This window comes from Flavobacterium hydrocarbonoxydans (assembly GCF_009789235.1).
Taxonomy (GTDB): Bacteria; Bacteroidota; Bacteroidia; order Flavobacteriales; family Flavobacteriaceae; genus Flavobacterium; species Flavobacterium hydrocarbonoxydans.
This window is the reverse complement of record NZ_WSTB01000009.1, coordinates 173,014-223,295: the sequence shown is the minus strand read 5'-3', so window position 1 is coordinate 223,295 and position 50,282 is coordinate 173,014. Positions and strand designations below refer to the sequence as shown.

At 34.0% G+C, this 50,282-nt stretch carries 46 protein-coding genes (1 of these 46 running past the window's edge); 41 read left to right on the top strand and 5 right to left on the bottom strand.

Going from position 1 to position 50,282, the window contains the following annotated elements; all coding sequences use genetic code 11:
- The first annotated feature begins 68 nt into the window (after nucleotides 1–68).
- The 9 genes from GON26_RS16310 (at nucleotide 69) to GON26_RS16270 (ending at nucleotide 8,758) form a co-directional block, all read left to right on the top strand.
- Nucleotides 69–224 (top strand): class I lanthipeptide, encoded by a 156-nt coding sequence (locus tag GON26_RS16310; RefSeq protein WP_160375836.1) that lies wholly within the window; start codon nucleotides 69–71, stop codon nucleotides 222–224.
- Nucleotides 225–252: 28 nt separating this feature from the next.
- Nucleotides 253–408, top strand: coding sequence for a class IIb bacteriocin, lactobin A/cerein 7B family (locus tag GON26_RS16305; RefSeq protein ID WP_160375835.1), 156 nt, complete (start codon nucleotides 253–255; stop codon nucleotides 406–408).
- Nucleotides 409–435: 27 nt separating this feature from the next.
- Complete coding sequence (locus GON26_RS16300) at nucleotides 436–591, top strand: class IIb bacteriocin, lactobin A/cerein 7B family (protein WP_160375835.1); 156 nt, start codon at nucleotides 436–438, stop codon at nucleotides 589–591.
- Nucleotides 592–618: 27 nt separating this feature from the next.
- Complete coding sequence (locus GON26_RS16295) at nucleotides 619–774, top strand: class IIb bacteriocin, lactobin A/cerein 7B family (protein ID WP_160375835.1); 156 nt, start codon at nucleotides 619–621, stop codon at nucleotides 772–774.
- Nucleotides 775–801: 27 nt separating this feature from the next.
- Complete coding sequence (locus tag GON26_RS16290) at nucleotides 802–954, top strand: class I lanthipeptide (protein WP_160375834.1); 153 nt, start codon at nucleotides 802–804, stop codon at nucleotides 952–954.
- Nucleotides 955–1,209: 255 nt separating this feature from the next.
- Nucleotides 1,210–2,364, top strand: a complete 1,155-nt coding sequence (locus tag GON26_RS16285; RefSeq protein ID WP_160375833.1) for an HlyD family secretion protein — start codon at nucleotides 1,210–1,212, stop codon at nucleotides 2,362–2,364.
- The gene (locus tag GON26_RS16280; protein WP_160375832.1) at nucleotides 2,357–4,516 is read left to right on the top strand and encodes a peptidase domain-containing ABC transporter; all 2,160 of its coding nucleotides are present in this window, start codon (nucleotides 2,357–2,359) and stop codon (nucleotides 4,514–4,516) included. The genes GON26_RS16285 and GON26_RS16280 overlap by 8 nt, the downstream gene beginning before the upstream one ends.
- A gap of 20 nt (nucleotides 4,517–4,536) precedes the next feature.
- Nucleotides 4,537–7,665, top strand: coding sequence for a lantibiotic dehydratase (locus tag GON26_RS16275; RefSeq protein ID WP_160375831.1), 3,129 nt, complete (start codon nucleotides 4,537–4,539; stop codon nucleotides 7,663–7,665).
- 4 nt (nucleotides 7,666–7,669) lie between these two features.
- Nucleotides 7,670–8,758 carry an alcohol dehydrogenase catalytic domain-containing protein gene (locus GON26_RS16270; RefSeq protein ID WP_160375830.1) on the top strand — a complete coding sequence of 363 codons (1,089 nt, stop codon included), beginning with the start codon at nucleotides 7,670–7,672 and terminating at the stop codon, nucleotides 8,756–8,758.
- 17 nt (nucleotides 8,759–8,775) lie between these two features.
- Here GON26_RS16270 and GON26_RS16265 read toward each other — a convergent pair whose 3' ends face one another.
- Nucleotides 8,776–9,129 carry a hypothetical protein gene (locus GON26_RS16265; RefSeq protein ID WP_160375829.1) on the bottom strand — a complete coding sequence of 118 codons (354 nt, stop codon included), beginning with the start codon at nucleotides 9,127–9,129 and terminating at the stop codon, nucleotides 8,776–8,778.
- 43 nt (nucleotides 9,130–9,172) lie between these two features.
- Nucleotides 9,173–10,198: a LacI family DNA-binding transcriptional regulator gene (locus GON26_RS16260; protein ID WP_160375828.1), complete on the bottom strand. Its 1,026-nt coding sequence runs from the start codon at nucleotides 10,196–10,198 to the stop codon at nucleotides 9,173–9,175.
- A 163-nt stretch (nucleotides 10,199–10,361) separates the two neighbouring features.
- Between GON26_RS16260 and GON26_RS16255 the strand changes: the two genes are divergently transcribed.
- From GON26_RS16255 to GON26_RS16245, 3 genes are all read left to right on the top strand, one after another.
- Nucleotides 10,362–13,001, top strand: coding sequence for a TonB-dependent receptor (locus GON26_RS16255; RefSeq protein WP_160375827.1), 2,640 nt, complete (start codon nucleotides 10,362–10,364; stop codon nucleotides 12,999–13,001).
- Between the two features lie 127 nt (nucleotides 13,002–13,128).
- Entirely contained in the window at nucleotides 13,129–14,349 is a 1,221-nt protein-coding gene (locus tag GON26_RS16250; protein WP_160375826.1) for an MFS transporter, read from the top strand.
- The gene (locus tag GON26_RS16245; protein WP_160375825.1) at nucleotides 14,339–16,213 is read left to right on the top strand and encodes a trehalase family glycosidase; all 1,875 of its coding nucleotides are present in this window, start codon (nucleotides 14,339–14,341) and stop codon (nucleotides 16,211–16,213) included. Before GON26_RS16250 ends, GON26_RS16245 begins: the two co-directional genes overlap by 11 nt.
- A 75-nt stretch (nucleotides 16,214–16,288) precedes the next feature.
- Here the strand turns inward: GON26_RS16245 and GON26_RS16240 are convergent, their stop codons facing one another.
- A complete protein-coding gene (locus GON26_RS16240; RefSeq protein WP_160375824.1) occupies nucleotides 16,289–17,263 on the bottom strand; it encodes a polyprenyl synthetase family protein in 975 nt (324 codons plus the stop codon).
- A gap of 279 nt (nucleotides 17,264–17,542) precedes the next feature.
- Between GON26_RS16240 and GON26_RS16235 the strand changes: the two genes are divergently transcribed.
- The 10 genes from GON26_RS16235 to GON26_RS16190 all read left to right on the top strand — a co-directional run bounded on the left by GON26_RS16235 (nucleotide 17,543) and on the right by GON26_RS16190 (nucleotide 30,667).
- Nucleotides 17,543–18,064 (top strand): YceI family protein, encoded by a 522-nt coding sequence (locus GON26_RS16235; RefSeq protein WP_160375823.1) that lies wholly within the window; start codon nucleotides 17,543–17,545, stop codon nucleotides 18,062–18,064.
- Between the two features lie 108 nt (nucleotides 18,065–18,172).
- The gene (locus tag GON26_RS16230) at nucleotides 18,173–18,778 is read left to right on the top strand and encodes a TetR/AcrR family transcriptional regulator (RefSeq protein WP_160375822.1); all 606 of its coding nucleotides are present in this window, start codon (nucleotides 18,173–18,175) and stop codon (nucleotides 18,776–18,778) included.
- 13 nt (nucleotides 18,779–18,791) lie between these two features.
- Complete coding sequence (locus GON26_RS16225) at nucleotides 18,792–20,126, top strand: TolC family protein (protein ID WP_160375821.1); 1,335 nt, start codon at nucleotides 18,792–18,794, stop codon at nucleotides 20,124–20,126.
- Between the two features lie 8 nt (nucleotides 20,127–20,134).
- Complete coding sequence (locus GON26_RS16220; protein ID WP_160375820.1) at nucleotides 20,135–21,202, top strand: efflux RND transporter periplasmic adaptor subunit; 1,068 nt, start codon at nucleotides 20,135–20,137, stop codon at nucleotides 21,200–21,202.
- Nucleotides 21,203–21,357: 155 nt separating this feature from the next.
- The gene (locus tag GON26_RS16215; protein ID WP_160375819.1) at nucleotides 21,358–24,534 is read left to right on the top strand and encodes an efflux RND transporter permease subunit; all 3,177 of its coding nucleotides are present in this window, start codon (nucleotides 21,358–21,360) and stop codon (nucleotides 24,532–24,534) included.
- A gap of 213 nt (nucleotides 24,535–24,747) precedes the next feature.
- Nucleotides 24,748–27,198, top strand: a complete 2,451-nt coding sequence (locus GON26_RS16210) for a TonB-dependent receptor (protein WP_160375818.1) — start codon at nucleotides 24,748–24,750, stop codon at nucleotides 27,196–27,198.
- Nucleotides 27,199–27,261: 63 nt separating this feature from the next.
- Nucleotides 27,262–27,594 (top strand): hypothetical protein, encoded by a 333-nt coding sequence (locus GON26_RS16205; RefSeq protein WP_160375817.1) that lies wholly within the window; start codon nucleotides 27,262–27,264, stop codon nucleotides 27,592–27,594.
- 3 nt (nucleotides 27,595–27,597) lie between these two features.
- The gene (locus GON26_RS16200) at nucleotides 27,598–27,897 is read left to right on the top strand and encodes a hypothetical protein (RefSeq protein WP_160375816.1); all 300 of its coding nucleotides are present in this window, start codon (nucleotides 27,598–27,600) and stop codon (nucleotides 27,895–27,897) included.
- Between the two features lie 5 nt (nucleotides 27,898–27,902).
- Nucleotides 27,903–29,456: a PepSY-associated TM helix domain-containing protein gene (locus tag GON26_RS16195; protein ID WP_160375815.1), complete on the top strand. Its 1,554-nt coding sequence runs from the start codon at nucleotides 27,903–27,905 to the stop codon at nucleotides 29,454–29,456.
- Nucleotides 29,457–29,551: 95 nt separating this feature from the next.
- Nucleotides 29,552–30,667, top strand: a complete 1,116-nt coding sequence (locus GON26_RS16190; protein WP_160375814.1) for a PepSY-associated TM helix domain-containing protein — start codon at nucleotides 29,552–29,554, stop codon at nucleotides 30,665–30,667.
- A 46-nt stretch (nucleotides 30,668–30,713) separates the two neighbouring features.
- Here GON26_RS16190 and GON26_RS16185 read toward each other — a convergent pair whose 3' ends face one another.
- Nucleotides 30,714–31,061 (bottom strand): toxin-antitoxin system YwqK family antitoxin, encoded by a 348-nt coding sequence (locus tag GON26_RS16185; RefSeq protein WP_160375813.1) that lies wholly within the window; start codon nucleotides 31,059–31,061, stop codon nucleotides 30,714–30,716.
- Nucleotides 31,062–31,270: 209 nt separating this feature from the next.
- On the bottom strand, nucleotides 31,271–32,266 hold the full coding sequence (locus GON26_RS16180; protein WP_160375812.1) for a TlpA family protein disulfide reductase: 996 nt from the start codon (nucleotides 32,264–32,266) through the stop codon (nucleotides 31,271–31,273).
- Between the two features lie 159 nt (nucleotides 32,267–32,425).
- Here GON26_RS16180 and aspS point away from each other — a divergent pair, with 159 nt between their 5' ends.
- From aspS to GON26_RS16085, 19 genes are all read left to right on the top strand, one after another.
- Nucleotides 32,426–34,177: an aspartate--tRNA ligase gene (gene aspS / locus GON26_RS16175; RefSeq protein WP_160375811.1), complete on the top strand. Its 1,752-nt coding sequence runs from the start codon at nucleotides 32,426–32,428 to the stop codon at nucleotides 34,175–34,177.
- A 284-nt stretch (nucleotides 34,178–34,461) separates the two neighbouring features.
- Nucleotides 34,462–34,656: a cold-shock protein gene (locus GON26_RS16170; RefSeq protein WP_007137066.1), complete on the top strand. Its 195-nt coding sequence runs from the start codon at nucleotides 34,462–34,464 to the stop codon at nucleotides 34,654–34,656.
- Between the two features lie 243 nt (nucleotides 34,657–34,899).
- Entirely contained in the window at nucleotides 34,900–35,265 is a 366-nt protein-coding gene (locus GON26_RS16165; RefSeq protein ID WP_160375810.1) for an NADH-quinone oxidoreductase subunit A, read from the top strand.
- 161 nt (nucleotides 35,266–35,426) lie between these two features.
- The gene (locus GON26_RS16160; RefSeq protein ID WP_160375809.1) at nucleotides 35,427–35,975 is read left to right on the top strand and encodes an NADH-quinone oxidoreductase subunit B; all 549 of its coding nucleotides are present in this window, start codon (nucleotides 35,427–35,429) and stop codon (nucleotides 35,973–35,975) included.
- A 1-nt stretch (nucleotide 35,976) separates the two neighbouring features.
- Entirely contained in the window at nucleotides 35,977–36,498 is a 522-nt protein-coding gene (locus GON26_RS16155; RefSeq protein WP_160375808.1) for an NADH-quinone oxidoreductase subunit C, read from the top strand.
- A 24-nt stretch (nucleotides 36,499–36,522) separates the two neighbouring features.
- The gene (locus GON26_RS16150) at nucleotides 36,523–37,761 is read left to right on the top strand and encodes an NADH-quinone oxidoreductase subunit D (RefSeq protein ID WP_160375807.1); all 1,239 of its coding nucleotides are present in this window, start codon (nucleotides 36,523–36,525) and stop codon (nucleotides 37,759–37,761) included.
- Between the two features lie 70 nt (nucleotides 37,762–37,831).
- The gene (locus GON26_RS16145; protein ID WP_160375806.1) at nucleotides 37,832–38,362 is read left to right on the top strand and encodes a complex I 24 kDa subunit family protein; all 531 of its coding nucleotides are present in this window, start codon (nucleotides 37,832–37,834) and stop codon (nucleotides 38,360–38,362) included.
- Nucleotides 38,363–38,365: 3 nt separating this feature from the next.
- The gene (locus GON26_RS16140) at nucleotides 38,366–39,517 is read left to right on the top strand and encodes an AAA family ATPase (RefSeq protein WP_160375805.1); all 1,152 of its coding nucleotides are present in this window, start codon (nucleotides 38,366–38,368) and stop codon (nucleotides 39,515–39,517) included.
- Nucleotides 39,517–40,146, top strand: a complete 630-nt coding sequence (locus tag GON26_RS16135) for a DUF3226 domain-containing protein (protein WP_160375804.1) — start codon at nucleotides 39,517–39,519, stop codon at nucleotides 40,144–40,146. Before GON26_RS16140 ends, GON26_RS16135 begins: the two co-directional genes overlap by 1 nt.
- Nucleotides 40,147–40,152: 6 nt before the next feature.
- On the top strand, nucleotides 40,153–41,523 hold the full coding sequence (nuoF, locus tag GON26_RS16130) for an NADH-quinone oxidoreductase subunit NuoF (RefSeq protein WP_160375803.1): 1,371 nt from the start codon (nucleotides 40,153–40,155) through the stop codon (nucleotides 41,521–41,523).
- A gap of 170 nt (nucleotides 41,524–41,693) precedes the next feature.
- Nucleotides 41,694–42,725 carry a 2Fe-2S iron-sulfur cluster-binding protein gene (locus GON26_RS16125; protein WP_160375802.1) on the top strand — a complete coding sequence of 344 codons (1,032 nt, stop codon included), beginning with the start codon at nucleotides 41,694–41,696 and terminating at the stop codon, nucleotides 42,723–42,725.
- Between the two features lie 2 nt (nucleotides 42,726–42,727).
- A complete protein-coding gene (nuoH, locus tag GON26_RS16120) occupies nucleotides 42,728–43,783 on the top strand; it encodes an NADH-quinone oxidoreductase subunit NuoH (protein WP_160375801.1) in 1,056 nt (351 codons plus the stop codon).
- Between the two features lie 137 nt (nucleotides 43,784–43,920).
- Nucleotides 43,921–44,466, top strand: coding sequence for a NuoI/complex I 23 kDa subunit family protein (locus GON26_RS16115; RefSeq protein ID WP_160375800.1), 546 nt, complete (start codon nucleotides 43,921–43,923; stop codon nucleotides 44,464–44,466).
- A complete protein-coding gene (locus GON26_RS16110; RefSeq protein ID WP_160375799.1) occupies nucleotides 44,467–45,006 on the top strand; it encodes an NADH-quinone oxidoreductase subunit J family protein in 540 nt (179 codons plus the stop codon).
- On the top strand, nucleotides 45,006–45,326 hold the full coding sequence (gene nuoK, locus GON26_RS16105) for an NADH-quinone oxidoreductase subunit NuoK (protein ID WP_110305969.1): 321 nt from the start codon (nucleotides 45,006–45,008) through the stop codon (nucleotides 45,324–45,326). Before GON26_RS16110 ends, nuoK begins: the two co-directional genes overlap by 1 nt.
- 6 nt (nucleotides 45,327–45,332) lie before the next feature.
- Entirely contained in the window at nucleotides 45,333–47,216 is a 1,884-nt protein-coding gene (gene nuoL / locus GON26_RS16100; protein ID WP_160375798.1) for an NADH-quinone oxidoreductase subunit L, read from the top strand.
- Between the two features lie 10 nt (nucleotides 47,217–47,226).
- Nucleotides 47,227–48,666: a complex I subunit 4 family protein gene (locus GON26_RS16095; protein ID WP_160375797.1), complete on the top strand. Its 1,440-nt coding sequence runs from the start codon at nucleotides 47,227–47,229 to the stop codon at nucleotides 48,664–48,666.
- A gap of 64 nt (nucleotides 48,667–48,730) precedes the next feature.
- Nucleotides 48,731–50,122 (top strand): NADH-quinone oxidoreductase subunit N, encoded by a 1,392-nt coding sequence (locus tag GON26_RS16090; protein ID WP_160375796.1) that lies wholly within the window; start codon nucleotides 48,731–48,733, stop codon nucleotides 50,120–50,122.
- A gap of 158 nt (nucleotides 50,123–50,280) precedes the next feature.
- Nucleotides 50,281–50,282, top strand: partial view of a Bax inhibitor-1/YccA family protein gene (locus tag GON26_RS16085; protein ID WP_160375795.1) — a 2-nt sliver only. Its footprint extends 772 nt past the window's final position; a 2-nt sliver of its 774-nt coding sequence is all that appears in the window; its start codon straddles the right edge of the window (only 2 of its three bases are visible, at nucleotides 50,281–50,282); its stop codon lies off the right edge, out of view.

Here is a 50,282-nt window from a genome sequence, read left to right as displayed (position 1 = left end):
CTTACGATCTACATCGTAATCGACAAAATGTTAGACTAATCCAATTAACCCATTAACTAAAAATAATTATGAAAAAACAAAACGTAAACAACAAGTTAGCTTTCAATAAAGTAGCTGTTGCAGAATTGAACGACAACCAATTACAAGCTGTAGAAGGTGGAATCACTCCAGGAATCGTAATCGGACTTACGATCTACATCGTAATCGACAAAATGTTAGACTAATCCAATTAACCCTTAACTAAAAATAATTATGAAAAAACAAAACGTAAACAACAAGTTAGCTTTCAATAAAGTAGCTGTTGCAGAATTGAATGACAACCAATTACAAGCTGTAGAAGGTGGAATAACTCCTGGAATCATCATCGGATTGACAATCAGTATTGTAATCGACAAAATGTTAGACTAATCCCTTAACTATTAACTAAAAATAATTATGAAAAAACAAAACGTAAACAATAAGTTGGCTTTCAATAAAGTAGCTGTTGCAGAATTAAACGACAACCAATTACAAGCTGTAGAAGGTGGAATCACTCCGGGAATCATCATCGGATTGACAATCAGTATTGTAATCGACAAAATGTTAGACTAATCCAATTAACCCTTAACTAAATAAATTATGAAAAAACAAAACGTAAACAACAAGTTGGCTTTTAACAAAGTAGCTGTTGCAGAATTAAATGACAACCAATTACAAGCTGTAGAAGGTGGAATCACTCCGGGAATCATCATCGGATTGACAATCAGTATTGTAATCGACAAAATGTTAGACTAATCCAATTAACCCTTAACTAAATAAATTATGAAAAAACAAAACGTAAACAACAAGTTGGCTTTTAACAAAGTAGCTGTTGCAGAATTAAATGAAACTCAATTACAAAACGTAGAAGGTGGAGCGAGTACCATAATATTCCCAAGCTTTACGATAACTGTAATAACATTACTTGAGGTGTAACATTGAGTCTAAATATAGACTATAATGAAAAATAGCGCTATTGGTTAGTTCCATAGCGCTATTTTCATTGCTAAAAATCATAAAAACACCACTTTCAAAAGCATTTGCCCAAAACACTTCAAAATAAAAATAAACATCTATTAATCAAGTGTTTATAATATTTTTTGAATGCGATTTTTTATAAAAATAGGGTTTTTTCATTTTTTTCTTCTTTAAATATTAGGTTCATTTGTCAAACAATTTAATACTAAAGAAATGAGCGACAGTGAAATTTTTCCAGAAGAGATTTTGAACAGTACAGTTGAAAGTCATATTATTAAGCACAATAAAAAAACATCGCTTTTATTTGTGATTACCTTCGTGGCACTTTTAATAGCAATTGTTTCTCTTCCTTTTATAGGTATAGATATTTATACGACCAGTAGAGGAAACATAATTCCGCAAGAAAAAAAACTTACACTTTATTCCCCAATAAGTGGTAAAATATCCTTTTTTAATATTGATGAGAATCAAAAAATCAAAAAAGGGGATACTTTACTAATAATAGATCATAATATATTAAAAGAAAGAGAAAATCTAAATACTGTTCAAAGTTCTGAAAACTCCCTTTACTTAAATGATTTAAAGAATCTGATTCACCGAAATTACAATCAGATACAATCCGATCAATACAAAAGAGAGCTTTTAAAACATCAACAGGAATTATATAATCTGGATGTTATTATTAAAAACACTCAATCCGACTTTAATCGAAAGGAACATTTGTATCAAAAGGAAGTTATTTCTAAATCAGAATTTGAAAAAGCACAACTGGATCTGGATAAAATTAAAAATGACCGGATTAACTTAATCAAACAAACCGAATTATCCTGGCAAAAAGAATACACTCAACTAAGTCAGGATAACAAAAGCATTCATTCGAATCAAAAGCAATTAAAAGAAGAGGAAAATAATTATATCATTATTTCACCTATAGATGGCGAACTAATTAATATGCAGGGTTTTCATAAAGGAAGCGGCATTGCAGCCGGAAACCCAATTGTAGAGATTTCTCCTGATAAAGATATTATAGTAGAAACCTTCGTTAATCCATCAGAAATAGGTTTTTTAAGAGAAGGAGGAGATGCAATATACCAGATAGACGCTTTTAACTCGAATCAATGGGGTTTTGCAAGAGGCAAAATAATTGAAATAAGCAAGGATATTTTGATTGTTAATAATGTTCCTTACTATAAAATAAAAAGTAGTCTGGACAAAAACAGTTTATCCTTAAAAAATGGTGCGAAGGGTAATTTAAAAAAAGGAATGAGTTTAACAAGTCGTTTTTTTCTAACTAAAAGAACCGCATTCCAGTTATTATTTGATAAAGTAGATGATTGGTTTAATCCTTATAACAACAAAAATGAGTAAAATTGCAATAAAACAACATGATGTATCAGATTGCGGCGCTACTTGTTTAGCTTCAATTTCAGAACATTACAATCTAAGCCTGCCTATTTCAAGAATCCGACAATATGCCAATACCAATCAAAAAGGAACAACATTACTAGGGTTAAGAGAAGCCTCAGTAAAATTAGGATTTCTTGCTAAAGGAGTAAAAGTTGAATTCGAAGGATTAAAAGATATTCCGTTACCAGCCATATTGCACGTACTTATTAAAAAAGACGGACATGAGTTCCCTCACTATATTGTGGCCTACAAAATAACCAGCAAATACATCCTTACCATGGATCCTGCTGTAGGTAAATTAGAGAAAAAGCCATTAGCTGAATTTGAACAAATATTTACTGGTTACGCCTTGATTTTAGTTCCGAACGATGATATTTTTAAAGAGAAAAACGAAAAAATATCAAATTTCAAAAGGATCTTATTTTTATTGAAACCTCATAAATACATTTTACTTCAGGCTATTATCGGAGCTGTATTATACACATTATTAGGTTTCTCAGTTTCGATTTACGTAGGTAAAATTACTGACTTTGTACTGGTAAGTGGCAATAAAAGCTTGCTTAATTTAATGAGTATCATTGTAATAGGCTGTTTGTTGCTTCAAATAGTATATAGTGTTCTTAAAGATGTATTTATTTTGAAAACGAGTCAGCAAATCGATTCCAGGCTAATTTTAGGGTATTACAAACACCTTTTTACCATGCCTCAAAAGTTTTTTGATACCATGCGAATTGGAGAAATTATGTCAAGAATTGGAGATGCTGTAAAAATTAGAGCCCTAATAAATGAAACCGCTTTAAGTATTTCGGTAAACTTTTTAATTGTGATTTTTTCTTTCATTTTTATGTTTACCTTTTACTGGAAACTGGCTTTGATCATTTCATTGATAATTCCGTTCTATGCGGCTATTTATTTAATAACAAATAAGTTAAATAAAAAAGTAGAACGCGAAATTATGGAGAAAAATGCGCTTATGGAATCGCAGTTGGTAGAGTCTATAAAAAACATCGGTACGGTTAAAAGATTATCGCTTGAAGAGTTCTCTAAAACAAAAACAGAAATAAAATTCATCGATTTGCTTCAGAGCATTTATAAATCCGGATTAAACGGAATTTTTGCCAGAACATCTACTGATTTTATTTCAAGACTGTTCACCATCATTCTTTTATGGGTTGGAACCTATTATACCATTGATGGCGAAATTACACCGGGAGAATTGTTTTCGTTCTATTCTATTATTGGATATTTTACAGGACCTGCAGCACAATTAATAGGAACCAATCAGGCCATTCAGAATGCGATGATTGCTTCGGATCGTTTATTCGGAATTATGGATTTGGACCGTGAAGAAATGGAATCTAAAGTAAATCTGACCAAACATAATTTTAATGATATCAAATTTAAAAATATTGATTTCTCTTATGAATTAGGCAGATACATTTTTAAAGATTTGAATCTGACCATCAAAAAAGGACAATTTACAGCATTGGTTGGAGAAAGCGGAAGCGGTAAAAGTACGATTGCGTCATTAATTCAAAATATATATGCTCCAAAAGAAGGGAAAATATTAATTGGTGAATACGACCTGAATTATATCTCTAAACAAAGTATCAATTCATTAATCACTACAGTGCCACAAAACGTAGAGTTATTTGATGGAACGATTGCTTTTAACATCGCAATTGGAGAATCAAATCCAGACATGGAAAAAATAATTGATGTGAGTAAAAAAGTAGGTGCTTATGATTTTATTGAAGCGTTACCAAACGGATTCAATACGTATTTAGGAGAGTTTGGAGCCAATTTATCAGGAGGAGAAAGACAACGAATTGCTTTTGCAAGAGCACTTTATAAAGATCCTGAAGTGCTTATCCTTGACGAAGCTACATCAGCTCTTGATTCGGAATCAGAATTGGTTATAAAGAACCTGGTTGAAGATTTAAGAGCACAGGGAAAAACAATCATTGTCATCGCACACAAGCTGCAATCGATCAAAAAAGCAGATGTTATCTACGCCTTCAAAAAAGGGGAAATCGTAGAGTCAGGCTCACACGAAGAGCTTATGAATCAAAAAGAATACTATTATAAAATGTGGAATAATATAATTGTTTAATAAGGAAAATTTAACAAAAAATGAAAAATTACTCTTTTACAAAAACGGCTATCGTAAGAACTCCAATTGAAGAAAAACAAGTGGATATTACGTGGGAGAAGATCCTGGAAATCTTTTCTAAAAAAGAAAACAGAGAAGCATTATTTATTGGTTCACCAAACATCTACAAAGCACTTTTATCCTGGGAAAAAGGAGAAGCTTTTCAGGTTGAAGAAGAACTGAAAAACCTAAAAGGATCTTTATACAAATATGTTTCCCGATTGGCTAACAGAAGCACGCCTTTCGGAATGTTTGCAGCAGTCTCAGCAGTCGATATAAAACCGGAAACCAGCTTAAATATTGCCGAAAGCACTTTTGGCAGGTTTACGAAATTCGACATGTATTTCTTAGGTAGTTTTTTGCCTGTTATCTTGCAAAATGATGCTATCCAAGGTGTTTTAAAATACCATAGCAACAACTCCATTTACACCGTTTTTGATAAATACCGTTATGTAGAATATTATTTTAAGGATAATGTTCGTTTTCACAAAATTTCTGAGGTAGAAATCAGTGACTACCTGGAGCAAATTTTCGAGAAAGCTAAAAACGGAATTTTATTAAGCGAATTGGTTAATCACCTGGTTTCGGATGAAATTACAGAAAAAGATGCCAAAGAGTTTATCAATACACTTATTCAAAGTCAATTTATCGTTAGCGAACTGGAGTTTACGATAACTGGCGAAGATTATCTGGATAAATTATTAAAAGTGTTTTCAGAAAAACGATTTGACTTTTACGAAGCACAAGTCATCAAAGAACTTATTACAAATCTAAAATCTAAAATCAATTACCTTGATACAAATAATAGTAACGATCCTGCTCTATATACTGAAATTCATGAATTAGTAAACGAGGAACTTAGCCATGTTGATGTTTCAAAATTATTTCAGGTTGATAGTTTCAGAAAATTAGAAAATGGTTCGGTTAGCTTTAAAACACTAAAAAATCTACGTCCTGCTTTAAGTGTTTTAAACAGACTACAATCAAAGTTTGACAATGCTAATTTAAATGAATTTAAGAAAAAATTCCAGGAGCGTTTCGAAGAGTATGAGCAGCCATTAGTAAGTGTGCTGGATCCGGATATCGGGATTGGCTACGGAAGACAATCCGGAGCAAAAGCCCCTTTGGTTGATGATCTGCAAATCAATGCCGGACAGTCTGATGTGAATCAGATTTCGATGGATGCCAAAAAAACATTTATTTTCAAAAAACTGATTCAGGCTACAAAAAATAACCTTCAGTCTATCGAAATTACAGATGAAGAAGTAAATAAATTTGAAGAAAACGAGGCGATATATCCAGACACTTTCTCAGCTTTTGTAAATGTTTTTCATGAAAATGGAGTTGAAAAAATCAATCTGAAAACAATTTACGGGCCATCAGCTAACGGATTAATTGGACGATTCAGCCATTTAGATACCAGAATTTTTGATTTGTGTAATGAAGTTGCTGCTGTCGAAAGTCAATTACATCCGGATAAAATTGTTGCTGAAATCGTGCATTTACCTCAGGCGAGAACCGGAAATATTTTATACCGAAACTTCCAGAGAGCGTATGAAATTCCGTATTTAGGGAATGCCTCTGTAGCCAAAGAGAATCAGATTATGATTGATGACCTTTATGTTTCTGTAAAAGCTGGAAAAATCGTTTTGCGTTCTAAAAGACTCAATAAAGAAATTATTCCAAGACTAAGTAACGCTCATAATTTTGGTTCGAATGCTTTGCCTATCTACCATTTTCTATGTGATCTGCAAAACCAAGATACTTTTGGCTTTGCCTTTAATTGGGGTGTGCTTCAAAATCAGTTTGACTTTTTACCCAGAGTAACCTATAAAGATACCGTTTTAAGCAGAGCTACCTGGAATATCAATAAAACTGAAATTGAAAGTATTTTGGCTGTTGGCGAATCAAAAAACATCGAATTTATCCGAAATTTCCGTGAGCAAAGAAACATACCTGATCTGGTATATTTCACTCAGGGCGATAATGAAGTCCTGATTAACTTCAATAATGATTTAAGCTGTAATGTTTTTTATTATATGCTTAAAGGAGAAAGATTTATCCAGTTAAAAGAATTTTTATTTGCTGAAGATACTATAACAGGAACGTATTGCAACGAAATGATCTTTACCGCACATCGAAATGTCGATCAGAAACCTGCCGTTGCAGATGCCATTCAGTTTGTATCAAAAGAGTCTAAAGCGAATGTTGTTCCTTCTTTCTCAATAGGTGAAAAATGGCTTTATTATAAATTTTATTGCGGAGAAAGAGCAGGCGAAGAGGTGCTGAACAGAGCCATAAACCCAATTGTTCAGGAATTAGAGTCTAATGATTTAATCGATAAATGGTTTTTTATCCGCTATCATGATGCTCAGGGACACCATATCAGATTCCGTGTTTTGTTAAAAAACAGCGACTCTTTTACAGAGTGTATCCAAATCGTGAAAACACATATTGAGCCTCTTGAAAAAATGAAAATCATCTGGAAAACACAAACAGATAATTATCTAAGAGAATTGCAAAGATATGGTTACGAAGCTATCGAAGAAACCGAAACATTGTTTCATAATGACAGCGAATGTACGTTGCAGTTTATTGATATGATCGAGGGAGATTCCGGAGAAAAAATCAGATGGCTGTTTGCTTTATTGTCTATGGATCACTTTTTAGACGATTTCAATATCAGTCTTGAAGGAAGAATCAAATTGTTTAATGTGGCAAAAACCAGTTTTGGAAAAGAATTTAATCGTTCTGGAAAACTGAACAAACAAATCAATGAGATGTTTGTTAGTCATGAAGCCGAAATTGAAGCTTTCCTGGACAGAAACAATATTGAGGAAATGTATGAGCCTTTAACCGATATTCTTAATCAACGTTCAGTAAAGAATGCTGGTGCTGTTGCCGAAATAAAAAGAATTAGTAGTGAAGACCGCCTTCCGACACCGCTTTACAATATCATGATAAGTTATGTACACATGATTTGTAACCGAATTTTTATTACCAAACAAAGAGCACACGAAATGGTTGTTTATGATTATTTGTATAAATATTACAGCAAACAACTGCATACAAACAAACCGCTTAAAGAAAAAGCAGCACTAACAAACTAACATTATGAGAGCATTAGCAGTAGTAACTTCTTCTTTATTTGATAAAATCGAAGACAACCAAAAACACTTAATCGAAATTGATAATCTAAAAATTCCTATTGCTTTCATCGAAGGAAACGCTCCTGATTTTGAAGCTGATTCGGATTTGTATGCTAATCTTGTTTTAGTAAAAAAGACAAGTTTCTCTTTAAATTACAGGGATTTAGGTGTTATTGAAGGTGCGTGGCAAAAATTAAATGCTGAAAAAAACGATACTTTTTACCCTATCGGATCTGATTTTGCAGGGCACGTAGCGGCTATTGGCAAAAATGTTACCACTTTGGCAGTGGGCGATTTAGTAATAGGAAATTGCTTTTATCCTGAAGCAGAAAACGGAGCCATACCAGGAATTCCGTCTAATCATTCCAGCAAAGAATACGAAATTTATCATTGGGGCAAATTAATAAAAGTTCCGTCTTATATTTCCAGTGTCGAAGCCGGAGCAGTTAGTATAGGAACACAAACCGCCAATGCAATGATCAGAAAAGCCAATATAAAAAAAGGAGATAATGTACTGGTAACATCCATTACATCCAATACGTCTTTCTTTTTATTAAATGCGCTTTGGAACCTGGATTGCAATGTTTATGGTTTATCTTATTCAGGAAAAAACACTCAAATAGTACGTACTCATTTTCCTTTTATTAAAAATGTTTTCTCAGTTAAAGAAAAAAATATTCCGGAAAAATTACTTTTCGATGTCGTTTTTGATGCCTTTTCAGACACGTATCTGAATATTTTATCAACCAAATTAAATTTGAATGCACGTTATCTGACCTGTGGTATTTTTAATCAGTCATCGGATAAAATAAAGAATATAAAACCAGTAAATCTACCTTTGTTAATCGCTAATTTAATGATGCGAAATGTAAGTTTTATAGGGAACTGCTTAGGAACAACTCAGGATTTGGTAACAGGAATGGAAACCTATAAAACAAATAAGCTGAAGATCGATTCTGTTTTTACGGCTAGCGACTCTCTATCTGATTTTATTACAAAGACCTATAATCTGGAAGCGGATAAATTTGGAAAAGTGGTTTACCAGTACAGTTAGATAAGCGGGGAAGTGTCTTATTTATAGTGATTTCTATACCAGACTTTTTGCCATTCTCTCTTTAAAATCAAAAATGAAACTTGTTCGGCCAGGATTACTAAATCTGAGCCGTCAAGTTTTTTTATTTCACTTTCAGAGACATCAATGATATAAAGTAAGTTGAGGTATTCAGCAAATTTGTACTGAATCATTCGGTAGATTTTTTCATGAAGCTGAATTTTCAATTCATCAGGAGAAATACTCATCGGAAAATCAATTCCTTCATTGGCCAGATTAAAATCTTTATTGATTTGCTCAACCAGTTTCAGATATAAGTTTTCACTTTCGGCATTAGCCAATAAAAAATCAGTATTTTCAGGAATCGGAAACATGAATGCTTTTTAAGAATGATGGCGTAAAGTTAGAATTAAAAATCTATCTAACCGTAGATTCTCGCTCAATGATTCGTGTAGGCAGTTCAATAATTTGATGTTTTACAGGTCGGAGTTCTTTAGTATCCACAATTTCGTCGATTAAAATCGAAACGGCTTTGTGTCCCATTTCATATCCAGGCTGGTCTATGGTGGTTAATTTAGGCGAAATTACGGTACTCATAAACCAATTACTAAAGCCAAAAACTGCCACTTGTTCTGGAGTTCTTATACCTGCTTCATTAAAATATTTAATAGCGCCTATGGCCACTAAATCAGTAATAGCAAAAATAGCATCTACATCAGGATGCTCTGTCATGAGTTTTTGAGCATTTTCGTACCCGTCTTCAAAATCAGTATTGTTGTCACAGACATATACCAATTTTGAATCGTATTCAATACCGTGTGCTTCAAGAGCTCTTTTGTATCCTAAAAAACGATCAATTGAATTTTGCGGAATATAAGACCCTCTAAAATGGGCTATTTTTTTAAATCCTTTATTAATAAGATAAGAAACCGCATCAAAAGCAGCTTTGGCATCATTAATAATAACTTTCGAGCAATCGACTCTTTTGGCAATTTTATCAAATAAAACGACAGGTGTTTTTTTTCGAATCGCCTCGTTGATATGCGAGAAATCATCTGTTTCGTTCGAGAGCGAGATCAGGATTCCATCGACTCTTTTTTGCAAAAGTAAAGCGAGCTGTTTTTTTTCGAGTTCGTACTTTTCATTTGATTGTAGTATGATAACCAGATACCCTCTTTTTTCGGCTTCTTCTAAAATACCATTTAAAACAATCGAAAAAAAATGATGAACAGTCGTTGGAATGATAACGCCTATTGTTTTGGTTTCATTAGTACGAAGATTTACGGCAACAGAATTGGGCATATAATTCATTTTATCTGCCATTTCAATCACTCGTGCACGCGTTGCTTTGCTAATATCTGTATAACCTTTTAAAGCTTTTGAAACGGTTGTAACAGAAATACCTAACGCCGATGCAATATCTATTAATTTTGTATCATTCATAAAATAAATGTACTAAAAATAAATAGTATCCCTAAAAAAATAATTTTCGAAAACGTTTTAGGTGTTTTCGAAAACGTTTTCGGTTCAAAATTCTTACTTTCCTGTTAATTTGTTGTTAAGTTTACCTCTCTAAAAAAAAACTAATATCAAAAAAAGAAAAATTATGAAACAGATTAATTGCTATCGAGGCTTATTCTTTTTAATGTTTTGCCTTATTTCTTTACCTGTAAGTGGTTGGGCTCAGGAAAAAAATACAGTTTCCGGAAAAGTATTCGACGAAAGCGGACAAACGATTCCGGGTGCTAATGTATCCTTAAAAGGAACGAACAAAAACGTCATTTCAGACGAAAACGGAGGCTACAAATTCTCTAATATTACTGCGGGAGCCTACACCATTGTTGCAAGCAATGTAGGTTATAAAACTTTCGAAAAAGCGATTACGGTTAATGAAGGAGAGTCATTAGAAGAAAATCTATTATTAGAATCAGAATCGCAAAGTTTACAAGAAGTAGTCGTTACAGGATCATCAACTCCCAGATCCAAACTAGAATCTAGTGTAGCTATAACAACTTTAGGCGCAAAAGCAATCGAAGACAGAGCGCCTTCAAGTACAGCAGCGTTACTTCAGACCATTCCTGGGTTTGTGGTAGAAGCTTCAGGAGGAGAAATTGGAAATAACCTTTTTGCAAGAGGAATTCCGTCAGCAGGAGCTTACGAATATGTTCAGATTCAGGAAGATGGATTACCTTTTTTTGAAGATGGCGCTTTACAATTTGCCAATGCGGATACTTTTTACAGATTAGATGAAACGGTAAGTAAGATGGAAGCGGTACGAGGAGGTTCGGCTTCAATTTTCGCCAACAATGCTCCTGGAGGAATTATCAATTTTATTTCTAAAACAGGTCAGAATGATTTTCAGGGAAGAGCGAAATTTACAACTTCTGATTACGGTATGTTCAGAACCGATTTGAATTTATCAGGTGCCTTGATTCAGGATAAATTGTTTTTTAACATTGGAGGTTTTTACAGAGCCGATAATGGAGTAAGAGATACTGGTTTCACAGCAAATAAAGGCGGTCAGGTGAAAGGAAACTTAACCTACAAGTTTGACGACAATAATTATTTGCGAATCAATTTTAAACATCTTGACGACAGAAATACGTTCTATTTACCAATTCCTTTAAAAAGTAATAACGGAAAAATTGAAGGAATAGACGGTTTCAATCCTAATTACGGTACATTGACATCAGTAAATTTCAGTCATTTGAATGTGCCTCAATATGGTGGAGGAACTTTTAGTGCTGATTTAGAAGATGGTTCACATCCTGTAATTAATTCTATTGGAGCGGAATTCAAAAAGAAAATTTCTGAGAAAGTAACTTTCAAAAACGCATTCAAAAAGACTACAATTGATTTGAATTATAATGCCATCTTCCCTAATGGAGGTCCTTGGACACAAGATGCTTATGCAACCGGTGTGCAAAATACTACAGCAGATAATTTAAGTTTTACCTATGTTGACAATGGAGAAACTGTAAATCCAAATGCACTAATTATGAGAGCAGATCACTGGTACATTCATAAAAAAATGGACAATTTTGCTAATAATTTCTCTTTTAGTTTTGATTTGGATCCTGTAAAATTAACGGCAGGGTATTATTATTCTAACTGGAAATCGAATCAATACTGGAACTGGAATTCGTATTTAGTAGGTGTTTCAGACAATCCAAGATTATTAAATGTTCAGGACAATACATCTGGAGTTAATCATACATGGAACGGTGTCGAAAGAATTACATGGTTAGAAAGAGATGCTCAGACAAAAGGAGTTTTGAATGATGTTTATGCAGATGCCGAAATAAAAGCTACAGATAATTTAACATTCAATGCAGGCTTAAGATATAATAAAGACAAATATTCAGGTTATAGAGACAATGCAAGATTTTTTGCTGAAGATTTAGGAATTTTAGATAATAATACTGCTGATGATGCTGTAACTACGGTAAAAGGAAATCCTTATACGTATTGGAGATATGATGTGAGTGAATGGTCTTATACAGCTGCAGGAAATTATAAATTCAATGATAATATGGCTTCCTATATTCGTTATAGTCATGGATTTAGATCACCTATTGAAGAATCATTTTATGACAATGCTGCCGATTTAAGCAAACTAGAAAATACAAAAGTGAATCAATTAGAATTGGGTTATAAATATTCTAATTCTTTCCTTTCTGTAAATGCGAACCTGTTTCACATGAACTTAAAAAATGTTGCCTTTACTGATATTTTATCTGATGGAACTTCTGAAAATAAATTTGCTGACGTAAACAATATTGGTCTTGAAGTGGAAACAAATGCAAGATACGAAATGGTAAAATTAGGGTTTACTTTTACGGTTCAAAAACCAGAATACGACAACTTTACAGGCTCAAATGCTGATGGTTCAACTTTTGATTTCAATGGAAATACAGCTCGAAGAATTCCTAAATTTTTCTGTAACCTAAGACCGGAAGTTGATATTACAAAAGATTTATCAGCTTATGTTCAGTTTTCTTATTATGATAAAAAATATACCAATCAGGACAACAAACAAGTTTTGCCGGCTTACAAAGAAGTGGGAGCAGGTTTAAATTACAAGTATAATAATCTTCGTTTTGCTGTTGATGCTTCGAATTTATTTAATGCGATCGGCTTAACGGAAGGGGATCCAAGACAAACTACATCTGCAGCAAGCGATGTGTTTATGGCCAGACCCATTTTAGGACGTGCTTTTAGATTTTCTGTTGCGGTTAATTTTTAATAATTGTTAGTTGATTAATACTCCACCAAATGCTGTTTTTATAAACGGCATTTGGTATTTTTAAGGTTATAATCAAATTCTTAGTAAAGAAACAGTATAAAATACTCATCACTGATATTCATAACAAATGAAAAACATAGGAATCAAAATAGCGCTATACCTCAATTACTTTGTTTTTGCTATTTTACTCAACAGCGTTGGAATTGTAATTCTAAAATCGCAAAAAAACTACGGAGTAGATGAAGTACAAGCCAGTATTCTGGAAGCTTTTAAGGATATGCCCATTGCTATTGTGTCTTTTTTTATCGCCTCTTTTTTGCCTAGAATTGGTTACAAAAAAGCCATGCTCATTGGTTTGGCTTTGGTAACATTTGCCTGTGTATCGATGTATTTTGGCAATTCATTCGACAGTGCTAAAATACTTTTTGCAACAGTTGGGGTTTCGTTTGCCTTAATTAAAGTTTCAGTCTATTCTCTTATTGGGGCTGTTACCGAAAATCAAAAAGAACACAATGCTTTAATGAGCAGCATCGAGGGTGTTTTCATGATCGGAATTGCATTGGCTTATTTTTTATTTCCTGCTTTTAATGACGAAAACAATCCAAACGCCTGGCTAAATGTATATTGGCTTCTGGCAACTTTGTCTTTTTTATCTTTTGTGTTTTTATTCTTTACCAAATTTGAAGAAAAAAAAATCACAGCAGGTTTCAATTTTACAGATGATTTTCTGCAAATGTTTAAACTAATTGCAAAAATGCTCACGGTTGTTTTTGTAATCAGTGTTTTTTTGTTTGTAATGATCGAACAGGGAATACTTTCCTGGCTTCCAACTTTCAATACAAAAGTGCTTCATTTGCCTGAAAATGTAAGTATTATGATGGCTAGTATTCTGGCTATTTCACTAGCGGTAGGAAGACTTATTGCCGGTGTTGTAACTAAAAACGTAAGCTGGATTTGGGTACTTACCTGTTGTATTATCGCTGCCATGCTCATCGTAATTTTTGTACTTCCAAAAGTAGTCGGTCTTGAAGTAAAAAGTATCAACACGCTTTCAGACATTCCTCTTATCGGATTTGCTTTTCCTTTAATAGGATTGTTTATTGCCCCGATTTATCCTTTGCTCAATTCAATTGTACTGAGCTCATTACCCAAAAATCTTCAGAGTTCCATGACAGGTCTGATAGTTATTTTCTCGGCTCTTGGAGGAACTTTAGGCTCTCGAATAACGGGATGGCTGTTTAAAAATGAAAGTCCGGAAAAGGCCTTTTATTTTACTTTAATCCCGATGTTTTTATTGCTGATTTCTTTTTTTATTCTAAAAAAAATAACCACAAAAGATGAAATTTAAATTACATATACGCCAGACTTTAGAAAAATTATTAGCTCAGGAAGACACTGATGGTGATAAAAAAATTACCGTTGATGACAAGGGGCCAAAATGTTTTTTATTAGAAAATGAAACAGGAAATTCTGTTGCTATTGAAGGAACTTATCATCTTTCGAATCTTTTGCAGGAATTAGCTTTATCAAAAAAAGAAAATACAGATTTTGCTGAAATAAATCTGGATCATATCATAGAAAACCCTGTAGATAGAATTTCCAGAAAAATAAAAGATTTGTATTGGAACGGTTTAACCCGAACAATAGATGCAGACGGAATCCGAAAAATCTTAGAAGACGATAAGATCGAGAATACTATTTCGTATTTGTATGTTCCTTTTGGCGATGAAATGGTTTTTGACTATTTCAAAAAGTTAGAAACTACAAATTCAAAGCTAAAAGTGGAGCAGCTGCCTAAAAACATTTCCCCGGAATATGTGCTGTCATTAAATGAAAAGCCTGGTATTTTAGCTTTGGCTCTTCAAATAAAAGACAATGAAATATCAGGTGTTCCGTTTGTGGTTCCGGGGGGAAGATTCAACGAAATGTACGGCTGGGACAGTTATTTTATTGCCAAAGGTCTTTTGATAGATAACAAAACAGAACTGGCTTTAGGCATAGCTGAGAATTTTAAATACCAGATAGATCATTACGGAAAAATCCTGAATGCCAACAGAAGCTATTATCTTACGCGAACGCAGCCTCCGCTCTATACCTCATTGATTAGGGATGTTTTAGAAAAATCTAATTCTGAAATTTTCTGGATAGAAAGACATCTAAAAACCGCTATCAAAGAATACCAAACCGTTTGGATGGAAGAAGGAAAAAGATTGACGGCAAATGGGCTGAACCGATACAAAGCCGAAGGAATAGGGCTTCCGTTTGAGGTAGAAGAAGGCCATTTTGATGATATTCTGGAACAGTTTGCCCCAAAACACAATCTTTCGACACGGGAATTCGAAAAAAAATATCTCAGGAGAGAGATTAACGAGCCTGAGTTGGATAAGTATTTTACGCACGACAGGAGTATGCGCGAAAGCGGCCATGATACCACCAACCGATTAGTCGCTATTTGCGCCAATCTGAACACGGTTGCCATTAATAGTTTATTGTATAAATACGAAACGGATATTGCTTATTTAATTGAAAACTATTTCAAAAAAGAATTTCAATATGATGAACATATTTCATATTCCAGTAATTATTGGAGTTCGAAAGCCAATTCTAGAAAAGAAAAAGTAAACCAATTGTGCTGGAATGCTGAAAACGGAATTTATCTGGATTATAATTTTGTTACGGAACAACAACATTTTTTTGATGCTGCCACCACTTTTTATCCGCTTTGGGCAAAAATAAGTACACCTGAACAAGCGGAAATTTTAGTAAAAAACACTTTACCAAAGTTTAAAATGAAAGGAGGAATAGCGGGCAGCACTAAAGAAGCGATTGCTAATTTAGGCAAAAATTCACCTGTAAGACAATGGGATTATCCGTTTGGATGGGCGCCACACCAAATGCTTTTGTGGGAAGGTTTATTAAATTATAATTTTAATGATGAGGTTCAGGAAATGGTCTATCGATGGCTTTGGCTGATTACCCGAAATGCGGTTGACTATAACGGAACCATTCCTGAGAAATTTGATTTAGAAATAAGTTCACACAAGATTTTTGCTGAATATGGCAATGTTGGAACCGAATTTAATTACATCACCGAAGAAGGTTTTGGCTGGATGAATGCTTCTTATCAGTACGGATTGACGATTTTGAGAGAAGATTTAAAACAAAAATTATCTGATTTGGTGGATCCCGATGAACTTTTTTTAAATAATTAAAAATAAAATAGCCACAGATTATTAGGGTTTCAAGGATTAACCTGTGAAAATCTTTTTAATCTGTGGCTTCATTTTTTATACTTTTCTTCCCATTAAATTTTCACCAAATTTCCTTAAAATATTCTTCTTTTCAGGATTGATATCCATTTTGTCTAAGGTTTCGAAAGCTTTATACGTGTACATTTCTATGGCTTCCTGAGTGGCTTTTGAAGCACCGGATTCGATAAAAATAGCTTTTGCTGTTTCAATCTTTTTAGTGTTATCTTCTAATTGTAAATTGAATAATTCCCTTAATTCTGAAGCTTTTTCAGGATTCGAAAATTCTAATGCCTTAATATATAAAAAGGTTTTTTTATTTTCGATAATATCACCGCCCACTTGTTTTCCAAAAGTTTCCGGATCACCAAAAGCATCTAAAAAGTCATCCTGCAATTGAAACGCTAGTCCTAAGTTTAGTCCAAAATCATAAATTAATTCGGCCTCTTTTTCTGAAGTTTTGGCTACAATGGCGCCCATTTTCATGGCTGCAGCAACCAAAACGGCCGTTTTATATTCGATCATTTTTAAATATTCCGGAATTGTGACGTTGTTTCTTTCTTCAAAATCAACATCCCATTGCTGTCCTTCGCAAACTTCGAGTGCTGTTTTGCTAAACAACTTTGCCAAATCTCTAAAAACTGTTGGTTCGTACTGCTCAAAATATTGATAGGCCAGAATCAGCATGGCATCACCAGAAAGAATTCCGGTATTGATATTCCATTTTTCATGTACCGTTTCTTGTCCTCTTCGCAAAGGTGCATCATCCATAATATCATCGTGAACTAAGGAGAAGTTATGAAAAACTTCTACCGCCATTGCAGCCGGAAGTGCCACTTTGTAATCGGTATCGAAAACTTCTGAAGCCATAAGAGTCAGCACAGGTCGCATTCTTTTTCCGCCTAAGCCTAAAATATATTCAATAGGTTCGTAAAGACTTTTTGGTTCTTTGTTTATGCTTTGGCTTTTTAAATAACTAATAAAAAAATCTTGGTACTGACTAATATTGTGCATAAAATGAAATTCTGATTTACGAAGTCCAAAGATACAATTCAAATATTAATTATCGGTTTCTATTTTTAAACCTAACTCAGATTTAGCGTTTCCTTTAAAATTAACTTTAACCTACTTATTTTCAGTACTTTAAAAATAATTTAAAAAAAACACGGAAACTTTTTTGGTTTTCCGAGTTTCCTACCTATATTTGCGCCATTAAAAAGGAAACTTTGAAAACTAAAAAAGTTTCCTGATGAATTTCAAAAATATTTATAAACTCATATAAAACAACTATTTATGAAAACAAAATGGACGATAAACTCTAGCCAATCAGATGTTTTAATTAAAATGAGACATTCTATAATTGCCTATTTAGGAGGAACTTCAAACAAATTTGATGGTTTTGTAAATATTGAGAACAATGAAATTAAGGATGCTTCTGTAGCATTTTCATTAGATATAAATAATAAAAAAGATAGCTTTCAGCAGATGGATACCTATTTGCAGCTACAGGATTTGTTTGATGTAAACGAATATCCGATTATTAGTTTTAAATCGACTTCTTTTCAAAAAATAAACAACAACATCAATTTTTTTAAAGGCGACCTGACTATAAAAGATGTGACCAGAGTAGTGGAGCTTGATGCTGAATTTATCGGCATTAACTCTTATAATGGTGATAAAAAAGTTGCTTTTAAAATTACAGGGGATATTAAGCGCCAGGATTTTGGTTTGGACTATCATTCTTATAATCAGAATGGTGGATTGGCTTTAGGAAAAGACATTAAACTGATTGCGAATTTAGAATTTAGTATATAATACTTACAAAATGAATAATTTAATGTAAAATTAGTACAAATATAATGGAAACTAATATTTGATTAAAAGTTTCCTTCTTATATTTGTTATGCAATTTGAAAGCTCAAAATGAAAGATAAAATCATACAAAAAGCGAGTGAGTTATTTTTAAAACTTGGTTTTAAAAGTGTCACTATGGATGATATTGCGGGGGAAATGTGTATTTCTAAAAAAACGATTTACAAATACTTTTGCAACAAAGAAGTTTTAATTGAAGAAAGTACTTCGATGGTTCACAAGCAGGTACACGAAGTAATTGATACTATTGTGGCTAAAAACCTCAATGCCATTGATGAAAATTTTCAAATTAGAGAGATGTTTCGGGATATGTTTAAAAACTCCACAGACACCTCGCCGCTTTATCAATTAAAAAAACATTATCCTGAAATCTATCAGAATGTAATGACTTACGAAATTGATCAGTGTACACAATATTTTAGAGATAACATTCATAAGGGAATGAATGAAAATTTATATCGCAAAGATTTAAATGTTGATGTCTATGTGAAATTTTATTACACTTTAGTTTTCCATATCAACGAAAACACGATGTCTGAAAGAGAAGCACAAAAAATCGAATTAGAGGCTTTAGAATATCATACCAGAGCAATGGCTACACCAGAAGGAATACTAGAACTAGAAAAACAGCTTAAAAAATTTATTACAAATTATTAATCATCAATCATTTATGAAAAAAATAATTCTTATATTTTTGTGTTCAATTGGCTTATCTGTCAGCGCACAAGTCAAAACTTTAACTTTAAAAGATGCTTTAAATTACGCATTGCAAAATAAGGCAGATGCTAAAAAAGCAAAATTGCAAGTTGAAAACAGTGAATATCAAATTCAGGAAGTGCGATCAAGAGCTTTGCCTCAGATTTCTGCAAACGGTAATTTGACCTACAATCCAATTTTGCAAACCAGCGTAATTGATGGAGCTGGATTTGGAGCACCAGGAACTACAATTCAGGCAGTTTTTGGACAAAAATGGACTTCCGGAGCCGGGATTTCATTAACGCAGGCTTTGTTTGATCAATCGGTTTTTACCGGTTTAAGAGCTGCAAAATCTACACGCGAGTTTTATCAGATAAACGATCAGTTGACAGAGGAACAAGTAATTGAAAGAGTGGCGAACAACTACTATTCGGTTTATGTGCAACGCGAAAGATTGGCTTTGTTAGACAGTAACTACATAAATACGACTAAAGTTCGTGATATTGTAAAAGGACAATTTGATAATGGTTTAGCTAAAAAAATTGATTTAGACCGAATTATTGTAAAAATGTCTAACATTAGTACAGAGCGTCAGCAAATCCTAAATCAGGTTCAATTGCAGGAAAACGCATTGAAGTTTTATATGGGAATGCCTATTGAAACAGAAATTGTAATTCCTCAGGAACAATTTGAAGTTACTCCGGAAGCCTTGACAGAAGCTCCTAATACAGCAAACAGAACGGAATATTTGCTTTTGAAAAAACAGGAAGAGCTTTTGGTTTATCAGAAAAAATCAATCGAAGCTCAATACTATCCTACACTTTCACTGACCGCTGGTTATAATTATTTAGGACAAGGGCCAGAAGTACCTCTTTTTGCTAAACCTTCGGATGGTGTTTACTGGTCTGATTATTCAGCAATAGGTTTGAATCTTCATGTTCCTATTTTTACAGGTTTTGGAACAAGAGCTAAAGTAAGACAGGCAGATGTTGAAATCAGATCGCTTCAGGAAGATATCAAAGACACACAGCTTTCGCTTGATTTAGATTATAGAAATGCAAAAACTCAAATTGAGAACAACCTTGTAACTATTGAGAATCAAAGAGAAAATATGCGTTTGGCTGGAGAAATTTTAAGCAACACAAAAAACAATTACCTTCAGGGATTGGCATCATTAACAGATTTATTGGATGCTGAAAACGCATCACTTGAAGCACAAAATAACTACACCAGAGCAGTCTTAAATTACAAAGTTGCTGAAGTAGCATTAATCAAATCAAAAGGAGAACTAAAATCACTTATTAAATAACTAACAAAATGAAGAAAATTATTATAACAATCGTAGTCATAGTTGGAGCATTAGCACTGATTGGATTCGTATTAACTAAAAATAAAGAAGAGAACAAAGCTAAAACAGATATCGTTGCTGAGAAAAATGCAGCTGTTTCTGTAAAAGTAGCGAAAGTAAAAACGGAAGAAGTTTCACTTGATTTCGTTGCAAACGGAAGTTTTCAGCCTATTCAGGAATTAACTTTCTCTGCTGAGAAATCTGGAAAAGTAATCAGTGTTTTAGTAAAAGAAGGTGATTATGTAAGAGTAGGTCAGCCAATGCTAACGGTAAGAGGTGATGTAATTAATGTAAGCGCGCAGCAAGCACAGGCAGTTTACCAAAATGCAAAATCGGATTACAGCAGATACGAAAATGCTTTTAAAACGGGTGGTGTTACCAAACAACAATTAGATCAGGCAAAATTAGCATTAACAAATGCTGAGTCTAACTTAAAACAAGCTAATATCAATGTTGGAGATACTAAAGTAAAAGCACCAATAAGTGGTTTTATTAATAAAAAATATATTGAACCAGGTTCTATTTTAGCAGGAATGCCTGCAACTGCCATGTTTGATATTGTAAATGTTTCAAGATTGAAATTAGTAGTTACAGTAAACGAAAACCAGGTGGCAGGATTGAAAGTTGGAAACACAATCAATGTTACTGCAAGTGTTTATCCTGACAAATCATTCTCTGGAAAAATTACTTTTATTGCTGCAAAAGCTGACGAAAGTTTGAATTTTCCTGTTGAAATTGAAATCGCAAACAATTCAAGCAATGACCTGAAAGCAGGTATGTACGGAACGGCGAATTTTGCTTCGAACCAACAAAAACAAAATCTGATGGTGGTTCCTAGAAATGCCTTTGTTGGAAGTGTTAGCAGCAACCAGATTTTTGTTGTTGAAAATAATATTGCCAAATTAAGAAAAGTAACTGCCGGAAGAATTTTAGGAGATACTGTAGAAATTATCAACGGATTATCTGATGGTGAAACGGTAATTGTTACAGGTCAAATCAATCTACAAGACGGTAATACAGTAGAAATTATTAAATAAAAGTAATTAGTACGGAGTATTTAGTACTTAGTTTATAAGTCCTTAGTCCTTAGAATTTGTGAAAGTAAATAACTAAGGACAACGAACTGACTAAAAAAAAGACTAAGGACTAAAAAACTAAGGACTAAAAACTTAATAAAATTTAAAAAACATATATGAAATTAGCCGAAATATCCATAAAACGTCCGTCGTTAGTAATTGTATTGTTTACAATTCTAACACTTGGTGGATTGTTCAGTTACAGCCAATTGGGCTATGAGCTGATCCCTAAATTTGAGCAAAACGTTATTACAATTTCTACTATTTATCCAGGAGCTTCTCCGAGTGAGGTTGAAAATACGGTTACCAAAAAAATTGAAGATGCGATTGCGTCTTTAGAGAATGTCAAGAAAATTGACTCGAAATCTTACGAAAGTTTATCTATTGTTTCGATTACACTGACGTCAAACGCAAAAGTTGATTTCTCTTTGAATGATGCGCAGCGTAAAATAAACGCCATCATTAGTGATTTACCGGAAGATGTAAAAACACCGGCACTAACGAAATTCTCCCTGAGTGATTTACCGATTATGACATTGGGTGCCAACGGAAAAATGGACGAAGCGGAGTTTTATGACTTAATTGATAAAAAAATTGCACCAATTTTATCCCGTGTGCAAGGTGTTGCTCAGGTAAATATTATTGGTGGTTCAGAGCGTGAAATTCAGGTAAACCTTGATGCAATAAAAATGCAGGGTTACGGATTATCTGTTCCTCAGGTACAACAAAATATTTTGACTTCGAACCTGGATTTCCCAACAGGAAACGTTCAGACTCGTGACCAGAAAATATTAATTCGTTTGGCAGGTAAGTACAAAAGTGTACAGGAATTAAGAAACTTAGTGGTTTCTTCTCAAAACGGAATTCAAATTCGTTTGGGAGATATTGCCGATGTTCAGGATACACAGAAAATTGCCGAAAAAATATCTCGTGTAGATCAAAAAAGTGCTATTGTTTTGCAAATCGTAAAACAATCTGATGCCAATGCGGTTGCGGTAAGTGAGCAATTATTGAAAACAATTGCAGAACTTGAAAAAGATTATGCAAAAAACAGTTTAAAATTAGAAGTTGCAAAAGACAGTACGATTTTTACGCTTGAAGCAGCAGATTCTGTTGTTCACGATTTATTGATCGCCGTAATTCTGGTAGCATTTGTAATGTTGTTCTTCCTGCACAGTATCAGAAACTCATTAATCGTAATGGTTTCGATTCCTGCTTCGTTGATCGCAACTTTCATCGGAATTTATTTGATGGGATACACGCTGAACTTAATGAGTTTATTAGGATTATCTCTGGTCGTCGGGATTCTGGTCGATGATGCGATTGTGGTATTAGAAAATATCTACAGGCACATGGAAATGGGTAAAAGCCGTATTCGTGCATCGTATGATGGTACTGCCGAAATTGGTGGAACTGTAACTTCGATTACGTTGGTAATTGTGGTGGTGTTCTTACCTATCGCAATGAGTTCTGGTTTGGTATCTAATATTATTACGCAATTTTGTGTTACGGTAATTATTTCAACATTATTATCATTATTAGCGTCATTTACTATTATTCCATGGTTATCATCCCGTTATGGAAAATTAGAACATATTGAAGGAAAGAATTTATTCGGAAGAGTTATTCTTGGTTTCGAAAGTTATTTAACTCGTTTTACCAACTGGGTTTCTGAATTGTTGACTTGGTGTTTAGATCATTATTTCAAAACGATTGCAGTAGTTGTTGTTTTGTTTTTCGCCTCTACAATCGGATTAATGGCAGGAGGATTTATCGGAGGAGAGTTTTTCGCTTCTTCTGATAGTGGCGAGTTTTTAGTTCAGATCGAAATGCCAAAAGATGCTTCGTTAGAACAAACGAACTTTATGACGCAAAAAGCAGAAGCTTATTTGAAAGGTCAGGAATATGTTCACAGTCAGATTACTACAGTAGGACAAACTTCTGAAGGTTTTGGTGCATCACAAGCTACAGCTTACAAAGCGGAGATTGACGTAAAAATGATTGAGCAAAAAGACCGTACAGATGATGCGAATGTTTACGCAGCAAAAATGAAGCGTAAATTAGAGAAAGTACTGGTTGGAGCAAAAGTAAAAACTGTTCCAGTGGGTATTTTAGGAACAGCTGAAGATGCTACTTTAGGATTGATCGTAACAGGTCCATCAACAGAAAGTGCAATGGCTTTTGCTAAATTGGCTGAAGCCGAATTACGCACCATTCCTGGAACAACAGAGATCAAATTAACGGTTGAAGACGGAAATCCTGAAATCAACGTAAAAGTAGATCGTGATAAAATGGCTGCTTTAGGTTTGACTTTACAAACAGTAGGTTTAACGATGCAAACTGCTTTTAGTGGAAATACTGATGGTAAATACAGAGCTGGTGAATACGAATACGATATCAACATCAGATACAATGCTTTTGACAGAAAAAGTATTACTGATGTTAGTAATTTGATTTTCATCAACAGTGCAGGACAACAAATTAAATTATCTCAGTTTGCTGATATTACAGAAGGTTCCGGACCTAGCCAGTTAGAGCGTAGAGACAAATCGGCGTCTGTAACCGTAAAAGGTCAAAACGTAGGGGTTCCGTCAGGAACAATTGTTGGAATCTGGCAGGAAAAACTGGATAAATTAGAAAAACCAGCTGGAGTAAATTATATCTGGGGTGGAGATCAGGAAAACCAAAGTGAAGGTTTTGGTACTTTAGGAATCGCTTTATTAGCGGCTATTATTTTGGTTTACCTTGTAATGGTTGGTCTTTACGACAGTTTCGTTCACCCGTTTGTGGTATTGTTTGCCATTCCGCTTTCGTTCATTGGTGCGATGTTGGCTTTGGCTCTGACGAATAATTCATTAAACATCTTTACCATTTTGGGTATCATCATGTTGATTGGTCTGGTGTGTAAGAATGCGATCATGCTGGTCGATTATACTAATCAGCGAAGAGCTGCTGGTGAGTCTATCAGAACCGCATTGATTCAGGCAAATCACGCACGTTTACGTCCAATCTTGATGACGACCATTGCGATGGTATTTGGTATGTTCCCAATTGCATTAGCATCTGGAGCAGGAGCTGAATGGAAAAACGGTTTGGCTTGGGTAATTATAGGAGGATTAATTTCTTCTTTATTCCTAACCTTGATTGTTGTTCCGGTAATCTATCAGATAATGGAAGCTATAATCCGTAGATTGTCTAAAGGAGAAAAAATCGATTACGAAGCTGAAATGGTTGCGGACTATGAGCATACCGAATTAAGCGAAGACGGTTTCAACCCGAAACACACGCATTAATCTGTAATTTAATTTTAGAATTTAAAGCCTGTTCATTTGTTTGAACAGGCTTTTTTGTTTTTATTTAGAAAGAATCTCAATAATTTCTTAAATTTTTACCAAAAGCAAAAAAATAACATCTTTTAAGTTTTTTATTTAGAATAAATTAAAATAGACTTGTTTTGTGTGTAATCAACAATTAAATTTGCGTTATTAAAATCAATTCTAAATAACATGAAAACCAAATTTACAATATCCTTTTTGAGTTTTTGCTTCGTTTTATTGCTAAATACCACTGTTTGGGCACAAGAAAAAGCAACTATCAAAGGGCAGGTTAGTATTTCAGCAGAAGAAAGTCCAGAAAATATTTCGGTAGTTCTAAAAGGAACTCGCTTAGGTACTATAACTGACAGCGAAGGAAATTATAAAATAAAAAATGTCAAATCAGGAACTTATACTTTAAAAGTTTCTGCAGTAGGATTTAATTCTACAGAGAAAAAAATAACGGTTACTGAAGGAGCCGAAATAGTAGAAAATTTCAGCCTCACAACCAACTCAGAAGAACTAACTGAGGTAGTTGTAAACAGTGGAAAGAAAAACCATTTTGCCAGAAAAGAAAGTCAACAAGTATCCAGATTACCTCTTAAAAATCTTGAAAACCCACAATCTTACACTACTATAACTGGTGAATTATTAAAAGAGCAAGTAGTAACCAATTTTGATGATGCCTTAAAAAATGCTTCAGGTATCACGCCTCTTTGGGCTGCTACAGGACGTGGTGGCGACGGAGCAGCTTATTACTCTTTAAGAGGTTTTCCTGTTCAGCCAACTATGGTTAACGGATTACCAGGTCTTACAAACGGAAGTTTAGATCCTGCTAATATTGACAAAATTGACATCATCAAAGGACCTTCTGGAACTTTGTTTGGAAGTAGCTTAATTTCTTACGGAGGTTTAATCAACACTACAACCAAAAAACCATATAAAACTTTTGGTGGAGAAGTAAATTATACTGGTGGAAGCTATGGTTTACACCGTGTAACAGCTGATATAAACACACCTTTAAACGACCAAAAAACTTTAAATTTTAGATTAAACACAGCATTTAACAAACAAGAAAGTTTTCAAGATGCAGGTTTTAGAGAAACTTACTTTGTTGCACCTTCATTATCTTACGAAGTAAACGACAGATTATCATTCTTAATTAATACAGAATTCATGAGCAATGAATCTACTAATCCAACGATGTTGTTTTTGGATAGAGGTGCTCCTTTAAGAGTTACTAATATTAAAGAATTAAAGTATGATAACGAGCGTTCATACACAAGTAACGAATTGACAATCAAAACGCCTTCTTATAATGTACAAGCTCAGATGTTTTACAAGCTTTCTGATCAATGGACTTCACAAACGGTGTTTTCTGCAAGCTCTGCTAAGTCTTCAGGAAACTACGCTTATTTGTACGAAGGAACACAATTTACACCAATTACAGACGGAATTGTACTGGCCCGTTACTTTAACTACCAAGACAACCAAAACAAAACGACTGATATTCAACAAAACTTCAACGGTGATTTCAAAATTGGAAACATGAGAAACAGAATCGTTGTAGGTTTTGATTATTTTAAAAGAACAACTGCTGATCGTAGCTCAGGATATTTCCAAAATGGATATGTTTATGTTGGAGATAATTTACAATCATTCAATGCTGTTTTCGGACCTTCAAATGGTGATACTGGTGATTTAACAAAAGCAGGAAATGATGCTATTGTTGGGGATAGTCCAAGAAACGATGCACATACAAAACAAGAAGTTTATAGTGCTTATATTTCTGATGTAATCAACTTTACACCAGCATTATCAGCTATGTTAAGTTTACGTGCTGACCGTTTTATGAATGCTAAAAATGACGGATACAACCAAACGGCATTCTCACCAAAATTTGGTTTAGTTTACCAACCAATTTTAGACAAAGTTTCGGTTTTTGCTAATTATATGAATGGTTTTGTGAATATTGCTCCAGGTCAAAATCGTTCTGGTGGTATTGCTACTCCTGTAACATTTAATCCAGAACATGCAAATCAGTTTGAATTTGGTACAAAATTGAATCTTTTCAAAGACAAATTATATGCAACAGTTAGTTACTACGATATTAAAGTAACTGACCAGGTTTATGTTGTAGAAACGCCAAGCGGAGATCCAGCTATTCCAAACAACCAAACTTCTTTTCAAGACGGTGGCCAACACAACAAAGGTTTTGAAGCAGAATTTATTGCAAATCCGGTAAACGGTTTAAACATTGTTTTTGGGTATAGTTATAACGACGCCGTTTTAACTAAAGGAGATGCTGATTTTGTAGGATACCGACCAGAAAGTGCTGGAGCTCAAAATTTAGCAAACCTTTGGGCTAGCTACAAATTTACAAGTGGTGTACTTAGAGGTTTCGGATTAGGTTTTGGTGGAAATTATGTAGGTGATAACAAAATCATGAACAGAAAAACGGCTGGAACATTTACAATTCCTGAATACACAGTTTTAAACTCATCTTTGTTTTACAGTGCTGAAAAATTTACTATTACAGTAAAATTAAATAACATCACAAATGAAGAACTTTATGATGGTTGGTCAACAATTCACCCTAAAGATCCAAGAGCTGTAGCAGCAAGTTTCTCATACAGATTCTAAAATTAATAAAACAAAAACACCTTTCTTTTTATCCGGAAAGGTGTTTTTTAAATGTTTATAATTATGATAACAATAGCCAGTTTAATCGTTTTTTTAGCTTTTTACACGTTGTATTATACTTCAAAAAGAGCTACTTTATCGTATGATTTAGGTTTTGAAAAATGGATGCAGAAAAATCCAAGACAAACCAAACTTACAGGTTTAGGATTGCTTTTATTAGCTTACACAACCTGGCTTTTTGCACACGCATTATGTTGCGGAACCTTATTGTTTTTTATTCAGTTAATGACTATTGGAAGTTTGATTATCATTTTGGCACCATTAAAAAAAGTAAATATCAAAATTGTGTTCCTGCTTTTTGTAATAGTCGCTTTATTAGAATTTTATTATAACTAAAATATGCCCGCAAATCCAAAATACTTAACCCAATCAAAATGGCAACGGTTTGCCAAAATTACAGCTGCTATTCTTGGCGGCTATTTTGTTTCTGTAAGCTTTCATTTGGCATTGGCTTCCTGGTTTAACCGAGCAAACGTAGTGATGACAATGGCGTATAGTGGTTTTATTCTATGGGTTGCACTCATGGTTCTTGCCTTTTTGGCCAAAAGCGGATTGAAAATCTGGGGTATTTATATACTGCTTACGTTAATTTTCTCCATTTTAATTTATTTGGGACAAACCTATAATCCAACTGCATAACGCTTATGAACAATCGTCATTATAATATTTATTTTCATACTCATACCGTTAGTGGAATTGTCATTAGTGTAGTGCTTTTTGTAATTTTCTTTGCCGGGTCTTTTTCTTTTTTTAGAGATGAAATCATCAATTGGGAAAGAAGCGAATCTACGGCATTAACAAAAGAAATTCAGTTAAACTACGATTCGGCTTTAAAAAAACTGGATAAAGAACATGTCCTGCACGGACGAAACCTTACGATTTCCAAACCAAGTACTGAAAAAAGGGTCGCTATTTATTTAGAAGGAACGAAAGACACTTTGGCTCCAGCCAAACAAAAAGAAGGGAATTTCTTTTATTTTGATACGGAGAATTTTAAAAGTTTTACATACGAAGAATCGTATTCGCTTGGAGAATTTTTATACCGATTACATTTCCTGGCACAAATTCCTTATCCTGTTGGCTATTATCTTTCTGGTTTTGTAGCCTTGTTTTTTCTATTTGCCATCATCACAGGAGTTTTATTGCACTGGAAAAAAATCGTTTCTAATTTTTATGTTTTCCGTCCTAAGGAAAAACTAAAAACATTATGGACAGATGCACATACGGCATTAGGAATGTTAGGACTACCTTTTCAGTTTGTATATGCGGTAACAGGTGCTTTTTTTATGATTAAATTGTTAATCGTAGCACCAAGTGTCATGGCTTTGTACCAAGGCGATCAAAACAAATTATACAAAGAACTGGAATATACAGAACCCGATTATGATTTTAAAAACAAGCCTTTAACAGCTGATTTTAGCATTAATAAATTGGTCGAAAAAACAAAAAGTAATTGGAAGGATTTTGAAATTACACGAGTTCTAATTCAGAATTATGGAGATGCAAACATGCACGTTTTAGTCGAAGGGGAATTGTTGCACAAAAAGAAATTCACAGGAATCGGAAAAGTGGTTTATCGTGTTTCTGACGGAAAAGAGGTTGCAAAAAAAGATCCAATCACTCAAAACAAATATCTCGATGCTGTAAAAAATGTTTTGTACCGAGTGCATTTTGGTGATTATGGTGGATATGCGCTAAAAATCGTAAGTTTCGTTTTGGGAATTATCACCTGTTTTGTTATTATTTCAGGAGTGATGATTTGGCTCGTTGCCAGACAAAAAGCAAATATGCCCGAAAAGAAAAGACGTTTCAACCGTAGAGTGGTTCGCATATATTTGGCGATTTGTCTGAGTATGTACCCAGTTACAGCTTTGGCTTTTATTGGTGCCAAATTGTTTTATCCATTAAGTCAATCCAATCTTTATACGCTTTATTTTGTGAGTTGGTTATTGCTGACTATCTTTTTTATCGTCAAGCGAAAGGATGCTTTTACCAATAAATACAGCTTGATTTCAGGAAGTATTTTAGGGTTTTTGGTTCCAGTCATTAATGGAATTGTAACAGGAAAATGGTTCTGGAGTTCCTTTATAAACAATCAGTTTCAAATATTTTTTATTGATGTTTTTTGGATTGTTTTGGCTTCGATTACCCTTTATGTTGCTTTTTCATTACAGCCAAAAACAGTAAAAGCGAGTTAAAAACCAAAAATAATTTGTCCCATATTGATTTAGCATCTACTTTTGCCTTATCCTAAGTTATTCTAAATAAAAAGAATTTCAAGGATTATAAAAGAATGGGATTTAAATCAAAAATACGTTTTATACACAAATGGCTCGGATTAATTTCCGGGCTTATTGTTTTTATTGTCAGTGTTACAGGCTGTTTGTTTTGTTTTCACGACGAAATAAAAGATATTACCCGTAAGGAATGGCGTTTGGTAGAACCGCAAAATAGACCTTTTTTGATGCCTTCGGTTTTGCAGGAAAAAGCAAAAAAAGTGGCACCAGAAAACAAACAATCTATGGTTTCGTATTACGGAAAAGAGCGATCAGCCGTTGTTTACACCTATTCGGATACTGAAAATTTATATCTTTATTTTAACCCTTATACCGGCGAATACTTAAAATCTGAAAATCCTAAATATGATTTTTTTATTATTGTTGAGTACATTCATTTGTATTTACTGCTGCCGGATTATATCGGGAAACATATTATTGGCGGCGCAACGATTATTTTTATTTTACTGTTGATTTCCGGAATTATTCAGTGGTGGCCCAAACGAAAAAACGATCTAAAAAGAGTTTTTACGATAAAATGGTCTGCAAAATGGCGTCGTGTCAACTATGACTGGCACAATACTTCGGGATTTTACATTTCGATTATTGCAGTCATTATAGCCATTTCTGGTTTGACTTTTACTTATGAATGGGTGGGTGACGGCATTTATAAAGCGTTCAATTTTGGAGGAGATAAAGCTGTAGAAATCAAAGCTCCTGTAATTGACACTACAAAATTTGACAAAAATACTTCGATAGCAATCGACCGAGCTTTCATCGCCACAATGAAACAGCAACCAAAATCGGAAATGTTTTACGTAATGCTTCCACAGCAAAAAGGCGATATTATAAACACAGGCGCTTACCCCCATGCGTTACGTTTTGACCATCAAAGCAATTATTTCTTTCATCCAAATGATGGAAAATTAATCGAAAGTCAGCCTTATGACAAAAAAAGTTTAGGTTTGCAGGTTGTAGAAATGAACTACGGAATTCACACAGGACAAATCCTTAATTTACCTGGAAAAATTATTGCCTTTATTGTGAGTTTGATTGCGGCCGCTTTGCCCGTAACCGGTTTTATAATTTGGTACGGACGAAGAAAAAAGTCTTGTAAAAAATTGAAGGCATAAAAAAACCGCCTATTAAAGCGGTTCTCCATATTAAAATATAAACATCTTAATTTCTATCTGCTAAAGCATCTTTTTGTAGATTTTTTACAGACTCAACTTTGTTATCTGCGTAAGCAACCTGATTGATGGTTTTGTCATTAAAATACATCCATTTTCCGGTTTTTACTCCGTTTGTATATTCAGCAACAGCGGTTTTATTTCCCTTTTCGTCATACGCTACCCAAACGCCATCTAGCTTTCCATCCACAAAATAACCTTCTTGTTGTACTCGGCCATTATCATAATAATAAGTAGCTTTTACTTTGTTTCCAACTGCTTCTAATTCGGGATTTACTTCTTGTGCAACTAAAATTCCAGAGAACAATATTGCAACTAAAATTACACACTTTTTCATATCTAGTAGGTATTAATGTTATCAAATCTTTATCAAATATATAAAATAGTTTACATTAAAAAAACTTTTGCTTAACAATTTGGTAACATTGAGTAAAAGCTTAACATTGGAAATGAGTCATGTACAAAAAAACCAATGCTGAGGCATTGGTTTTACTAGGTTTTTAGTAAAATACTAAAAAGAGCTATATCGTTGTAATTTTTATCAATTTACTTTAAAAGTGTGTCTAATTTAGCTTCAAGTTCTGGTGAAGAGGGTCTTGGGGCATCTGCACTCACAACATTTCCGTTTGGATCAATTAAGATAAATCTCGGAATTCCGGTTACACCATATTTCACCACAAATTCAGATTCCCAATCTTTATCCGCAAACAATTGTACACCGCCTAAATTTTTATCGGCAACAAATTTTTTCCATTTTTCATGGTCTTTAAGTTTATCAATAGAAATACTTACGAATTCAATGTTTTTTCCATGATATTTTTGTTCGGCCTTTTGTAAAAAGGGAATTTCAGCCCTGCATGGTCCACACCAGGTTGCCCAAAGGTCAATATAAACATATTTTCCTTTTAAATCAGCCAGTTTGGTTTTTCCTCCTTTGTAATTTTCATAATCAAATTCTGGCGAAGGTTTTCCGTTAATCTTATTCATCTCTGCAGCACGATCATATTCCTGAACTACATATTGACTAAATTGTTCAAAAGAACCTAAAAGCACTTTTTTAAATTCTGGGTCATAATCGCCTTTTTCAATTGTTGCAATGTCAGACTTTATCTTTTGTTCCAAAAATGCTGTAAACTCTGGTTTTTCTTTTGTAAATGCTTGCTCTAAAAATTTTTCATTATCTAATGAATGCTTGGCCAAAAAGTTACTTTCGTTAACTCCTTTTCCTTTATATACAATAGTTTCATCAAATTCTTTCGCATCCATTGTTAAGTTTACTTCGGAGTCGGGGTATAAATATAAACTTGATGATTCGAGTCCGTCAGAAAATTGATAAAACCCTTTAGGAGCTTCAAAGTTCCTTGAAAAGACTTCGTTTTTATCAATTTTTATAACTTGTCTAAATTGATTTGCTCCTCTAATTACTAGTGAGTCGCTATTTCTGTGTGCTATTTTAGCCGTAAATTTTACTTGATTTTTCGTCTGACTTATACCATTCAAAGCACTAAAAATCAACAAACCTGCAACAAAAAGGTTTTTCATATTATTTGTAGTTAAGTTTAATCTGACTCAAATCTAAAGAAATTAAGGGTATCAAATTTAAGAATTAACAAAATATTTCAAATTAATAAGCATCAAGTTATCACTTTACTATATTATTTTGAATTTTGTGTTTACTTTTGCAGTCTAAAATTTTGATCAATGTATAGAAGTCATAATTGTGGCGAGTTAAACGCCTCAAATATTAATACCGAAGTTACACTTGCTGGTTGGGTGCAAAAATCACGCGATAAAGGATTTATGAATTGGGTGGATTTGCGTGACCGTTACGGAATTACACAGCTTATTTTCGATGAAAGTCGTACCGATAAAGCCGTTTTTGAGTTGGCAAAAACCCTTGGAAGAGAATTTGTAATTCAGGTAAAAGGTACCGTGATTGAGCGTGAAGCCAAAAACAAAAACATTCCGACAGGTGAAATCGAAATTTTAGTTTCTGAATTGACTATTCTAAATGCAGCATTGACTCCTCCTTTTACAATTGAAGATGAAACAGATGGTGGAGAAGACATTAGAATGAAATACCGTTATTTAGACATTCGTCGTAATCCTGTAAAAAACAGTTTATTGTTTCGTCATAAAGTAGCAATGGAAGTTCGTAAGTATCTTTCTGATTTGGATTTTTGCGAAGTTGAAACGCCTTACTTAATCAAATCGACTCCGGAAGGAGCGAGAGATTTCGTAGTACCTAGCCGTATGAACGAAGGACAATTTTACGCGTTACCACAATCGCCACAAACTTTCAAACAATTATTGATGGTGGGGGGAATGGATAAATATTTCCAAATCGTAAAATGTTTCCGTGACGAAGATTTACGTGCAGACCGTCAGCCAGAGTTTACACAAATCGATTGCGAAATGGCATTTGTGGAACAAGAAGACATTTTGAATGTTTTTGAAGGATTGACCAGACATTTACTAAAAGAAATTAAAGGTATCGAAGTAGATAAATTCCCGAGAATTACCTACGATTATGCCATGAAAACATATGGAAATGACAAACCGGACATTCGTTTTGGGATGAAATTTGGTGAGTTAAACGAATTTGCACAACATAAAGAATTCCCAGTATTTAATGCTGCCGAATTGGTTGTGGGAATTGCAGTTCCGGGAGCAGGAAACTACACCCGTAAAGAAATCGATGCTTTGATTGACTGGGTAAAACGTCCGCAAGTAGGCGCATCAGGAATGGTGTACGCAAAATGCAATGACGACGGAACTTACAAATCATCTGTAGATAAATTTTACGATCAGGACGATTTAGGACAATGGGCAAAAATTACAGGCGCACAACCTGGCGATATGATTTTTGTACTTTCTGGTCCAGCGGATAAAACTCGCGGCCAACTTTCTGCTTTACGTATGGAATTGGCAACTCGTTTAGGATTGCGTAAACCAGAAGAATTTGCTCCGTTATGGGTAATTGATTTCCCTTTATTAGAGTTAGATGAAGAAAGCGGTCGTTATCACGCCATGCACCATCCATTTACTTCTCCAAAACCAGAAGATATGGCTTTGCTGGAAACAGCACCAGGAAAAGTGCGTGCAAACGCTTACGATATGGTTTTGAACGGAAATGAAATTGGTGGAGGTTCTATTCGTATTCACGACAAAGCGACACAACAATTGATGTTTAAATATTTAGGTTTCACCGAAGAAGAAGCAAAAGCACAATTCGGATTCCTGATGGACGCTTTCCAGTTTGGAGCGCCGCCTCACGGAGGATTAGCTTTTGGATTGGATAGATTAGTGGCTATTTTAGGAGGTCAGGAAACCATTAGAGATTTTATCGCATTTCCAAAAAATAATTCCGGGCGTGACGTGATGATCGATGCTCCAGCTGCAATTGATGATGCTCAATTAAAAGAATTATCCATTATGCTAGATTTAAAATAATACTTCAACATTTTAAAATATTAAAACTGTAACCAGAAAATTCTAGTTGCAGTTTTTTTATGTTTTTATTAAGTAGTTAATTTATTACAACAACGAGATCTAAATAGAAGTTTGAAGTATCTTTATTGATTCGATATTTTAACGAGTTCCTATCAAATTTGATGCAATATAAATAGCGAAAACACTGTAAATCAATAATTTTTAGAAAAAATTAACACTCTAATGTCTTTTGTATGAATTTATATGTTACATTTGCTTCATTATAAATTATTATTACAATTACAATGCGTACAGGTACAGTAAAATTTTTCAATGAGTCTAAAGGTTATGGATTCATTACAGACGAAGAAACAGGAAAAGATATCTTCGTTCACGCTTCAGGAATTAACGCGGAAGAATTACGCGAAGGTGACCGTGTAAGCTACGAAGAAGAAGAAGGAAGAAAAGGGAAAGTTGCTGCTAAAGTAGCAGTAATCTAAGAAAAATATAGCAATTTATTTTTTTTGCCTCTGAATGGTTTTAAAAACGTTTCGATTTATTTCGAAGCGTTTTTTTTTGGCCTTGTCTTAAAAAACTGTTAAAAAACCAAATCTTATTTATAATCAATAAAAATTAGAAGTAAACACTCTTTAGTAGTGTACTTAAATCATTTTTTAGCTTGTGATTTACAGAGTTGACAGTTATCTTTGTGGCTTATTTTTTAAGTAAAAAACCCTAAGTTTATGCAATCTGACCAATACAGTTATCTTCCTATTTTAATGCAGCTTATTCTGGCTGTTGGTTTTGTGGTAGGAACTATCATTATTTCCGGAAAATTAGGCCCAAAAAGAACTTCTGAAATCAAAGATAAAAACTTTGAGTGTGGTATCGAATCTGTTGGTAACGCCCGTATTCCGTTTTCTGTAAAATATTTCCTTGTAGCCATTTTGTTTGTTTTGTTCGATGTAGAGGTGATTTTCCTTTATCCTTGGGCGGTAAACTTTAAAGAATTAGGAATAGAAGGAATGCTGAAAATGATTGTTTTCATGTCGTTGCTTTTAGTTGGCTTTTTCTACATCATCAAAAAGAAAGCTTTAGACTGGGAATAAATACGATTTTAGATTTTAGATTTCTGATTTTAGATTTAAATGTCTGGAATTAGGATTTGAAATTTAATCTCAATAAACAAAACGTGATTTAAAAAACTTGATTTTCTTTTTACGATTTCCAAAAAAAATCTAAAATCTAAAATCAGAAATCTAAAATAAAAATGAGCGATTCAAATGTAAATATGGTTGCCCCTCCGGAAGGCGTAGTTGGTGAAGGCTTTTTTGCTACCAAACTAAATGACGTTGTAGGTATGGCACGCGCGAATTCTCTTTGGCCTTTACCGTTTGCAACTTCTTGTTGCGGAATCGAGTTTATGGCTACAATGGCATCACATTACGATTTAGCACGATTTGGTTCTGAGCGTGTGAGTTTTTCTCCCCGTCAGGCGGATATGTTAATGGTAATGGGAACTATTTCTAAAAAAATGGCGCCAATTTTACGTCAGGTTTACGAGCAAATGGCAGAGCCTCGTTGGGTAATTGCTGTTGGAGCTTGTGCTTCTTCAGGTGGAATTTTTGATACATACTCTGTTTTACAAGGTATTGACAAAGTAATTCCAGTTGATGTTTACGTTCCTGGATGCCCACCCAGACCAGAACAAATTGTTGATGGTGTAATGAAACTGCAAGAATTAGTACGAAGCGAATCTGTGAGACGCAGAAGCTCTCCAGAATACCAAGAATTATTGGCTTCATATAATATTTCATAAGATGGCATTAGAAAACACCCTGATTCAGGATAAACTTATAGAAACATTTGGCGAAAATGTTTTCAACTTTCAACAGGAAAGAGATATTTTTTCATTAGAAACATCTGCTGACAAAATCACAGCATTGATTCTTTTCTTGAAAAATGACGCTGATTTACGTTTTCACTTTTTAACTGATTTATGCGGAATTCATTATCCGGATAATGAGTCTGAGCGTCAGTTTGCGATTGTATATCATTTGCACAATTGGTACGAAAACAAACGTATTAAAATCAAAGTATATCTTAACGGAGAAAAACCAGAGATTAAAACTATTTCGAATATTTTCTTAAGTTCTAACTGGATGGAAAGAGAAACGTACGATTTTTATGGTGTGAACTTTATTGGTCACCCTCAATTGAAACGTATTTTGAATATGGATGAAATGGTATCGTTCCCAATGCGCAAAGAATTCCCGATGGAAGACAGCGGAAGAACAGATAAAGACGACAGATTCTTTGGAAGAACAACAACAAATTGCTAAAAATAAATAATTCAACATTATAAAATGTCAGAACTATTATTATCACCAGAGCATCGCTATGCTAAAATAATTAAGGAGAAACTAAACGAAGACGGAAGCGAGCTTTCGGTTCTGAATTTAGGTCCAACTCACCCAGCTACGCACGGTATTTTCCAAAATATCCTGTTGATGGATGGAGAAAGAATTCTGGAGGCTGAACCTACTATTGGTTACATTCACAGAGCTTTCGAAAAAATCGCCGAAAACCGTCCTTTTTACCAAATTACACCACTTACGGATCGTATGAATTATTGTTCGTCTCCTATCAACAACATGGGATGGTGGATGACTTTGGAGAAATTGTTAGGTGTTGAAGTTCCTAAAAGAGCGCAATATTTAAGAGTTATCGTAATGGAGTTGGCTCGTATTACCGATCACTTGATTTGTAACTCGATTCTAGGTGTAGATACTGGTGCTTATACTGGTTTCTTGTACGTTTTTCAATTTAGAGAAAAAATCTACGAAATCTACGAAGAAATTTGTGGTGCTCGTTTGACTACTAATATGGGAAGAATTGGTGGATTTGAAAGAGACTGGTCTCCAGAAGCTTTCAGAAAACTTGATAAATTCCTTGAAGAATTTCCAGTTGCCTGGAAAGAATTCGAAAACCTATTCGAAAGAAACAGAATTTTTATTGATAGAACTGTAAACGTAGGGGCAATCTCAGCAGAGAAAGCAATGGCTTATGGATTTACAGGTCCAAATTTACGTGCTGCGGGAGTTGATTACGACGTTCGTGTAGCGCAACCTTACTCATCGTACGAAGATTTCGATTTTATTGTTCCTATTGGAAAATCAGGTGACACTTACGATCGTTTCTGTGTTCGTAACGCCGAAGTTTGGGAAAGTTTGAGCATTATTCGTCAGGCGTTGGAAAAAATGCCAGCCGGAAACGAATACCATGCTGAAGTTCCTGATTACTACCTTCCTCCAAAAGAAGATGTTTACACTTCGATGGAATCTTTAATTTATCACTTTAAGATTGTAATGGGAGAAGTTCCTGTACCAGTTGCAGAAATTTATCATCCAGTTGAAGGTGGAAACGGAGAAATCGGATTTTATTTGGTTACAGACGGAAGTAGAACTCCCTATAGATTGCATTTCAGAAGACCGTGCTTTATTTACTATCAGGCCTATCCAGAAATGATTAAAGGTGCTTTGTTATCTGATGCAATTGTTATTTTGTCAAGTTTAAATGTAATAGCAGGAGAACTTGATGCCTAAAAAATTTAGATTTTAGAATTTAAATTAAAAAATTTGTGACTTTGCGCCTTAGTGGCAAAAAAAGAATAAAATGGAAAGAAAACATTACAAACAAGAAATAAATATGACTGAAGCATTGATGACCCGCATCAATGAATTAATCAGTCATTATCCGGAAGACAAAAGAAAATCAGCTTTGTTGCCTGTTTTGCACGAAGTGCAGGATGCTCATGGCAACTGGCTGAGTATTGAACTGCAGGATAAAGTTGCCGAAATTTTGCACATCAAACCAATTGAGGTTTACGAAGTGGTTACGTTTTATACCATGTACAACCAAAAACCAATTGGAAAATACATGTTCGAATTCTGCCAGACTTCTTGTTGTTGTTTAAATGGTGCTGAGAATTTAATGGATTATACTTCTGAAAAATTAGGCATCAAAATGGGCGAAACCACTCCAGACGGAATGTTTACCATTGCTGGTGTAGAATGTCTTGGTGCTTGCGGCTACGCTCCGATGATGCAGTTGGGAGATTTTTACAAAGAAAAATTGACAGAAGAAAAAATCGATCAGTTAATCGCTGATTGTAGAGATGATAAAATAATATTACACGATAAATAAAAAGTGGAAAACAATCATTTAACATATTTCAAAATCGAAAATTTCAAGAAGTTTGACTCTCTTGAAGTAAACGATATTGGGCAATTTAATTTGATTGTTGGGGATAATAATGTTGGGAAAACTTGTTTATTGGAGGCTTTATTGATAGATGAAGATATTGATAAGTGCATTGAAAATCTACATAATACTTTATGTAAAAGAAATTTACATCTTCACCCAAAGAGAATTAATTCTAAAAATCCAATTTTTCCAGATAAAAATTATTTCGATTATCTTAAAAATAATGTCTCAAATAAATTTATTACAATTAACTGGAAAAATGACAATTCTTCTTTTAATTTTAAATTTGAGGATAAAAAAATTGAAGAGCTGACTGAACTAGATTTTGAAAAAGAAGTTAAAAACAACTATGATATTGGTAGGCCGAATTTATGGATTAAAACATATATAAATGATGAATTTAATAATCTTCAATTTATGTATTTGGATGATTTTAGAACTAAATTCAGTCATGGTTATCAGCCTTTTATAAGTAAAGATGCTGGTTTTAATGTTGATGTCAATCGTTATTATGCTGAAGAAATTGGTTTAGGAGAAAATGAAAGTATTAGTTCTGATTTAGATGATGATTTTATTAATTTTAAAATAAAATCTTTAAGTTACAACGACCAACAAGATTTTATAAAGACATTGTCAATTTTTTTTGAAGATATAGAAAATGTAATGTTGAAAAGTTATTTCAATAGGGATATTCTCTCTTTAAAATTAAAAAGAAATGAAGATTATCTTCCTATAACATATTTTGGAGATGGAGTAAATCAATATATTCGTTATATTTTAGAAATATATAAATGTAAAAATAATCCAATTATGATTGATGAAATTGCAACGGGAGTTCATTACTCTAAAATGGAGAATTTTTGGATAAATATTTTTAAGATATGTAGAGAGTTAGAAGTTCAATTATTCGCTACAACTCATAGTCAAGAATGTACAGAAGCTTATGTAAATGCTTCAGCTACTTTAAATATAACAAGTGACATTAGATTAATAAAACTTGAAGAAAGTAGTAATAAAGAAAAAATCTATGCTTCAACTTTTACACATAACCAAATTAGTGCAGGATTAGATTCTAATGTTGAATTAAGAGGTTAATGAAAGAGTACGGTTTAAATAAAATATTTGTAGAAGGGAATAGTGATAAGTTATTTCTTGATTTTCTTTTAAAATCATTTTTTGGAATTGATGACAAAGGTTTAGTTGTAGATGTAAAAGGGAAAGATAAATTAATTGATCAACCTTTATTAACGGATGCGAGAAGAAAAGATGAAGGAGCTAAAAATTTAATTGTTTTTGATACAGATTCTGCAAAAATTAATGGAGGAAGAATAAATAGATTGAAAGAGTTAGATAATATTCAAAAAGGTTTAGAGACAAAATTCGAAATATATTTACTTCCTTTTAATGATGAAAATGAGGGGATTTTAGAAAATTTACTTGATAGTTGTATAAATAGTAATTTTAATTTTTTTGATCTTTGTTGGGATGGGATGATTGATTGTATTAAAAAATCAAACAAAGAAAATTTAAACATCCCTGCTCAAAAAGCATTTATATATTCTAAAATTGATTTATTTAAAAATCAGAGAAGCATTAAATGGGATTACAAAGGTGCAACTACTTATAATTATGCAGATAGTGCAATATGGGAAATTGACCCTAATAAAAATAATGAAATAAAAAAATTACTAGATTTCATAAATGATAATCTATTTAATGATTAAATAAATATGTCACAGAAAATATTATTAGATAAAATCAATGTTCCAGGAATCAAAACCTACGAAGTATATCGCCAAAATGGGGGTTATGCTTCTGTAGAAAAAGCTTTGAAAACACTTACGCCAGACGAAGTGGTTGAAGAAGTTAAAAAATCAGGTCTTCGTGGTCGTGGTGGAGCAGGTTTCCCAGCAGGAATGAAATGGAGTTTTATTGATAAAAAATCAGGAAAACCAAGACATTTAGTTTGCAACGCTGATGAGTCTGAGCCAGGAACTTTCAAAGACAGATATTTGATGGAATTTATTCCTCACTTATTGATCGAAGGAATGATTACCTCAAGTTTTGCCTTGGGAGCTAACCTTTCATACATCTACATTCGTGGAGAATATATGTGGGTTTTCAAAATATTAGAAAGAGCTATCGCCGAAGCAAAAGCTGCCGGTTGGTTAGGAAAAAATATATTAGGTACAGGTTACGACTTAGAACTTCACGTTCATTGTGGTGCTGGTGCTTATATCTGTGGAGAAGAAACTGCACTTATTGAATCATTAGAAGGAAAAAGGGGAAATCCTCGTATCAAGCCACCTTTCCCGGCAGTTTCAGGACTTTGGGCAAATCCAACAGTGGTAAACAATGTTGAAACTATTGCAGCAGTGCCATGGATTATCAATAATTCTGGTGATGATTATGCGAAAATTGGTGTTGGTCGTTCTACTGGGACAAAATTAATTTCGGCTTCCGGACACATCAAAAATCCTGGAGTTTATGAAATTGAATTAGGTTTAAGTGTTGATGAATTCATGAATTCTGATGAATATTTAGGCGGAATGTCTTCTAGCAGACCTTTGAAAGCATTTGTTCCTGGAGGTTCTTCAGTGCCAATTTTACCAGCTGAATTGATTTTCAAAACAGCAAACGGCGAAGATCGATTAATGACTTACGAATCTCTAAGTGACGGTGGTTTTGCTACCGGATCTATGTTAGGTTCTGGAGGATTTATAGTGTACAACGACACGGCATGTATCGTTAGAAACACTTGGAATTTTGCTCGTTTCTATCACCACGAATCTTGCGGGCAATGTACACCTTGTCGCGAAGGAACAGGTTGGTTAGAAAAAATATTATGGAGAATTGAAAACGGTCAGGGCCGTGAAGAGGATATCGAATTATTATGGAGTATTCAATCAAAAATTGAGGGTAATACAATTTGTCCTCTTGGTGATGCCGCTTCATGGCCAGTAGCAGCAGCGATTCGCCACTTTAGAGATGAGTTTGAATATCACGTTCGTTTCCCGGAAAAAATAAAAAACAGAGAGCATTTTGTCGCTGAACCTTTCTCGCAAGTGAAACATTTAGTAGGCGGTAAAGTAATCGTATAAAACATAAAAGCAGAAAGTTAAAAAGTTAATCATTTAAAAGGACAGCAACTCTTTTGAATATTTCAACTTTCAACAAAGAAGTTTAAAATAGTTTCAAGTTTCAAGCTTTTTTAGTTTCAAGTACAACAACCTGAAACTTTAAACGGGAAACTTAAAAAACAAAAACAAAGATGAAAGTAACCATAGACGGTCAAAGTATAGACGTAGAGCCAGGAACAACAATCCTGCAGGCTGCACGTATGATTGGGGGAGACCTAGTTCCGCCAGCCATGTGCTATTACTCAAAATTAAAAGGGAGCGGCGGAAAATGTCGTTGTTGTTTAGTTGAAGTTTCTAAAGGAAGTGAAGCTGACCCAAGACCAATGCCAAAATTGATGGCATCTTGCGTAACAGGATGTATGGACGGAATGGAAGTAAACAGTAAATCGTCGGATAGAGTTACGGAAGCCCGTAAATCTGTAACCGAATTTTTATTGATCAATCATCCACTAGATTGTCCGGTTTGTGATCAGGCTGGTGAGTGTGATTTGCAAAATTTAAGTTTCGAACACGGAAATCCAAAATCCCGTTTTATTGAAGAAAAAAGAACATTTGAACCAGAAAATATTGGTCCAAATATTCAACTACACATGAACCGTTGTATCTTATGTCAGAGATGTGTACAAGTCGCAGATCAATTGACAGACAATAGAGTTCACGGAGTATTAGACCGTGGTGACCACGCTAATATTTCTACAGGAATCTCAAAAGCTATCGACAACGAGTTTTCAGGAAATATGATTGACGTTTGCCCAGTTGGTGCGTTGACGGATAAAACTTTCCGTTTCAAATCGAGAGTTTGGTTCAACAAACCTTACAATGCACACAGAGAATGTACAACTCCAGGATGTTGCGGAAAAACTACGGTTTGGATGTTTGGAGGAGAAATTCAACGTGTTACGGGTCGTAAAGATGAGTACCATGAAGTAGAAGAATTCATCTGTAATTCTTGTCGTTTTGATCACAAAAATGTTGAAGACTGGACTATTGAAGGACCAAGAGAATTTGAAAAAGATTCTGTTATCAACCAAAATAACTACACTCAAAAATTAGAGAAAGTACAAATCGATACTGAAAAGAACATTCTTTTGGGTAGAGATGCTGACCGTAAAAAAATTAGTATGGCTGAAATTCCATTAAACACTAACAACAAAAATTCTTAACGATGGTAGATGGTGCATTTATTATAGAGAAAAGCGTTGTAATTGTAGTGGTTTTTGCTGTAACGATGATTATGGCGATGTACTCTACCTGGGCAGAACGTAAAGTAGCTGCTTTTCTACAAGACCGTGTGGGTCCAAACCGTGCAGGTTGGGGTGGTTTATTACAACCGCTTGCTGATGGTTTGAAATTATTTTCGAAAGAAGAATTTTTTCCGAATACGCCTAACAAATTTTTATTTGTTGTAGGTCCCGCAATTGCCATGAGTACCGCTTTGATGACGAGTGCTGTAATTCCGTGGGGAGACAGATTGCATTTATTTGGAAGAGACATTTTATTACAAGCCACCGATATCAATATTGGTTTACTATATTTCTTCGGAGTGGTTTCTGTTGGAGTTTACGGAATCATGATTGGTGGATGGGCTTCGAATAATAAGTTCTCTTTGATGGGAGCGGTTCGTGCGGCTTCGCAAATGGTTTCTTATGAAGTTGCCATGGGATTATCGATGATTGCATTGTTGATGATGACAGGTACTTTGAGTTTAAAAGAAATCTCTGAGCAACAAGCTGAATGGCATTGGAATATTTTATACCAACCTTTATCATTCTTGATTTTCCTGATTTGCGCTTTCGCGGAAACTAACCGAACGCCTTTTGACTTAGCAGAATGTGAGTCGGAGTTGATTGGTGGTTACCACACAGAATATTCGTCAATGAAAATGGGATTCTATTTATTTGCTGAATATGCAAATATGTTTATTTCGGCAACTATAATATCGGTATTGTTTTTTGGAGGATATAATTATCCTGGAATGCAATGGATGGTAGAAAATGTGGGTGTAAATACGGCTAACTTATTAGGAATTGGAGTTTTATTTGTAAAAATATGTTTCTTCATATTCTTTTATATGTGGGTTCGTTGGACAATTCCGAGATTTAGATATGACCAATTGATGCACTTAGGATGGAGAATTTTGATTCCGCTTTCTATTGCTAATATTATCGTTACCGGAATTGTTATTTTGAGACACGATATCGCAGTTTATTTCGGATTTTAACAACGAGTGCCCTAGCCCTGATAGTAGTGGATCCCGATTTTTCATCGGGAGAAACGGATAGCAGGATTAGCTACAAATAAAAAATAAAATAGATTTGAAATTGATTTTGACTTCAAATCATAAATTATACATTAAAAATGTCAATAGAAACTATATCATTATCGGGTAGAAAAAAGTTGGTCTCTAACAAGGAGATGACTTTTTTGGAGCGATTGTATCTTGTGGCGATTGTAAAAGGTTTGTTTATTACGATCAAACACTTTTTTAAGAAGAAAGCTACTATTCATTATCCAGAACAAGTGCGTGAAATGAGTCCGGTTTATCGTGGTCAGCACATGTTGAAACGTGATGAGCAAGGTCGCGAAAACTGTACTGCTTGTGGATTGTGTGCTTTGTCTTGTCCTGCAGAAGCGATCACAATGAAAGCTGCGGAACGTACTGCTGATGAAAAACATTTGTACAGAGAAGAAAAATATGCTTCGATTTACGAAATCAATATGTTGCGTTGTATTTTTTGTGGACTTTGTGAAGAAGCTTGCCCGAAAGACGCAATTTACCTGACGACTTCGAAAGTTTTGGTTCCTTCTAGTTATGAAAGAGAAGATTTCATTTTTGGAAAAGACAGATTGGTGATGCCTTTGGAGATGGCTTTGAAAAATACTCAACTAAATAACGCTAACTAAATGATACATATTCCTGATTTTGCACACGCAACTACGGTACAAATTATATTTTGTTTCTTGGCGTTTATCACGGTTGCTACCGCTTTTTTGACTATTTTTAGCAGAAACCCAATTCATAGTGCTATTTATTTAGTGATTTGTTTTTTCTCTATTGCGGGTCATTATTTACTTTTAAATGCTCAGTTTTTGGCTGTCGTACATATTATTGTTTACTCGGGAGCAATTATGATCCTGTTTCTGTTTACGATCATGTTGATGAATCTGAATGAACAGCGAGATGTTCATCGCCCTAGAATTACACGCTTGGGAGCTATAGTTTCTTTTTGTTTGATTTGTATTGTATTGATTGCCATTTTCATCAATTCGAAACCAATTGTTGGTGAATATGACTCAACGGGTGAAGATTTCCAATCTATCAAAGTTTTAGGTAAAATATTACTGAACGAATATATGGTTCCGTTTGAATTTGCATCGATCTTACTTTTGGTAGCGATGATTGGAACTGTATTATTGTCTAAAAAAGAAAAATTAAATAAATAATGGGTAATATATTAAATCAAATAGGTATCGAAAACTACATCTTTTTGTGTGTTGTACTTTTCTGTATTGGTATTTTTGGTGTATTGTACAGACGAAATGCGATTATCGTTTTTATGTCTATCGAAATCATGTTGAATGCGGTTAACCTTTTATTTGTTGCTTTTTCGACTTATCATCAGGATGCACAAGGACAGGTTTTTGTGTTCTTTTCGATGGCAGTTGCTGCGGCAGAAGTTGCGGTAGGATTGGCGATTTTGGTTTCTATTTTTAGAAATTTAGGGTCAATTAGTATCGATAATTTAAAAAACTTAAAAGGATAAATGGAAATGGATACCAATTTAGCTTTAGTATTAGTATTAGCTCCTTTTTTAGGATTTTTAATCAATGTTTTTTTTGGAAAAAGCCTTGGCAGAACAGTTTCCGGAATTATCGGAACTGCTGCAGTAGTGGTTTCTTTCCTGGTTACAATTTTCTTTTTTAATCAAATTACATTAACTGGAAAAGCCATTCAGATTACTTTATTTGACTGGATTCAGATAAGTAATCTTAAAATCAATTTAGGATTTTTATTAGATCAATTGTCATTACTTTGGTTGCTTTTTGTAACCGGTATTGGTTCATTGATTCACTTATATTCTATCAGTTACATGCACGATGACGAGAATATGCACAAGTTCTTTTCTTATTTGAATTTGTTCGTGTTCTTTATGATTACACTTGTAATAGGAAGTAACTTATTAGTTTTATTTATCGGTTGGGAAGGCGTTGGACTTTGTTCGTATTTATTAATTGGATTCTGGTACAAAAACCAGGATTACAATGATGCTGCGAAAAAAGCTTTCATCATGAACAGAATAGGAGATTTAGGTCTTTTAATCGGAATGTTTATTCTGGGTTCGATGTTCTCGACTTTAGATTATGCGACTTTAAAAACTGCAATTGCCGGAGCTGCAAATTTGAATATTCCGTTGCTTTCATTAGCAGCTTTGTGTTTATTTATTGGAGCTTGTGGTAAATCGGCACAGATTCCGTTATACACCTGGTTGCCTGATGCGATGGCTGGACCAACTCCGGTTTCGGCATTGATTCACGCGGCAACGATGGTTACGGCGGGTATTTTTATGGTAACAAGATTAAACTTTGTTTTTGACCTGGCACCAGATGTTCAGACTATAATAGCAATTGTTGGTGGTATAACTTCGTTAGTTGCGGCAACAATTGGTTTGGTTCAAACCGATATCAAAAAAGTATTGGCTTACTCTACGGTTTCACAATTAGGATTAATGTTTTTAGCATTAGGATTCGGTGCTTACGAAGTAGCTGTTTTTCACGTAATCACACATGCTTTCTTCAAGGCTTGTCTGTTCTTAGGTTCAGGTTCTGTAATACACGGATTGCACGGAGAACAGGATATGCGTAAAATGGGTGGTTTGCGAAGCGCCATGCCTATTACTTTCTGGACTATGTTAGTATCTTCATTAGCGATTTCCGGAGTTCCATTCTTTTCAGGGTTTTTCTCTAAAGACGAAATTTTATTGACTGCTTTTCATCACAATAAAGCATTGTATGTTATTGGTTCAATCGCTTCAATCATGACGGCTTTTTATATGTTTAGATTGATGTTCCTGACTTTCTTTAAAGATTTCAGAGGAACTGAAGAACAAAAACATCATTTACATGAAAGTGACGGTTTAATTACTTTTCCTTTAATGATTTTAGCGCTTTTGGCTACTTTTGGCGGAGTAATTAGCTTGCCTGGAAACAGCTGGCTTAATGAATATTTGGCTCCTCTTTTCACGAAAGTGGCAGGAGAAGAACACCACTTAGGGACCACTGAATATATCCTGATGGGAGTTGCGGTTCTGGGTGGGTTATTAGGAATTTTAATTGCTTACATCAAATATTTCAAACAAGACAATGTTCCTGAATCTGATGAAAACATCACAGGTTTAGCGAAAGTTTTATATAACAAATATTATGTAGATGAAGCTTACGATGTTATTTTCGTAGCTCCTGTAAATGCTTTGTCTAAATTCTTTAGAGATTATATCGAAACAGGTTTGTCAGCACTTGTTTTTGGATTAGGAAAAGTAACCAACGAATTAGGTTTTCAGGGTAAAAAATTACAAAGCGGAAGCATCGGATTATATCTTTTTGCATTTGTTTTGGGTCTTTGCGCCATTGTTTCCTATATATTTTTAGCTCAATAATTTTATAACTATGAACGTTTCTCTTATATTAATTATTCTTTTAATTGGTGCATTTGCCACTTATTTGGTTGGTGACAAACTAGCTTCAAAAGTAGCTTTGTTCTTTAGTTTGGCAGCATTGGGCTGTTCGGTTGTATTGACCAATCATTTTTTGGCTGGTGAGAGCATCAGTTTAATCAATGCCTGGATTACACAACCTAAAATTTCCTTCGCATTAAATGCTGATGGATTGGCTATCGCTATGTTGCTTTTAACTGTAGCCTTGACTCCAATTATTATATTTTCTTCTTTCGGGAACGAATATAAAAATGCTAAAGGTTTTTATGCTTTAATATTATTTATGGCTTTTGCTATGACAGGGACTTTCCTTGCAGCAGATGGTCTTTTATATTATATTTTCTGGGAGTTGGCTTTGATTCCGATTTACTTTATTGCGTTAATTTGGGGTAATGGAGATAGTGAAGAACGCAGAAAAGCGGTGGTTAAATTCTTTATTTATACCCTTGCTGGTTCGTTATTTATGTTGGTTGCGTTTATCTATTTATATCAAAAAGCAGGAAGTTTCCTAATTGAGGATTTATACAAATTAAATTTATCTGCTTGTGAGCAACTTTGGATATTCCTGGCTTTCTTTTTAGCGTACGCTATTAAAATACCAATCATTCCTTTTCACACTTGGCAAGCAAATGTATATCAAAAAGCACCAACTGTTGGAACTATGCTTTTGTCTGGTATCATGCTAAAAATGGGATTGTACAGCGTTATTCGTTGGCAATTACCACTTGCGCCTCTTGCTGCAAAAGAATACATGAATATTTTTATTGCACTTGGAATTGCTGGTGTTATCTACGGTTCAATAGTAGCTTTAAGACAAAAAGATTTAAAGAAATTATTAGCTTATTCTTCTCTTGCACACGTTGGATTAATCGCTGCAGGAACTTATACGTTGACTATTGATGGTTTACGCGGAGCGGTTTTACAAATGATTGCGCACGGTTTTGTAGTAGTGGGATTATTCTTTGCTGCAGAAGTTATTTTTAGAAGATTCGAAACAAGAAATATCTCAGAAATGGGCGGTATCCGTATTCAATCTCCAAAATTTACTTCGATGTTTTTAATTTTAGTTTTGGCTTCGGTTGCGCTACCATCAACTTTTAACTTCGTTGGAGAGTTTACCGTTTTGTATAGTCTTTCTCAAATTAATGTTTGGTTTGCTGTTTTAGGCGGAACAACGATTATTTTAGGAGCTTACTATATGCTTAAAATGTTTCAACATGTAATGTTAGGCGACAAAAATGCTAAAACTTTTGCTGATGTAACGATCAACGAAGGAATTTCATTAGTGGTAATTATTGCGGTTTTAATCTTTTTCGGATTTTATCCAAAACCAATTACCGATTTGATTACACCAAGTTTAGAAACTATTTTAAACGTTATCAACAAGAATTAATATTTTAAATAAAAATAAATTAGGGCGTCATTAGTTTTAGATTTCCTAAATCAAAAAAACAAAAATGAATACATTAATAGCTATAACAGGATTGGGTATTTTCTGCCTATTGTTTGAAATTCTTAATTTAAGAAAAGGCATTATCCCATTTACCATTTTAGGATTATTAGGCGTCCTGGCACTTAATTTTTCAGAATTTGGTTCTACAGAAAGTTACTATAATAATATGATTGCGGTGAGCAAATTCTCAACTACGTTTTCATCATTGTTTATTGTTTTAACTATTTTCCTGGTAGCATTAAGTCATAATTTCTACGAAAATCATCCAACCAAAATTTCTGATTTTGTGGCTATAAAAATATTTTTATTGGCTGGAGGAGTGGCCATGGTTTCTTTTGGGAACTTTGCGATGTTCTTCTTAGGAATCGAAATTCTATCTATTTCACTTTATGTTTTAGCCGCAAGTGAACGTTTGAATCTAAAAAGTAACGAAGCAGGTATGAAATACTTTTTGATGGGTTCATTCGCATCAGGAATTATCTTATTCGGAATTTGTTTGATTTATGGTGCAATGGGAAGCTTTGATATTGTTGAAATCAGCGAATATTCTCTTTCTGCCGAATTGCCAATCTGGTTCCCAATCGGAATGATTTTAGTGGTTATCGGAATGTTGTTTAAAGTAGCAGCAGTTCCTTTCCACTTTTGGGCTCCGGACGTTTACGAAGGTTCACCTGCATTGACAACAGCTTTGATGAGTACTTTGGCAAAGGTGGTAGCTATAGCAACGCTTTACAAATTAATTTCAGCTTTAAATTTTATTCCATCTTTAGAAAACCAAGACCATTTAGCAACTTTTGAGAATATTATTGTGATTATTTCAATTGCTTCTATGACAGTTGGAAACATCATGGCTTTACGTCAGGTAAATGTAAAACGTATGTTGGCATTCTCAGGAATCTCACACGCAGGATTTATGTTGATGACTTTGTTGAGTATTTCAACTTCAGCTGGTGTTTTATTATATTATACAAGCGCTTATGCTTTAGCAGGTATTGCTGCTTTTAGTGTTGTATTATATGTTTGCAAAAATCAGGACAACGAAGATATTACCAATTTTCATGGTTTAGGAAAAACAAATCCGTTATTGGCTGCAATTCTTACGGGTTCACTTTTATCAATGGCCGGTATTCCAATATTTTCAGGATTTTTTGCTAAATTATTCTTGTTCAATCAAACCATTGAAGCAGGATTTTTAATTTTAGTAATTGTTGCTGTAATCAATTCGATTATTAGTGTTGGTTATTATTTTAAATTAATTCTGGCAATGTATTCGAAAGAACCAAACCAGGAACGTACTGGAAAACCATTCCTTATTTATGGTGTAGCAATCATTTCAATGACATTAAACATTGTATTAGGTTTATTCCCTTCTTTAGTTTTAGATTTATTGAATTAAATTTCAATCCAAACACATACAATCCATCAAGAGTTTCTTTTGATGGATTTTTTTTATACAAATAATTCGAAAGAAAAATTCATGTTAAAAATTTTATCTAAATAATTACACATCAAAAAAACTAACTATATTTGAGTACAATTTAATGTAATTCAATTAT

Coding starts and splice junctions, on each gene's coding strand:
- GON26_RS16190 (WP_160375814.1), top strand. CDS start 29,552: ATGGGATTTAAATCAAAAATACGTTTTATACACAAATGGCTCGGATTA.
- aspS (WP_160375811.1), top strand. CDS start 32,426: ATGTATAGAAGTCATAATTGTGGCGAGTTAAACGCCTCAAATATTAAT.
- nuoL (WP_160375798.1), top strand. CDS start 45,333: ATGGATACCAATTTAGCTTTAGTATTAGTATTAGCTCCTTTTTTAGGA.
- GON26_RS16275 (WP_160375831.1), top strand. CDS start 4,537: ATGAAAAATTACTCTTTTACAAAAACGGCTATCGTAAGAACTCCAATT.
- GON26_RS16205 (WP_160375817.1), top strand. CDS start 27,262: ATGATAACAATAGCCAGTTTAATCGTTTTTTTAGCTTTTTACACGTTG.
- GON26_RS16310 (WP_160375836.1), top strand. CDS start 69: ATGAAAAAACAAAACGTAAACAACAAGTTAGCTTTCAATAAAGTAGCT.
- GON26_RS16090 (WP_160375796.1), top strand. CDS start 48,731: ATGAATACATTAATAGCTATAACAGGATTGGGTATTTTCTGCCTATTG.
- GON26_RS16240 (WP_160375824.1), bottom strand. CDS start 17,263: ATGCACAATATTAGTCAGTACCAAGATTTTTTTATTAGTTATTTAAAA.
- GON26_RS16155 (WP_160375808.1), top strand. CDS start 35,977: ATGGCATTAGAAAACACCCTGATTCAGGATAAACTTATAGAAACATTT.
- GON26_RS16295 (WP_160375835.1), top strand. CDS start 619: ATGAAAAAACAAAACGTAAACAACAAGTTGGCTTTTAACAAAGTAGCT.
- GON26_RS16265 (WP_160375829.1), bottom strand. CDS start 9,129: ATGTTTCCGATTCCTGAAAATACTGATTTTTTATTGGCTAATGCCGAA.
- GON26_RS16225 (WP_160375821.1), top strand. CDS start 18,792: ATGAAAAAAATAATTCTTATATTTTTGTGTTCAATTGGCTTATCTGTC.
- GON26_RS16095 (WP_160375797.1), top strand. CDS start 47,227: ATGAACGTTTCTCTTATATTAATTATTCTTTTAATTGGTGCATTTGCC.
- GON26_RS16235 (WP_160375823.1), top strand. CDS start 17,543: ATGAAAACAAAATGGACGATAAACTCTAGCCAATCAGATGTTTTAATT.
- GON26_RS16165 (WP_160375810.1), top strand. CDS start 34,900: ATGCAATCTGACCAATACAGTTATCTTCCTATTTTAATGCAGCTTATT.
- GON26_RS16285 (WP_160375833.1), top strand. CDS start 1,210: ATGAGCGACAGTGAAATTTTTCCAGAAGAGATTTTGAACAGTACAGTT.
- GON26_RS16195 (WP_160375815.1), top strand. CDS start 27,903: ATGAACAATCGTCATTATAATATTTATTTTCATACTCATACCGTTAGT.
- GON26_RS16145 (WP_160375806.1), top strand. CDS start 37,832: ATGGAAAGAAAACATTACAAACAAGAAATAAATATGACTGAAGCATTG.
- GON26_RS16180 (WP_160375812.1), bottom strand. CDS start 32,266: ATGAAAAACCTTTTTGTTGCAGGTTTGTTGATTTTTAGTGCTTTGAAT.
- GON26_RS16160 (WP_160375809.1), top strand. CDS start 35,427: ATGAGCGATTCAAATGTAAATATGGTTGCCCCTCCGGAAGGCGTAGTT.
- nuoK (WP_110305969.1), top strand. CDS start 45,006: ATGGGTAATATATTAAATCAAATAGGTATCGAAAACTACATCTTTTTG.
- nuoH (WP_160375801.1), top strand. CDS start 42,728: ATGGTAGATGGTGCATTTATTATAGAGAAAAGCGTTGTAATTGTAGTG.
- GON26_RS16220 (WP_160375820.1), top strand. CDS start 20,135: ATGAAGAAAATTATTATAACAATCGTAGTCATAGTTGGAGCATTAGCA.
- GON26_RS16170 (WP_007137066.1), top strand. CDS start 34,462: ATGCGTACAGGTACAGTAAAATTTTTCAATGAGTCTAAAGGTTATGGA.
- GON26_RS16115 (WP_160375800.1), top strand. CDS start 43,921: ATGTCAATAGAAACTATATCATTATCGGGTAGAAAAAAGTTGGTCTCT.
- GON26_RS16245 (WP_160375825.1), top strand. CDS start 14,339: ATGAAATTTAAATTACATATACGCCAGACTTTAGAAAAATTATTAGCT.
- GON26_RS16125 (WP_160375802.1), top strand. CDS start 41,694: ATGAAAGTAACCATAGACGGTCAAAGTATAGACGTAGAGCCAGGAACA.
- GON26_RS16230 (WP_160375822.1), top strand. CDS start 18,173: ATGAAAGATAAAATCATACAAAAAGCGAGTGAGTTATTTTTAAAACTT.
- GON26_RS16280 (WP_160375832.1), top strand. CDS start 2,357: ATGAGTAAAATTGCAATAAAACAACATGATGTATCAGATTGCGGCGCT.
- GON26_RS16305 (WP_160375835.1), top strand. CDS start 253: ATGAAAAAACAAAACGTAAACAACAAGTTAGCTTTCAATAAAGTAGCT.
- GON26_RS16260 (WP_160375828.1), bottom strand. CDS start 10,198: ATGAATGATACAAAATTAATAGATATTGCATCGGCGTTAGGTATTTCT.
- GON26_RS16150 (WP_160375807.1), top strand. CDS start 36,523: ATGTCAGAACTATTATTATCACCAGAGCATCGCTATGCTAAAATAATT.
- GON26_RS16200 (WP_160375816.1), top strand. CDS start 27,598: ATGCCCGCAAATCCAAAATACTTAACCCAATCAAAATGGCAACGGTTT.
- GON26_RS16110 (WP_160375799.1), top strand. CDS start 44,467: ATGATACATATTCCTGATTTTGCACACGCAACTACGGTACAAATTATA.
- nuoF (WP_160375803.1), top strand. CDS start 40,153: ATGTCACAGAAAATATTATTAGATAAAATCAATGTTCCAGGAATCAAA.
- GON26_RS16255 (WP_160375827.1), top strand. CDS start 10,362: ATGAAACAGATTAATTGCTATCGAGGCTTATTCTTTTTAATGTTTTGC.
- GON26_RS16210 (WP_160375818.1), top strand. CDS start 24,748: ATGAAAACCAAATTTACAATATCCTTTTTGAGTTTTTGCTTCGTTTTA.
- GON26_RS16215 (WP_160375819.1), top strand. CDS start 21,358: ATGAAATTAGCCGAAATATCCATAAAACGTCCGTCGTTAGTAATTGTA.
- GON26_RS16135 (WP_160375804.1), top strand. CDS start 39,517: ATGAAAGAGTACGGTTTAAATAAAATATTTGTAGAAGGGAATAGTGAT.
- GON26_RS16250 (WP_160375826.1), top strand. CDS start 13,129: ATGAAAAACATAGGAATCAAAATAGCGCTATACCTCAATTACTTTGTT.
- GON26_RS16185 (WP_160375813.1), bottom strand. CDS start 31,061: ATGAAAAAGTGTGTAATTTTAGTTGCAATATTGTTCTCTGGAATTTTA.
- GON26_RS16300 (WP_160375835.1), top strand. CDS start 436: ATGAAAAAACAAAACGTAAACAATAAGTTGGCTTTCAATAAAGTAGCT.
- GON26_RS16290 (WP_160375834.1), top strand. CDS start 802: ATGAAAAAACAAAACGTAAACAACAAGTTGGCTTTTAACAAAGTAGCT.
- GON26_RS16270 (WP_160375830.1), top strand. CDS start 7,670: ATGAGAGCATTAGCAGTAGTAACTTCTTCTTTATTTGATAAAATCGAA.